This is a genomic window from Parahaliea maris, from assembly GCF_008064665.1.
Classification (GTDB): domain Bacteria; phylum Pseudomonadota; class Gammaproteobacteria; order Pseudomonadales; family Halieaceae; genus Parahaliea; species Parahaliea maris.
This window is the reverse complement of the sequence record NZ_VRZA01000003.1, coordinates 172,485-228,574: the sequence shown is the minus strand read 5'-3', so window position 1 is coordinate 228,574 and position 56,090 is coordinate 172,485. Positions and strand designations below refer to the sequence as shown.

General features: G+C 63.6%; 54 protein-coding genes and 1 tRNA gene (2 of these 55 cut by a window edge). 28 read left to right on the top strand and 27 right to left on the bottom strand.

Translation table 11 applies throughout. From position 1 onward, the window contains the following. Together FV139_RS09425 and FV139_RS09420 are read right to left on the bottom strand one after the other, a co-directional pair. Positions 1–1,330, bottom strand: partial view of an amidohydrolase family protein gene (locus tag FV139_RS09425; RefSeq protein ID WP_148068188.1) — the 5' portion only. 146 nt of this gene lie to the left of the window's left edge; 1,330 of the gene's 1,476 nt are visible here — the first part of the coding sequence; the start codon lies at positions 1,328–1,330; the stop codon falls past the left edge of the window. 19 nt (positions 1,331–1,349) lie between these two features. Further along, positions 1,350–2,633, bottom strand: a complete 1,284-nt coding sequence (locus FV139_RS09420) for an NAD(P)/FAD-dependent oxidoreductase (RefSeq protein WP_148068187.1) — start codon at positions 2,631–2,633, stop codon at positions 1,350–1,352. A gap of 217 nt (positions 2,634–2,850) precedes the next feature. Here FV139_RS09420 and FV139_RS09415 point away from each other — a divergent pair, with 217 nt between their 5' ends. The 6 genes from FV139_RS09415 to FV139_RS09390 all read left to right on the top strand — a co-directional run bounded on the left by FV139_RS09415 (position 2,851) and on the right by FV139_RS09390 (position 8,498). Further along, complete coding sequence (locus tag FV139_RS09415; RefSeq protein ID WP_148068186.1) at positions 2,851–3,900, top strand: proline racemase family protein; 1,050 nt, start codon at positions 2,851–2,853, stop codon at positions 3,898–3,900. A gap of 5 nt (positions 3,901–3,905) precedes the next feature. Then, positions 3,906–4,874: an ornithine cyclodeaminase family protein gene (locus FV139_RS09410; RefSeq protein ID WP_148068185.1), complete on the top strand. Its 969-nt coding sequence runs from the start codon at positions 3,906–3,908 to the stop codon at positions 4,872–4,874. Between the two features lie 98 nt (positions 4,875–4,972). Next, the gene (locus tag FV139_RS09405) at positions 4,973–5,848 is read left to right on the top strand and encodes a dihydrodipicolinate synthase family protein (RefSeq protein ID WP_148068184.1); all 876 of its coding nucleotides are present in this window, start codon (positions 4,973–4,975) and stop codon (positions 5,846–5,848) included. Positions 5,849–5,889: 41 nt separating this feature from the next. After that, a complete protein-coding gene (locus FV139_RS09400) occupies positions 5,890–7,374 on the top strand; it encodes an aldehyde dehydrogenase (RefSeq protein WP_148068183.1) in 1,485 nt (494 codons plus the stop codon). Between the two features lie 24 nt (positions 7,375–7,398). Beyond that, the gene (locus FV139_RS09395) at positions 7,399–8,370 is read left to right on the top strand and encodes a 4-hydroxyproline epimerase (protein ID WP_235898605.1); all 972 of its coding nucleotides are present in this window, start codon (positions 7,399–7,401) and stop codon (positions 8,368–8,370) included. A gap of 52 nt (positions 8,371–8,422) precedes the next feature. Continuing rightward, a tRNA-Phe gene (locus tag FV139_RS09390) sits at positions 8,423–8,498 on the top strand. Between the two features lie 155 nt (positions 8,499–8,653). On the opposite strand, the gene FV139_RS09385 is transcribed toward FV139_RS09390, so the two are convergent. Then, positions 8,654–10,699 (bottom strand): amidohydrolase family protein, encoded by a 2,046-nt coding sequence (locus FV139_RS09385; RefSeq protein ID WP_148068182.1) that lies wholly within the window; start codon positions 10,697–10,699, stop codon positions 8,654–8,656. Positions 10,700–10,882: 183 nt separating this feature from the next. Then, positions 10,883–12,124, bottom strand: a complete 1,242-nt coding sequence (locus FV139_RS09380) for an NAD(P)/FAD-dependent oxidoreductase (protein ID WP_187276467.1) — start codon at positions 12,122–12,124, stop codon at positions 10,883–10,885. Between the two features lie 142 nt (positions 12,125–12,266). On the opposite strand from FV139_RS09380, the gene FV139_RS09375 reads away from it, so the two are divergent. After that, entirely contained in the window at positions 12,267–12,698 is a 432-nt protein-coding gene (locus tag FV139_RS09375; protein ID WP_148068180.1) for a potassium channel family protein, read from the top strand. 14 nt (positions 12,699–12,712) lie between these two features. After that, positions 12,713–13,198: a GNAT family N-acetyltransferase gene (locus FV139_RS09370; protein ID WP_148068179.1), complete on the top strand. Its 486-nt coding sequence runs from the start codon at positions 12,713–12,715 to the stop codon at positions 13,196–13,198. Here FV139_RS09370 and FV139_RS09365 read toward each other — a convergent pair. Continuing rightward, positions 13,195–13,410, bottom strand: coding sequence for a DUF1653 domain-containing protein (locus FV139_RS09365; RefSeq protein WP_148068178.1), 216 nt, complete (start codon positions 13,408–13,410; stop codon positions 13,195–13,197). The two genes, FV139_RS09370 and FV139_RS09365, sit on opposite strands and share 4 nt — an antisense overlap. A gap of 156 nt (positions 13,411–13,566) precedes the next feature. Between FV139_RS09365 and FV139_RS09360 the strand changes: the two genes are divergently transcribed. The 4 genes from FV139_RS09360 (at position 13,567) to FV139_RS09345 (ending at position 19,812) form a co-directional block, all read left to right on the top strand. Beyond that, complete coding sequence (locus tag FV139_RS09360; protein WP_148068177.1) at positions 13,567–14,664, top strand: sensor histidine kinase; 1,098 nt, start codon at positions 13,567–13,569, stop codon at positions 14,662–14,664. Then, positions 14,661–15,464, top strand: coding sequence for a LytR/AlgR family response regulator transcription factor (locus tag FV139_RS09355; protein WP_148068176.1), 804 nt, complete (start codon positions 14,661–14,663; stop codon positions 15,462–15,464). The genes FV139_RS09360 and FV139_RS09355 overlap by 4 nt, the downstream gene beginning before the upstream one ends. 158 nt (positions 15,465–15,622) lie before the next feature. Next, positions 15,623–18,727 (top strand): efflux RND transporter permease subunit, encoded by a 3,105-nt coding sequence (locus FV139_RS09350; protein WP_148068175.1) that lies wholly within the window; start codon positions 15,623–15,625, stop codon positions 18,725–18,727. Between the two features lie 17 nt (positions 18,728–18,744). After that, positions 18,745–19,812 carry an efflux RND transporter periplasmic adaptor subunit gene (locus FV139_RS09345; RefSeq protein WP_148068174.1) on the top strand — a complete coding sequence of 356 codons (1,068 nt, stop codon included), beginning with the start codon at positions 18,745–18,747 and terminating at the stop codon, positions 19,810–19,812. 29 nt (positions 19,813–19,841) lie between these two features. Here FV139_RS09345 and rdgC read toward each other — a convergent pair whose 3' ends face one another. Further along, the gene (rdgC, locus tag FV139_RS09340; protein ID WP_148068173.1) at positions 19,842–20,747 is read right to left on the bottom strand and encodes a recombination-associated protein RdgC; all 906 of its coding nucleotides are present in this window, start codon (positions 20,745–20,747) and stop codon (positions 19,842–19,844) included. Between the two features lie 205 nt (positions 20,748–20,952). Here rdgC and FV139_RS09335 point away from each other — a divergent pair, with 205 nt between their 5' ends. From FV139_RS09335 to FV139_RS09320, 4 genes are all read left to right on the top strand, one after another. After that, positions 20,953–22,452, top strand: coding sequence for an FAD-dependent oxidoreductase (locus FV139_RS09335; RefSeq protein WP_148068172.1), 1,500 nt, complete (start codon positions 20,953–20,955; stop codon positions 22,450–22,452). Positions 22,453–22,593: 141 nt separating this feature from the next. Beyond that, positions 22,594–23,034, top strand: a complete 441-nt coding sequence (locus FV139_RS09330) for a VOC family protein (RefSeq protein WP_148068171.1) — start codon at positions 22,594–22,596, stop codon at positions 23,032–23,034. Positions 23,035–23,059: 25 nt separating this feature from the next. Next, complete coding sequence (locus FV139_RS09325) at positions 23,060–25,384, top strand: SpoIIE family protein phosphatase (protein WP_187276466.1); 2,325 nt, start codon at positions 23,060–23,062, stop codon at positions 25,382–25,384. Positions 25,385–25,412: 28 nt separating this feature from the next. Continuing rightward, positions 25,413–25,787, top strand: coding sequence for an STAS domain-containing protein (locus tag FV139_RS09320; RefSeq protein WP_148068169.1), 375 nt, complete (start codon positions 25,413–25,415; stop codon positions 25,785–25,787). A gap of 1 nt (position 25,788) precedes the next feature. Here FV139_RS09320 and FV139_RS09315 read toward each other — a convergent pair whose 3' ends face one another. Beyond that, positions 25,789–26,490, bottom strand: a complete 702-nt coding sequence (locus FV139_RS09315) for a glutamine amidotransferase-related protein (protein ID WP_148068168.1) — start codon at positions 26,488–26,490, stop codon at positions 25,789–25,791. Positions 26,491–26,737: 247 nt separating this feature from the next. Here FV139_RS09315 and FV139_RS09310 point away from each other — a divergent pair, with 247 nt between their 5' ends. The 4 genes from FV139_RS09310 to FV139_RS09295 all read left to right on the top strand — a co-directional run bounded on the left by FV139_RS09310 (position 26,738) and on the right by FV139_RS09295 (position 31,248). Further along, positions 26,738–27,193 carry a phosphatase PAP2 family protein gene (locus FV139_RS09310; protein ID WP_148068167.1) on the top strand — a complete coding sequence of 152 codons (456 nt, stop codon included), beginning with the start codon at positions 26,738–26,740 and terminating at the stop codon, positions 27,191–27,193. Next, the gene (locus tag FV139_RS09305) at positions 27,193–28,278 is read left to right on the top strand and encodes a glycosyltransferase family protein (RefSeq protein ID WP_148068166.1); all 1,086 of its coding nucleotides are present in this window, start codon (positions 27,193–27,195) and stop codon (positions 28,276–28,278) included. Before FV139_RS09310 ends, FV139_RS09305 begins: the two co-directional genes overlap by 1 nt. A 69-nt stretch (positions 28,279–28,347) precedes the next feature. After that, on the top strand, positions 28,348–30,606 hold the full coding sequence (locus tag FV139_RS09300; protein WP_235898604.1) for a HEAT repeat domain-containing protein: 2,259 nt from the start codon (positions 28,348–28,350) through the stop codon (positions 30,604–30,606). A gap of 60 nt (positions 30,607–30,666) precedes the next feature. Next, positions 30,667–31,248: a hypothetical protein gene (locus FV139_RS09295; protein WP_148068165.1), complete on the top strand. Its 582-nt coding sequence runs from the start codon at positions 30,667–30,669 to the stop codon at positions 31,246–31,248. 34 nt (positions 31,249–31,282) lie between these two features. Here FV139_RS09295 and FV139_RS09290 read toward each other — a convergent pair whose 3' ends face one another. From FV139_RS09290 to FV139_RS09270, 5 genes are all read right to left on the bottom strand, one after another. Continuing rightward, positions 31,283–32,227, bottom strand: coding sequence for an alpha/beta fold hydrolase (locus FV139_RS09290; RefSeq protein WP_213004078.1), 945 nt, complete (start codon positions 32,225–32,227; stop codon positions 31,283–31,285). A gap of 67 nt (positions 32,228–32,294) precedes the next feature. Continuing rightward, entirely contained in the window at positions 32,295–32,891 is a 597-nt protein-coding gene (locus FV139_RS09285; RefSeq protein WP_187276465.1) for a YceI family protein, read from the bottom strand. A 132-nt stretch (positions 32,892–33,023) separates the two neighbouring features. Continuing rightward, positions 33,024–34,913, bottom strand: coding sequence for a DNA topoisomerase IV subunit B (parE, locus tag FV139_RS09280; protein ID WP_148068163.1), 1,890 nt, complete (start codon positions 34,911–34,913; stop codon positions 33,024–33,026). Between the two features lie 69 nt (positions 34,914–34,982). Further along, on the bottom strand, positions 34,983–35,819 hold the full coding sequence (cpdA, locus tag FV139_RS09275; RefSeq protein ID WP_148068162.1) for a 3',5'-cyclic-AMP phosphodiesterase: 837 nt from the start codon (positions 35,817–35,819) through the stop codon (positions 34,983–34,985). 18 nt (positions 35,820–35,837) lie between these two features. Beyond that, complete coding sequence (locus tag FV139_RS09270; RefSeq protein ID WP_148068161.1) at positions 35,838–36,284, bottom strand: DUF1249 domain-containing protein; 447 nt, start codon at positions 36,282–36,284, stop codon at positions 35,838–35,840. A 251-nt stretch (positions 36,285–36,535) separates the two neighbouring features. Between FV139_RS09270 and FV139_RS09265 the strand changes: the two genes are divergently transcribed. After that, the gene (locus FV139_RS09265) at positions 36,536–37,972 is read left to right on the top strand and encodes a TolC family outer membrane protein (protein WP_148068160.1); all 1,437 of its coding nucleotides are present in this window, start codon (positions 36,536–36,538) and stop codon (positions 37,970–37,972) included. Positions 37,973–37,994: 22 nt separating this feature from the next. On the opposite strand, the gene waaA is transcribed toward FV139_RS09265, so the two are convergent. Continuing rightward, positions 37,995–39,269, bottom strand: a complete 1,275-nt coding sequence (gene waaA, locus FV139_RS09260) for a lipid IV(A) 3-deoxy-D-manno-octulosonic acid transferase (protein WP_148068159.1) — start codon at positions 39,267–39,269, stop codon at positions 37,995–37,997. A 153-nt stretch (positions 39,270–39,422) separates the two neighbouring features. Between waaA and FV139_RS09255 the strand changes: the two genes are divergently transcribed. After that, positions 39,423–40,037, top strand: coding sequence for a class I SAM-dependent methyltransferase (locus FV139_RS09255; RefSeq protein WP_148068158.1), 615 nt, complete (start codon positions 39,423–39,425; stop codon positions 40,035–40,037). A 16-nt stretch (positions 40,038–40,053) separates the two neighbouring features. Here the strand turns inward: FV139_RS09255 and FV139_RS09250 are convergent, their stop codons facing one another. From FV139_RS09250 to FV139_RS09240, 3 genes are read right to left on the bottom strand one after another with little or no spacing between them, the layout of a single operon-like run. Next, on the bottom strand, positions 40,054–41,166 hold the full coding sequence (locus tag FV139_RS09250) for a prenyltransferase/squalene oxidase repeat-containing protein (protein WP_235898603.1): 1,113 nt from the start codon (positions 41,164–41,166) through the stop codon (positions 40,054–40,056). Then, positions 41,163–41,879, bottom strand: coding sequence for a class I SAM-dependent methyltransferase (locus FV139_RS09245; RefSeq protein ID WP_148068157.1), 717 nt, complete (start codon positions 41,877–41,879; stop codon positions 41,163–41,165). The genes FV139_RS09250 and FV139_RS09245 overlap by 4 nt, the downstream gene beginning before the upstream one ends. After that, a complete protein-coding gene (locus FV139_RS09240) occupies positions 41,866–43,110 on the bottom strand; it encodes a glycosyltransferase family 4 protein (protein ID WP_187276464.1) in 1,245 nt (414 codons plus the stop codon). The genes FV139_RS09245 and FV139_RS09240 overlap by 14 nt, the downstream gene beginning before the upstream one ends. A 294-nt stretch (positions 43,111–43,404) precedes the next feature. On the opposite strand from FV139_RS09240, the gene rfbA reads away from it, so the two are divergent. Together rfbA and rfbC are read left to right on the top strand one after the other, a co-directional pair. Next, positions 43,405–44,310, top strand: coding sequence for a glucose-1-phosphate thymidylyltransferase RfbA (gene rfbA, locus FV139_RS09235; RefSeq protein ID WP_148068155.1), 906 nt, complete (start codon positions 43,405–43,407; stop codon positions 44,308–44,310). Then, complete coding sequence (gene rfbC / locus FV139_RS09230) at positions 44,300–44,848, top strand: dTDP-4-dehydrorhamnose 3,5-epimerase (protein ID WP_148068154.1); 549 nt, start codon at positions 44,300–44,302, stop codon at positions 44,846–44,848. The genes rfbA and rfbC overlap by 11 nt, the downstream gene beginning before the upstream one ends. Positions 44,849–44,899: 51 nt before the next feature. Here rfbC and trmB read toward each other — a convergent pair whose 3' ends face one another. The 6 genes from trmB to ftsY all read right to left on the bottom strand — a co-directional run bounded on the left by trmB (position 44,900) and on the right by ftsY (position 50,275). Then, positions 44,900–45,601 (bottom strand): tRNA (guanosine(46)-N7)-methyltransferase TrmB, encoded by a 702-nt coding sequence (gene trmB / locus FV139_RS09225; RefSeq protein WP_148068153.1) that lies wholly within the window; start codon positions 45,599–45,601, stop codon positions 44,900–44,902. After that, positions 45,598–45,975: a DUF423 domain-containing protein gene (locus tag FV139_RS09220; protein ID WP_148068152.1), complete on the bottom strand. Its 378-nt coding sequence runs from the start codon at positions 45,973–45,975 to the stop codon at positions 45,598–45,600. Before FV139_RS09220 ends, trmB begins: the two co-directional genes overlap by 4 nt. A gap of 334 nt (positions 45,976–46,309) precedes the next feature. Continuing rightward, positions 46,310–47,167 carry an RNA polymerase sigma factor RpoH gene (gene rpoH / locus FV139_RS09215; RefSeq protein WP_148068151.1) on the bottom strand — a complete coding sequence of 286 codons (858 nt, stop codon included), beginning with the start codon at positions 47,165–47,167 and terminating at the stop codon, positions 46,310–46,312. A 132-nt stretch (positions 47,168–47,299) separates the two neighbouring features. Then, entirely contained in the window at positions 47,300–48,268 is a 969-nt protein-coding gene (gene ftsX / locus FV139_RS09210) for a permease-like cell division protein FtsX (RefSeq protein ID WP_148068150.1), read from the bottom strand. Further along, complete coding sequence (gene ftsE / locus FV139_RS09205) at positions 48,268–48,930, bottom strand: cell division ATP-binding protein FtsE (protein WP_148068149.1); 663 nt, start codon at positions 48,928–48,930, stop codon at positions 48,268–48,270. The genes ftsX and ftsE overlap by 1 nt, the downstream gene beginning before the upstream one ends. A 46-nt stretch (positions 48,931–48,976) precedes the next feature. After that, positions 48,977–50,275, bottom strand: a complete 1,299-nt coding sequence (ftsY, locus tag FV139_RS09200; protein WP_148068148.1) for a signal recognition particle-docking protein FtsY — start codon at positions 50,273–50,275, stop codon at positions 48,977–48,979. Between the two features lie 81 nt (positions 50,276–50,356). Here ftsY and rsmD point away from each other — a divergent pair, with 81 nt between their 5' ends. Together rsmD and coaD are read left to right on the top strand one after the other, a co-directional pair. Next, on the top strand, positions 50,357–50,950 hold the full coding sequence (gene rsmD / locus FV139_RS09195) for a 16S rRNA (guanine(966)-N(2))-methyltransferase RsmD (protein ID WP_148068147.1): 594 nt from the start codon (positions 50,357–50,359) through the stop codon (positions 50,948–50,950). 116 nt (positions 50,951–51,066) lie between these two features. Beyond that, a complete protein-coding gene (coaD, locus tag FV139_RS09190; protein WP_148068146.1) occupies positions 51,067–51,555 on the top strand; it encodes a pantetheine-phosphate adenylyltransferase in 489 nt (162 codons plus the stop codon). Positions 51,556–51,558: 3 nt separating this feature from the next. On the opposite strand, the gene FV139_RS09185 is transcribed toward coaD, so the two are convergent. From FV139_RS09185 to radC, 5 genes are all read right to left on the bottom strand, one after another. Further along, positions 51,559–51,921 (bottom strand): hypothetical protein, encoded by a 363-nt coding sequence (locus FV139_RS09185; RefSeq protein WP_148068145.1) that lies wholly within the window; start codon positions 51,919–51,921, stop codon positions 51,559–51,561. A gap of 64 nt (positions 51,922–51,985) precedes the next feature. Further along, positions 51,986–52,801: a bifunctional DNA-formamidopyrimidine glycosylase/DNA-(apurinic or apyrimidinic site) lyase gene (gene mutM, locus FV139_RS09180; RefSeq protein ID WP_148068144.1), complete on the bottom strand. Its 816-nt coding sequence runs from the start codon at positions 52,799–52,801 to the stop codon at positions 51,986–51,988. A gap of 112 nt (positions 52,802–52,913) precedes the next feature. Beyond that, complete coding sequence (gene rpmG, locus FV139_RS09175) at positions 52,914–53,069, bottom strand: 50S ribosomal protein L33 (RefSeq protein WP_116367864.1); 156 nt, start codon at positions 53,067–53,069, stop codon at positions 52,914–52,916. 28 nt (positions 53,070–53,097) lie between these two features. After that, complete coding sequence (gene rpmB / locus FV139_RS09170) at positions 53,098–53,334, bottom strand: 50S ribosomal protein L28 (RefSeq protein ID WP_148068143.1); 237 nt, start codon at positions 53,332–53,334, stop codon at positions 53,098–53,100. Positions 53,335–53,655: 321 nt separating this feature from the next. Continuing rightward, positions 53,656–54,330 (bottom strand): RadC family protein, encoded by a 675-nt coding sequence (gene radC / locus FV139_RS09165; protein ID WP_148068142.1) that lies wholly within the window; start codon positions 54,328–54,330, stop codon positions 53,656–53,658. A 214-nt stretch (positions 54,331–54,544) separates the two neighbouring features. Here radC and coaBC point away from each other — a divergent pair, with 214 nt between their 5' ends. Both coaBC and FV139_RS09155 read left to right on the top strand, forming a co-directional pair. Then, positions 54,545–55,762: a bifunctional phosphopantothenoylcysteine decarboxylase/phosphopantothenate--cysteine ligase CoaBC gene (gene coaBC, locus FV139_RS09160; RefSeq protein WP_148068141.1), complete on the top strand. Its 1,218-nt coding sequence runs from the start codon at positions 54,545–54,547 to the stop codon at positions 55,760–55,762. A gap of 181 nt (positions 55,763–55,943) precedes the next feature. Further along, positions 55,944–56,090, top strand: partial view of a phosphomannomutase/phosphoglucomutase gene (locus FV139_RS09155; protein ID WP_187276463.1) — the 5' end (the start) only. It continues 2,205 nt past the right edge of the window; the window shows 147 of its 2,352 coding nt (coding positions 1–147); the start codon lies at positions 55,944–55,946; its stop codon lies beyond the right edge, outside the window.

The following is a 56,090-nucleotide window of genomic DNA, read 5'->3' as shown; positions in this document are numbered from 1 at the left end:
GCATGTCCGCCACCTTGCCCGCTTCCAGGGTGCCGATATCCTCCAGCATGCGAGCCGCCCTGGCGCCGTTGCGGGTCGCGGCTACCAGGGCCTCGCTCTCGCTCATACCCAACTCGACCAGGCCTTCGATGGCGATCAGGCTGCCGATGCCCGGCTCCTGGTTGGGGTTTTTCACTGCCTTGCGGAATTCGGGCGCACTGCCCTGGTAATTGTCCGTGGCAATGGTCACGGGGCAGCCGGCACGGATCAGGCGCAGGGCGTTGTCGCGCTGGATCTGCAACCAGCGGCCCAGGGCCGCTTCGCGCTGGCGATGTTCGGCGGAGGTCCGCGGTGGTGGCAGATCCGCCTGGGCAGACAAAGCCGCCTCCCGCCTGGCCAGGTGGGCCTGCCAGGACGGACCGGTGTAGACATTGGGACGCATGGCACACAGGGCACCGCTGTCTACCACCAGTTCAAGCAGTTCGTCGGAGTAGTCCCGGGTCAGCATTTCCGGGTGCTGGATGAGGTCGATACCCGCCTCTACCGACAGCCGCAGGCCTTCCGGACTGGTGGAATGGGTTTCCACCACCAGGCCCCGGGCGTGACCGGCTTCGACAATGACTTTCTGGGCCCGCGGCGAGAAGCCGATCAAGGACGGCACATTGAAGTGGCTGGTGCCACCGTACTTGATGAAATTGGGCCCTTTGTCCAGGTAGGCGTTAACCGCGCGCCACAGCTCCGCCGGCTCCATGTCCATCAGTTCTTCACCGCTGCCCTGGGCGATGTAGTCATTCCACTGCTGCTGGAACAGGGTCAGTTCGGACTCCTGCATCAGGGAGAAGGTCATGGAGAAGGGGCCTCCCCAGCCGAGGATATTCCCCGCCACCAGCATGCGCGGCCCAACCTCCTCGCCGCGGGCAATGCGGTCGCGCACTGCCATCAGCGGAATCAAGGCACCGTAACTGTCGCGAATGGTCGTGACACCGTGCTTGAGCTGAAGCTGCACAAACTCGGCGATCAGTTCCTCACTGCGATGATGGTACTTGGTCACTGTCTCCCGGCGACGGGAGTTGCCGTAGACCGAAGCGTGTACATTGCTGTCGATAAACCCCGGCACCAGGAACTTGCCGCGGCCGTCCACCCGGGTAACGCCCTCGGGCAGGTTCACCCGGGAGCGCTTGTCCACGGCGGTAATACGCTCACCGTCTACCAGCACGGTTGCGTCCGCGAGCGGTTTACCGCCGTTACCGTCGATCACCGTGACACCCACGATGGCCAGCTGACCGGCGTGGGCGGTGTAGCAGAGCAGCAGGGTCGCTGCTATCGCCATCATTTTCTGACTGAGTTTCATTACGGCCTCCGTGTCGTGTTCAGTTTATTCGCAGCGCCCGCGCACCCGGGAAGCGCTCGACCCGGTAAGGGGCAACATCCACCCCCGGCGCGCGACCTGCCAGCAGGTCGTCGACAATTTCTGCAGTAATCGCGGCCTGGGTAAGACCCAGGTGCTGGTGGCCAAAGGCCAGCATCAACTGTGGCGCACCGGGCGCCGGCCCTATCACCGGCAGCGAATCGGGCAGGGAAGGGCGCATGCCCATCCAGCGGGTGGCACCCTCGCCCGAGACGCCCTGAAGCAGTTCCCCGGCGTGCTCGAGCAGGATGTCGGCGCGGCGATAATCCGGATCGGCCTCCAGTCCGGCCAGCTCCACCGTGCCCGCAAGGCGCAAGCCTTCTTCCATGGGTGTCATGACAAAAGAGCGCTCGTGGGAGGTGACAGGGCGTGACAGGGAGACTCCGGGCTCGGGCAGCATCAGGTGATAGCCGCGCTCGGTCTCCAGCGGCACGCGCAGCCCCAGGTTGCGCAGCAGGCGAGCGCTCCAGGCTCCGGCAGACAGTACAGCCCGCTGCGCGCGCAGCGTCTCACCAGTGCCCAGCACCAGATCGACAGCACCATTGCGCAGTTGAATATCCCGTACTTCGCCAGCGGAGCCACTTTGTATCGCACCGCCCGCAGCAGTAAACCGCCCGGCCAGTGATTGGGTAAGGCGCAAAGGATTGACCGTGTGCGCGGTTCTGGGGAAAAACAGTCCGCTGTGGATTGCCGAACCCAGGGCAGGTTCCAGCTCCCGCAGCGCAGCGCCACTGTGTTCTTCCACCACCACGCCGTGTTCGCGCAGTAATTCGACGGTGGCCCGATGTCCTTCGCGGGATTTTGCCGATTCATACACGGTTAGCGCGCCGCGCTGTACCATGAGTTCCTGCAGCCCAGTGCGCTCGAAAAGTCGCTCGAAACTCTCGATGGAGCGGCTATTCAATGCGCGCAGTGCCAGGGTACTGGCGCGAGCCGGTGCGGGCAGGGCGGCCAGGGCAAAGCGCAGCAGCCAGGGCATCATCCGCGGCAGGTAACTCCAGCGCAGGCTCAGGGGCCCCACCGGGTCAAGTAGCATCTTCGGCAGGCCCAGCAGGGTCTGGGGATTGGCCAGCGGCAGCACCACGTCGGTGGCGAAATGACCGGCGTTCCCGCTGGAGCAACCCTCGCCCACGCCGTCGCGGTCGAGCAGCAGTACCTGCGCCCCCCGATGTTGCAGGCGCTCGGCAATACAGGTTCCCACCACGCCGGCACCAATTACCACGGTATCCACTTCTCTGACGCTCATAGGCTGCCCGTAATTGACAGCGCACAATCAAATATTTATTGTGCGCAAAAACAAGTTGGCGCAAACAGTAGCATGAGCCCTGTCGGCAGTTCAAGCATAGCGCCTGAACTCGCGAGGGCAGACTGCCGGCTGCGCTGCTACCTTTAACTGCACGGTAACCCGCACCACAGGGCAGCCCTGCCTGACCGCGCAACTGACACATCCACCTGAGGAATGCATGCAGCAGCAACAACTGGACAAGGCCCTGGGCTGGGAGCCGCCGGCCAACTGGCTACGGGTGCGCACCCTGGACGCCCACACCGGCGGTGAACCCCTGCGTATCTACCTGGATGGCTATGGGCAAATACCCGGGGCCGCCATCCTCGAGAAACAGGCCTACTGCCGGGAAAACCTGGACCACCTGCGGCGCGCCACCGTGTGGGAGCCCCGTGGGCACGCCGACATGTATGGCTGCATTGTTACCGAACCGACAACCGGCGACGGTGACCTGGGGGTGATCTTTACCCACAACGAGGGCTATAGCAGCATGTGCGGCCACGGCATTATTGCCGTCACCACGGCGCTGCTGGAAACGGGTGCCCTGCCGGCACAGTCTCCCGAGACCTGCCTGCGCATCGACTCGCCTGCGGGACGCATCACCGCTTATGCCCGGATGGAGGGCCAGCGGGTCGCCAGCGTGTATTTCCATAATGTTCCATCGTACGTGGTGGAACTCGATGCAAGTGTCCCGGTGCCGGGAATGGGTGAGGTGCGCTACGACCTGGCCTTTGGCGGCGCCTACTACGCCTTTGTGGATGCCCGGGAGATCGGCCTGGATACGGGGCCCGATAACGCCGCTGCCCTGATTCACGCCGGTCGCGCGATCAAGCAGGCGGTAGTGGACAGCCGGGTTATCGAACACCCGGAGGATTCGGCCCTCGGCTTCCTCTATGGCACGATCTTCATCGACAGCGCCCGCTCGGAACTGGCCGGCAGCCGCAACGTCTGTATCTTTGCCGATGGCGAGCTGGACCGCAGCCCCACCGGCACCGGCGTCAGCGCCCGGGCGGCCATTCACCATGCCCGCGGTGAACTCAAACCGGGAGACTCCATGGTGGTGGAGAGCATCATCGGCTCCCGCTTCCGTACGGCTGTCCACTCGGAACTGACCTACTGCGGCCACCCGGCCGTGATCCCCGAGGTAGAGGGGCAGGCCTACATTACCGGGCGCCAGGAGTTTCTGGTCAATCCGGACGACCCCTTCGCCCACGGCTTTTTCATTCGCTAGCGCCCATGTCACAGATCCCTTTCCATGATGCCAACGCCATTGCCTCGGTCATCGATATGCCCAGGGCCATCGAACTCATGCGCGATGCCTTCAGCAGCCTGACCCGCGGCGATGCCGTGGTGCCCCTGCGCACCAACCTGCCGCTGGAAGACACCGATTGCGCACTGATCATGCCGGTCTACCTGCCCGCAAGCGGGCACTACGGGGTGAAAACCGTGAGCGTCAATCACGGCAACCCCGCCAGGGGCCTGCCACGACTGCACGCCGTGTTCACCCTGTTCGACGCCACTACCGGACAACCGCTGGCAACGTTCGATGCTGAGTACATCACGGCCCTGCGCACCGGCGCGGGTGCCGGCCTGGCCACCGACCTGCTGGCTGCCCACGACGCCAGCCGGTTGGCCCTGTTTGGCGCCGGGCACCAAGCCATTACCCAACTGGCGGCGATGGCCGCGGTACGCTCGTTACAGGAAGTGGTGGTATTCGCAACCTCACCAGAACGGGCGGAGGCCTTCGCCCGCGCCCAATGTGACCTCTACGACTTCCCGATTCGCGCAGCGACCGGGGCAAAGGATCTGTCCCGGGCGGACCTGGTGTGCACGGCGACCTCCTCCAGCACGCCGGTGTTCAACCATTCCGACCTGGCACCCGTCGTGCATATCAACGGGGTAGGCTCCTACCACTCCGGGATGGCGGAGGTGCCCGTGGACACAGTGGCCGCCTCGATCCTGGTTCCGGACCAGCGCAGTGCCTGCCTCGCCGAGGCCGGCGATATCACCCAGGCACTGAACCAGGGCGCTATCGACGCGACCCACATCTACGCCGAACTGGGTGAGTTGACCAGCGGCGCCCGGGAACTACCCGAGCGCGGCGTGGGCCTGACGTTTTTCAAGTCCGTGGGCAATGCGGTGCAGGACCTGGCGGTGGCCAGCGCGGCCTGGCGGGCGCTGAACAAGCGCGGCAGCGGAACCTAATTTGACATTGTGCGCAATAAATATATTATGCGGAACTATTGCGACTATCGGCGCCTCTCCCCATTTGCGCACCATCCACTTTCACAAGAGATCTGAGCATGAATATCGACGGCATTCTGGTACCGGTCATCACCCCCTTCAACGCCGCGGGCGAGGTTAATTACGACGCCCTTGGCGAACTGATCGAGCTGCAACTGGAAGCGGGTGTTGCCGGCTTTGTCACCTGCGGCACCACCGGTGAGTACTACGCCCTCAGCGAGGAAGAGCGCGAAGGCGTCCTGCGCTTCGTCGCCAAGACCGTCGGCGACCGTGCGGCCCTGCTGGCTGGCGTCAACGACATGAGCACCACCGGCTCTATCGCCAAGGCCGAGCAGGCCAGGGCCCTCGGCTACCAGGGCCTGATGGCGGCTCCGCCCATCTACTGCCTCCCCGGCCAGCACGAGATTGTCCGCCACTTCGAAACCCTGGCCGACGCCGTGAAAATGCCGATTGTGATGTACAACTTCCCCGCCCGCTCCGGGGTGGAAATCAGCGTGGAGAGCGTGATCGAACTGGCGAAAAACCCATACATAATCGGTATCAAGGAAAGCAGCGGCGACTTCAGCCGAGCCCTGACCCTGCTCAACACCGACTTCGACGGCTTCCAGGTGGTGTGTGGATCCGACGACCAGGGTGCCGACTACCTGGCCTGGGGCGCGCGCTCCTGGATCGGCGGCTGCGCCAACTACCTCGCTGCGGACCACGTTGCCATGTACAAGGCCGCAGTGGCCGACGATCACGCCACCGTACGCGCCATCATGGCCCGCCTGTTGCCGGTCATCCAGAACGCCGAGGGCGGCGACTACAACCAGAAGGCCAAGCTGGGTGTCAGCTTCCTCGGCATCGACGCCGGCGAGATCCGCGCTCCGCTGCTGCCGATCAGCGAAGAGGACAAAGCCGAATTCCTCGCCGCCCTCAAAGCCTCCCTGAACTGATTTAACTGCCTCACTGCCTACTGCCGTAAAGGAGAAAGTCCATGCTCAGCGATAGCGTTAAAGCCGTATTCGAACGCGCCAAAGCCGGCGGGCTCAGCGCCGGCGCCATGGTCCCGGGTTACAACCCCACCGATGCCAGCCTTGAAAACCGCAACCCCTGGGACAACAGCCTGATCGGCAGTGTGTACCGGGGCTCGGAGTCCACCATCAATGCAGCGGTCAGCGCGGCCCGGGATTGCTTCTCAGGTGGCGAGTGGTCCGCCCTGGATCCCGCCGAGCGCAAGGCCGTCCTGCTGCGCTGGTGCGCACTGATGGAAGAGAACGCCGACGAACTGGCAGCGCTGGACTGCGTGGACGCGGGCAAGCCCATCACCGAGTGCCTGGAAACCGACATCCCCGAGACCATCAACACCTTCCGCTGGTACGCCGAGGCCTGCGACAAGCTGTTCGGCAAAATTGCCCCCACCGGGCCCGACGCCCTGGCCCTGATTACCAAGGAAGCAGCCGGCGTTGTCGGGGCGGTCCTGCCCTGGAACTTCCCGGCCCAGATGTTCGCCTGGAAGGTCGGCCCCGCCCTGGCCGTGGGCAACTCGGTCATCGTAAAACCCGCCGAGCAGACCTCCCTCTCCGCCTGCCGTATGGTGGAACTGGCCCACGAAGCCGGTGTACCCGCCGCAGCCCTCACCGTGGTCACCGGCCTGGGCGAGGAAACCGGCATGCCACTCGGCCTGCACCAGGACGTGGACGTGCTGTCTTTCACCGGCTCCACCGAAGTGGGCCGCCTGTTCCTGCAGTACGCCGCCAGGAGCAACCTCAAGCGCGTAGTCCTCGAGTGCGGTGGCAAGAGCCCCCAGGTGATCTTCGAGGACGTCTATTCCCTCGAGGACATTATCGACGACGTACTCTCCGCGGCCTTCTGGAACATGGGCGAAAACTGCAGCTGCGGTTCCCGCCTGCTGGTGCACTCCAGCCGCAAGGACGAATTGCTGGGCCTGGTCAAAGCCAAGCTGGCAGACTGGAAAGTCGGCAACCCGATGGAGCCGGAAACCATGATCGGCCCGATGGTGGAAAAAGTGCACTTCGACAAGGTGGCCGGTCACATCGCCACCGCCACCAAGGAAGGCGCGCAACTGATCCACGGCGGCGGCACCCCGGACATGGGCGCCGGCATGATGGTCGAGCCCACCATCTTCGACGGCGTCACCCCGGATATGACCCTGTTCCGCGAAGAAGTCTTCGGCCCGGTACTGGCGGTCACCACCTTCGAAACCGAGGAAGAAGCTGTCGCGCTGGCCAATGACACCCACTACGGCCTGGCCGCCTCCTTCTACACCGCCGACGTACGTCGCGCTACCCGGGTGGCCCGCGCCATCCGCGCCGGTACGGTCTCCGTTAACTGCTTCTCCGAAGGCAGCATCGCCACACCGTTTGGCGGCTACAAGCTGTCCGGCTTTGGCGGCCAGGACAACGGCCTGGAAGCCTTCGAGCAGTACCTGGAAACCAAGACCACCTGGTTCGCCAACTAAGGCGTCAACAAGAGGAAGAGACACGTGAGCCCAGGCGCACCTATCAGGGTTATCGATTCACACACCGGCGGGGAGCCCACCCGCCTGGTGGTGGCCGGCGGCCCCAAACTCGGTTATGGCAGCATGGCCGAGCGCCTGCAGGTACTGCGCCGTGAGCACGACTGGCTGCGCCGCTCTCTGGTCAATGAGCCCAGGGGCTCCGACGTCATGGTCGGCGCCCTGCTCTGTGAACCGGAAGACCCGGCCAATACCGCCGGCGTGATCTTCTTCAACAACGTCGGCTATCTCAGGATGTGTGGCCACGGCACCATCGGCCTGATGGCCTCCCTGGCCTGGCTGGGCAAGGTGGAACCCGGTGAACACCGGATCGAGACACCCGTGGGGTTGGTCCGTGCCACCCTGCACGACAATCACCGTGTTAGCGTCAATAACGTGGAAAGCTATCGCGCCCGGGAGGCGGTCAGTGTTGCCGTTCCCGGCCACGGCACCGTCCACGGGGATGTCGCCTGGGGTGGCAACTGGTTCTTCCTGGTAGCCGACCACGGCCAGGACATCGAGGCACATAACACCGAGGCCCTGACCGCCTACGCCGGCGCCCTGCGTATCGCCCTGTGCGAGGCGGGTATCACCGGGGACGACGGCGCCGAGATCGACCACATCGAGCTGTTCGGCCCGCCCAGCAACGCTGACGAAGCCGACAGCCGCAGCTTCGTACTGTGCCCCGGCAATGCCTACGACCGCTCACCCTGCGGCACCGGCACCAGCGCCAAGCTCGCCTGCCTGCAGGCCTCCGGCAAACTGGAACCCGGCCAGGTGTGGCGCCAGCAAAGTGTCATCGGCAGCGTGTTCGAGGGCAGCTTTGAGCCCGGTTCAGAGGGCCGAATCCGCCCGACGATCACCGGTACAGCCTACGTCAACGGCGATTTTCAGCTGGTAATGGAAGCAGACGACCCCTTCCGTCACGGTCTGCCAGGAAACAACGCTCCACAGGCTTGACTCGCAGTGGCTCTACAGGTTTAATACGCCCCCTCGCGCCTAGCGCACCCAGGCCCGGATAGCTCAGTTGGTAGAGCAGGGGATTGAAAATCCCCGTGTCGGCAGTTCGATTCTGTCTCCGGGCACCATCTTCCAAAAAGGCCTCGCAGTTATGCGGGGCCTTTTTCGTTTGATGCCGACACAAGTGTCGACCCAGCGCGGCTGCCGGTTCGATTCTGTCTCCGGGCACCATATTCCCAAAAGGCCTCGCAAGTACGCGGGGCCTTTTTCGTTCAATGCCGGCTCAGCGAGCCTGTCCCGAAAACCCGGCCGCTTCCCGCAGCTCATCGCCGTCCATTACGTAGCCATCGCTGATAACCGTGTGCACGCGGCGCAGCGCACCGAGTTCGGCGCTGACGTCGCCGTCCACCAGTAGCAGGTCCGCTTCCTTGCCAACAGTGATGGAGCCGGTGCGATCATCGATTCCAACAAGTCGCGCCGGGTTGATGGTGGCGGTCTGCAGCGCGGCGGCTTTGCTCATACCGGCCTGCTCATAAATTTCTATCTCGCGCACCAGTTCTATTCCCTGTCCATCGGTACCGGCCACGATAGGAACACCGGCCTGATGGAGCTTGCCGACAAGCTCCACCAGTTTGGCGTAGCTTTCCCGGAACTGCTCCCGCGTCACCTCACCGAACAGCGGATAACCTCCCTGGTTCAGGGCGCGCTCGGTGACGGCCGGCAGGGTGCCGGCATAGGGTTTGATGGCCGGCGAAAGCTCCGGCGTATCCCGGGTAAAGTCACTCTCGAAAATGACGATGGTGGGATCAACCCAGGTCCCACGCTGCTTCAACTCACTGATAAACCGGGTCATCAGGGGGCCATCCAGGTCTACGTCCCTGGCGTACTGTGCCGGCCCCTCCATTCGCGCAGCGGTATTGGAGATATCGACTACCGCCTGCGGGAGAGCCTGCATCATGATGAAGTTGATATGGGTAATTTCGTCGTAGCCGGACTGCACCGCCTCCAGGGGACGCATGGTAGCCGGGACATGACCCGATACGTGAAGTCCACGCCGATGGGCTTCCGCCGCCGCCGGGGCAATCCACTCGGGGTTCATCGAGGTATAGAACTTCACGCCCCACAACTTGTTGTCGGCCGCGCGACGGACCGCTTCGATGGCTTCCTTTTCGCTCGCAACCAGATCCGCACCCTGGGCTGACAGGGGGTGTACCTGATCGATGATCACCGCGCCGAATATCTCCGGGGCCACCATCTCCCCCGCTGCGCGGGCTTTCTTTGCGGCAGTGAGTGTCTCGGTGTCATTACCCGGGCTGCGAATACTGGTCATGCCTGTGGCCACATTTGCGAGCAGGTCGTAGCCGTTGCCAAAGTGCTTGTGAGCGTCCCACAATCCCGGCACCAGGGTTTTGGCCTCACCGTCTATACGGCGACCGCCTTCCGGGACTGCCAGGGAACCGGCCGGGCCAATGGCCGTAATCCTGCCACCGGCCACTGTCACCGCCTGCGCCTTGTGAAACTCGCCCCGCAAGGCGTCGAACAGTTGCACGTTATCGATCAATACCGGGGCGCGCGCAGCCTCGGTGAGAAAGCGCAGGGCGATGGCTCTGGAAGCCTCCATCGCCACGTCTTCCTGCACCTGTTTCATACGGGAGAAGTGTTCCTCGTAACCCTCGCGGATGAGACCCAGCCATGTGATCGTTGCCAGGTGTTTGCCATCTCCATCCACCCATACCGGCATCGGCTCGGTCCACAGGCCATCGATAAACAACAATCGCGCGTCAATATCGCCATCCTCATCCTCGATATGCAGGGTAATCCCCTCCCGCATACGGGCGTGGCCCGAGGGCAACAGGTTGAGCTCACCCGCATCCACGATGCGCTCGGCGAGCAGTCCCATCATTGCCGAAGGGCCACCGCGGGGAAGGTAAAAACCGCTGTCCGACGGGGCCGTCCCGCTGTCCGCACCGGAGTCCCAGGACATCCCCCCTGGACCGGTATCCATGGACTCCGCGGCGTCTCCATTCGGTGTCACACCGCGAACCTGAACACTCCGGGGATCACCGTCCCCATCCAGCATCACCAGACCATCTGTTTCCGTGATCCAGCCCCGGAGGCTCTGGGATTTTCGGAACGCGATGGCACCCGAAGAGGTAGTCCAGCGCCACTCGTCGCCGTGGGTGTTGCTGTCGGAAACGATGAGGTAGTGGGTCGCGCCATCCGGGGGGAGCATCAGCTCTTCTTTCGGTACTGGCCCGGCCTCGACCAGGCCGGCCGATAGCAACGCAGAAAAGAGGACAGCACGCAGGTTGAGGGCTCGGGTCTTCATCCTTGAAAAGTCTCCTCGTATTCGGGTAATCCAAGCCTGCGCCCTGATATTTCGAAAAACAAGATGAAAATCCAGGTTCAGCCAGACTCGGGAACAGGTGGCCTGCCGCGTGCCGATGCAGTTCTCACCGGCAATATTGCCCGGCTATTTTGCCTGGCTATTTTGCCCGGCTATCTTGACTGGCTATGCCAGCACAGATTTCGAGTCCACCCGGATCGGCTCGCGGTCCACGCGGAACAGTCTGGGGTCGACCGCGGTATCGAAATCAGGGCAACTGTCTCCCGTAATCTGTCTCGCCAGCATGGCCCCTATTGCCGGGGCCAGCTTGAAGCCGTGGCCGCTGAAACCATTGGCGAGGTAAAAACCCTTGAGCGCGGTGGGCCCCAGCAAGGGATGCACGTCTTGCTCGTTCACTGTGTAGAGGCCGCAGTAACCCCGTATCGGCCCCCGGTAGGGCAGCGCCGGCAGGCGGTGGTGCAGGGCGTGCAACTTGGCATGGGTGAAGTCGTCATCGGCGCTGCGATTGAAGTGATCGGGCTCGCTGACGCGCTCCTGCTCATCCGACTCCAGCACTGAGCCCACTACCAACTGCTGGCCACGGTTCTGGCAGCGGAAATAGATGCCGGCGGCCATGTCGACGGTGACCGGGATGTGGCCGGGCAGCTCTTCCGGCCGGTCGAGGTAGAGTACCTGGATACGGGTCGGCGTGAGGCGCCAGGGTAATTCCAGGCCCGCCGCGGCAATCAGTTGATTGCACCAGGGTCCTGCGGCATTGACCACACAGGGCGCGGTGATGCTCTCTCCATCTGCCAGGCGAAGGCCGGTCACAGCGCCACCGGTTTGCTGGATATCCGTAACCCCTGCACCGAATCGAACTTCCACCCCCGCCAGGCGGCAGGCCTCCAGCAGGTCGTCAGCGCAGGCCACCGGATCCATGTATCCGCCCTCGGTTTCGAGGAAGTAACGGCCCCCTCCACGACACGCGTGCTCCGCCCCGGTGTCAACGTCCGGGGCGCGGGTGCAGCTGCTGAAAGCCGGGTAGCGCTCGCTGAGTTCCGCATCGCCAAACACCGCCGAGGGCACCCCCAACCGCTGCATACGCTGGTGTTCACGCTCTGCCCAGCCCGTATCCGCACCCGGCATCCACAGTACTCCGTCCTGGGCAAAGCGGGCACGAGGTGAGGTGAGCCCGGTGAACGCCTGCCAGTGGCGATAGGCATGGATGCCGTCGCGGGCGAGCTGGACCATGTCATCCATGGAATAGCGAGTGCGGCAGATAGCCGAAGAAGCACCGGTGGAACCCTCCCCGGTGCCCGCGCCTTTTTCCAGCACCAGTATGTTGAGCGCACTGCGGCGGGCGAGTTGCCAGGCAATCGACAACCCGATGATGCCGGCCCCAACGATCACCACATCGGCTGGTTTCACTGCAATGACTCCGCAAGTATCCGGCAAGCAGGTTAGCACGAAGCCCGGACCCCACCCAGGCGCCCTTTCCGGGGTGTTACAGCGGCGCGCATTTCCCGCCTGTTCACGGTAAAGTGCTCCACGAATACCCAACGGACTGCCCATGTTTTACAGCTTTCTGATGAACAGCCTGGTCGTTGTCGTGGTGGTCGCCATTCACTACGAGTATGTGCACCAGATGGCGCGCTACCTCCCCAGAATTCCCCTGCGTCCGCGGCTGCGGATCAGTCTCGGGGTCATCGGTGCGTTGATCGCGCACTCGATCGAGATCTGGATTTTTGCCCTGGCGTACTACGCCGCTATTCACTACTTCGGCATGGGAGACCTCGAGGGAATTGACAGCGAACACCTGCTCGACTGCGTCTACTATTCCTTTACCGTTTACACCACGCTGGGCTTTGGCGATCTCGTCCCCCACGGCGACATCCGCTATCTGACAGGCATCGAATCCCTTACCGGACTGGTGTTGATTACCTGGACGGCGTCCTTCCTTTACGTCGAGATGCAGAAGTACTGGGGTGACGAGGAAGCCTGAACACGGAGAGAACCATGACCAACCTGACCATCCGCCCCGCGACCCCGGAAGACGTCGGCCTGATCCGCCATTTCGTGCGGGAACTGGCGGAATATGAAAAAGCACTGGAAGAGGCCAAGGCCAGCGAGGAGGACTTCCACCGGGCCCTGTTCGGTGACAACCCGAAGGTGTGGTCGGTCATCTGCGAAATCGACGGCCAGCCCGCCGGCTTTGCCCTCTACTTCCTTAACTACTCCACCTGGACCGGCAAGCACGGCCTGTTCCTGGAGGACCTCTACGTATCCCCGGAGTACCGCGGCTCAGGCGCGGGCAAGGCGCTCCTGCGGCACCTGGCCAGAACAGCCGTGGAGCTCGACTGCCGTCGTTTTGAATGGAATGTGCTGGACTGGAACACCCCGGCAATCGACTTCTACGAATCCTTTGGCGCTCGCCCGCAAAGCGAGTGGGTGGGCTACCGGTTGACCGGCCAGGCCCTCAAGGACTTCGCCGCCGGTAACTAGGCCGGCTCAATCCGCGCAAACCGGGGCTGCAACCGGCCATCCACCTCGACGTTCTCCATGAACATGTCGAGGGGACGCACCCACAGGCCGCGCTCACCGTAGCAGGGGCGGTATACCACCAGCAGCTCATCGGTTTCGGAGTGGCGAGCGACGCCCTCCACCACATATTCATTGCCTTTGTAGTGCCGATAACGGCCGGGTTTGGGTTGCACGGGTAGGTCCTCCGGAATCGAGGGCGGATACTAGCGTGAATCTGCACCGCCTGCGACGGCTCGCAAAGCCGGCGGGCGGGTGAATTATGCGCCGAATCGCCGCCAGGCTGCGACCAACGGCGCCGAAATGGCCGCGTTTGGCCCTATAATGAGCCCATGCTCTTACATCAGATCACCGAAAACAGGCGCTACCTGTTCTGGACGCTGCAGGCCGCCGGCTGGAGCGGCTGGGCCTTCACGTTCTACCTGGGCGTGCTGTTCTGGGGCAAGTTGCCCAGTGAAAACTACCACTGGTACCTGCCGCTGATCAGCGCCATCGGGATGTGCCTGACGCTTCCCCTGCGCTCCCTCTACCGCTACATGTGGGATATGCCCATCATCCGCCGCGTTATCGCCATTTTACTCGGCTCCTACGCCGCGGGACTGACCTGGATGGCAACCCGCGGCGCCATTTTCTATGAAGTATTCCCCGAAGAGCGCAAGCCCTACGAACAACACGGCATGGCCTGGCACTCCTACTTCGACGGCAGCATCTCTGCCTTCTGGGTCATGCTGGTATGGAGTGCGCTGTACTTCGGCATCAAGTACTACCTGCAGTCCCAGGAGGAGAAGGAGCGTTGGCTCAAGGCCATGACCATGGCCCACCAGGCCCAGCTCAAGATGCTGCGCTACCAGTTGAACCCGCACTTCCTGTTCAACACCCTCAACGCCATCTCCACCCTGATCCTCGACCGGAATACGGAACTGGCCAACACCATGGTCACCCGGCTATCGCGCTTCCTGCGCTATTCGCTGGACAACGACCCCATGCAGAAGGTGACCGTCGCCCAGGAGATGGACGCCCTGCGGCTCTACCTGGATATCGAGAAAGTACGTTTTGACGAGCGCCTGCAGCTACACTTCGAGGTGGAGGACGGCGCCAGTACCGCACTGATGCCCAGCCTGCTTTTGCAACCCTTGGTAGAAAACTCCATCAAGTATGCCATCGCCAAAAGCATCGACGGCGGCGCCATTGCCATCAGCGCCCGTATCTTCGGCGGCGACCTGCTGTTATCGGTGGCCGACAATGGCCCCGGGCTGGACCTGCGCAACGGGCGCCTGCCCAAGGGAGGTGGCGTGGGACTGGCCAACTGCCGCGAGCGTCTCAAGGAAATCTACGGCGAAGACCAGAACTTCCGCCTTAGCACCACCGAGCCCCACGGGCTGACCATCAATATTCGCATACCCCTGGAACGGGAGGCCAAGGCCGCATGAACCCCCTCAGCACCATTATCGTCGACGATGAAAACCTCGCCCGCCGGGGCCTGTCACTGCGCCTGGCAGAGATTCCCGAGGTGAAGATTGTGGCGGAGTGCGCCAACGGCCAGCAGGCCCTGGCGGCGATAGCCGAGCACAGCCCGGACCTGGTGTTTCTCGACATCCAGATGCCGGGCATGGACGGCTTCGCGGTGGTGGAGGAAATGCAGTCCGACGACATGCCCATGGTGGTGTTCGTCACCGCCTTCGACCAGTACGCCGTCGACGCCTTCCGCATCCACGCGGTGGACTATGTGCTCAAGCCGATCGAGGACGAACGCCTGCACGAAGCAGTCGCCCGGGCCCTGGAGCAGCGCGCCCAGCAGGACTCGGTACGCGAGAAGGAGAAGCTGCTCAAGCTGGTTATGGGGCTGAACGGAGAAAATCCCGGCTCCATTGAAGAGCCGGGCACTAGCGGCGGCAAGCAATGGCCTGAAAAGCTCACCATCAAGGACGGCTGCGACATCCAGTTCATCAAGGTGGCGGATATCCAGTGGGTCGATGCGGCCGGTGACTACATGTGCGTACACGCCGGTGGCGACACCCACATCATGCGCATCACCATGAAGCAGCTGGAGGCCCAGCTCAATCCGGAGCAGTTCCTGCGGGTGCACCGGTCAACCATCGTCAATGCCAACGGCATTGTGCGCGCCCAGACCCTGAACAACGGCGAATACCTGCTGACCCTGGAGGCGGGCACCCAGATCAAGGTGAGCCGCAGCTATCGCGACAAGGTCAAGCACCTGATCGACGGCTGAGTCGGGTTCTACACCCCGCGGGGCACCAGCGGCCCCCGACACCCACTGCTGACGCCGTTCATCGCGGCCCAGCACCAGCCTGCCGCAGTTGCAGGTACAAACCGCGCCACCCCTGCTAACTTCCCGCCCATAACAGCATTTCAGGGTAGGGAAACAACGTGAATCTCACTGCCAGTTCACTGAAAAATCCGGCCGGAGTCGCGGTGGCTGTGGCGGTCATCCTGTTTTTTGGCCTGTGGAGCCTCACCCGCCTGCCGGTGCAATTGTTCCCGGACATCGAAAATCCCCGCATCAGCATCCAGACCGGCTGGCGCGCCGCCTCGCCACGGGAAGTGGAGTCGGAGATCATCGAACCCATTGAATCCGTTTTGCAGGGCCTGCCGGGCATGACCGAGATGGGCGCCTACGCCAACGCCGGCAACGCCTGGATCGAGCTGGAGTTCGGCCTGGAAACCGATATGCAACGGACCCTGGTGGATGTCATCTCCCGGATGAACCGACTCGATCCCCTGCCCCGTGACGCCACCCAGCCGGTCATCATGCTCGGTGGCGGCAACGGCGATACCCCCGCTCTGACCTTTTTCTTCCTGCAGTTGCTGCCCGGCACCGCGGGTAATATTTACGACTACATGCCCTTCGTAGAGGACGTGGTACGGCCGGTGATAGAAGCCGTTCCCGGCGTGGCGAGGGTCACCGCCTCCCAGAACAGCCAGGGGGGAGAGCAGCAGCTGGAAATCCTGTTCGATCCCTATCGTGCAGCCCAGTTTGGCATCCCCCTGACTGACGTCGCCGGCCAGCTTGGCCGCGCCAACGATATCAGCGGCGGCTTTGTCGAAGTGGGCCGGCGCCAGTACACGCTGCGCTTTACCGGCCGCTACGAACCCGCCGAACTGGAGGCCTTCGTGCTGGAGTGGCGCGACGGCCGGCCCGTCCACCTGGGCGACATTGCCGACATCCGTGTAACGCGTGGTGACCAGGTGCTCACCAACACCCAGAACGGCAACCCGGCGATTTCCATCCGCATCGACAAGGAGAACAGCGCCAACGCCCTGCAAACCCTGAATGCGGTCAAGGCCGCGGTGGAGGAACTGAATGCCGGGCCCGTGGCCGAGCGCGGCCTGGTCATGGCCCAGAGCTTCGACGCGTCGGTGTTCATCTACCGCGCCATCGGCCTGGTGGGCAGCAATATCGGCCTCGGCATCCTGCTGGCGGTGGGCGTGCTGTGGTGGTTCCTGCGCCGCTTCCGCGCCACGCTGGTGGTGGCCATCGCCATCCCGGTCTCACTGCTGGCCACCTTCATCATGCTCAAGCTGACCGGGCGCACCCTGAATGTCATCTCCCTCGCGGGGCTGGCCTTCGCGGTGGGCATGGTGCTCGACGCCGCCATCGTGGTGCTGGAGAACATCGTGCGCCTGCGGGAAAAGGGCGTCGACACGGATGAATCCTCCCTGCAGGGTGCCGGCCAGGTCTGGGGGGCGCTGCTCGCCTCTACCGCCACCACCGTGGCCATCTTCCTGCCGGTGATTTTCATGCGTGAGGTGGAGGGCCAGCTGTTTAGCGACCTGGCCATTACCATCGCCATCGCAGTGGTGGTATCGCTGCTGGTCGCGGTCACCATCCTGCCCCTGGTCGCCAAACTGTGGCTGCCCGAAGGCTCCCTGGAGGATCACAACCGCGGACTCTGGCAGCGCATCACCAACGCCGTGATGCGCCTGACCAGCACCCCGCGCAAACGCTGGGGGCTGGCGGCGGTGCTGATCACCGTACCGATTGGTACCAGCTACCTGCTGCTGCCGGAAATGGACTATCTGCCCCCGGTCAAGCGCGATGCCGTCGACGCCTACTTCCAGTTCCCCCCGGGCATGTCAGAAAAGACGATCGCCGATGAGTACATCAAGGTCCTCGACGCCCGCATGGCGCCCTTCATGCGCGGTGAAAGGGAGCCAGCCCTGAAGAACTACTACATCCTCACGTGGAACGGCGGCGGCGGTATGGGTGCCCGGGTGAAGGACCAGTCCCGGGTCAAGGAACTGGAGAAGATCATCAACGAGGAGATCTTCGCCGATCTGCCCGACCTCCAGCATTTCGCCAGCCAGGGCAACCTGTTCGGTGGCTTTGGCGGTGATCGCGAAGTGTCCCTGCACCTGCAGTCACGGGACCGCGAGGCGCTCGCCGAAGCGGCTGCGCTTGGGGAAAAGCTGCTACAAGAAGCACTGCCAGAGGCGATGGTGCGGGTGAATCCCAACCTGCAGCAGGCCGAGCCCGAGCTGCAGCTGGCACCCAACGACCGCAAGATCGCCGAGGCCGGCTGGTCGCGCGCCGACATGGGGACCCTGGTCAGGGCGATGGGAGACGGTCTCTACGTGGGCGAGCATTTCAATGGTGAAAAGCGCATGGACGTCATTTTGCGCGCCCGGGCCTGGGATTCGCCCGAGCAGCTCGCGTCCACCCCCATGGCCACTCCCGCGGGCACCGTGGTACCTCTGGCGGACTTGGTGGATATCAAGCGCACCGTGGGACCGAGCCAGTTGCGGCGCATCGACAGCCGGCGCACCATCAGCCTGAACGTGCGCCCCCCGGAAGACATGTCACTGGAGCATGTACTCGGCACCATCCGCCAGGAGGTCGAGCCGGAACTGAAAGCCGCGCTGCCGGCGGACGGCAATATCCTGTATGGCGGCAGCGCCAATGCCCTGACCCGCGCCATCCAGTCCATGGGCAGTAACTTCGGCCTGGCGCTGGTGGTCCTGTTCCTGCTGATGGCGGCGCTGTTCCGCTCCATGAAGGACAGCCTGCTGGTGGTGCTGGCCATGCCCCTGGCCATGGCCGGCGGCATTGCCGCCATGCGCCTGCTCAACCTGTTCACCTTCCAGCCCCTGGACCTGCTGACCATGATCGGCTTTGTGATCCTGTTGGGTCTGGTAGTCAACAACGCCATTCTGCTGGTGCACCAGACCCGCAGTGCCGAGCGCGAAGGGGTGAGCCGCCACCACGCGGTGGAACAGGCCCTGGAGACCCGCCTGCGGCCGATCTTCATGAGCACCCTCACCAGCATTTTCGGCATGCTGCCCCTGCTGCTGATGCCCGGTGCCGGCAGCGTGATCTATCGCGGCCTGGCGGCCGTCATCGTCGGCGGGATGTGTGTCAGCACCCTGTTCACCCTGCTGTTACTGCCCTGCTTCCTGCGTATGGGTGAAACCGGCGCACGGGTGGTGAGTGATAGCGGAAGCCCTGTACGCCGCCCCCTGAAATCCGTGGCCTGAGCTCTGAGGAATACGCCATGAACCGATTACAACGCCTTGTAAGCCCACTGCTGTTTTGCGCTGTTGCCGGCACCGCGAGCATCGCCGCTGCCCAGGCACCGGAAGCGGTGGTGGAACTGTCGAGTGTCACCGAAGGCGAAGCCGCGGCAGTGGTGCGCCTGCCGGGCACGGTGATTTCCACCCGGGACGCCGCCCTCTCCACCGAGGTGGCCGGACGGCTCACCTGGATTGCCCAGGTGGGAGACCGCATCGAACAGGGGGAGCCGGTCGCCAGGATCGACGAGCACCTGCTGCAACTGGAAGTCCGCGACCAGCGCGCTGAGATAGCCCGCCTGGATGCCGACATTGCCTATAACCAGCGCCAGATTGAACGCCTCGAGCGCCTGGCCAAACAGAACAACATGGCCCAGTCGGAACTCGACCAGGTCGCGTCCCGGCTGGAGATGCTACGCCAGGAACGCACCAGCGCGGAGGTTTCCCTGGAGCGCAGCCGCTACAACCTCGAACGCAGCCGGGTACCGGCGCCCTTTTCCGGTGTGGTGGTTGCGCGCAGTGCAGCCGAAGGTGAATACCTGCAAACCGGCGCCCCCCTGCTGCGGTTGGTGGATACCGATACCCTGGAAGTGAGCGTCAACGCACCTCTGCGCGTGGCGCGCCACAATCAAACCGGTGAGAGCGTACAGGTGGAAGCGGCGGACAGCCGGGTCGAAGCCCGAATTCGCGGCCTGGTACCCGTGGGGGACGCCCGCTCACGGATGATGGAGTTGCGCCTGGCACTGGACGAGAGCCCCTGGCTGATCGGCGAGGCGGTGACGGTTGAACTACCGGAGTCAGCGCGCCAGAGTGCGCTGCGGGTGCCGCGGGATGCGCTGGTGTTGCGGGATAATGAAGTGTTTGTCTACACCGTCGGCGACGACAACACCGCGCACAAGGTACCGGTCACAACGGGTGCGGGCCGCGGCAATTCCATCGCCGTCAGCGGCGAACTGCAGGTGGGCGACCCGGTCGTGGTACGGGGCGCCGAGCGCCTGCGTGAAGGGCAGGCAGTGCGGGTGATCCAGCACCACCTGGCGGCAGGTCCCTGAGGGGAACCTGCCGCTACGCCTGGCCAGCTCTACTCGGCCTCGCCGCCAAACAGGGCGATCACTCGCTCCTGCAGGCTGCTGATCGCATCTGACATCAGGGCAAAGTCGGCATCGAGTTTGGCGGCCTGGTCGGCCTCCGGCAGGTCCTCGTTTTCCTTCATCAGTTCCTCGGCAAACTTCAGGCGGCGCAGGCACAGGTCCTCGGCCATCACCAGCGACACCCGCTCCTCCCAGTTGAGCGACAGGCGCGCCACCAGCTTGCCGGCGTTGAGGTGGGTCTCGACTTCTTCACCCAGCAGGTCGACACCGCGGCAGCGCACTACGCCGCCCTCGTCACCGGCTTCACGCAGTTCGCACTCCTCGCCCAGGGCAAAATCCGCGGGCAGGTTCTGGTGCACCAGCCAGCTGGTCATGGTGGCGGTGGGGGCATTGTTGACCTGCGGTAGCACCACCGGGAAGGTACCGATGCACTCCCGCAGCAGGTTGAGCAGTTCCTCGGCACGGGTGGCGGTGGCGGCGTCCACGAAGACCCAGTTGCTGCGGGTATCGATATAGGCGTACACCCCACTGCGGCGGCTGAAGGCCCGCGGCAGGCAGTCCTGCACGATTTCGTCCTTCAGCGTAAGGCGTTCCTTGCGATAGACCTTGCGCGCCTGATCCGCCTCGATAGCCTCGACCTTCTCCTCCAGCATTTCCTTGACCACGCTCGAAGGGAGGATTTTATCTTCCCGTTTCAGGCGCAGCAGGAAACGGCCGTTGACCGCGTGCACCAGGGCGGTGGTCTCGCCGCCCAGCGCCGGTGCCCAGCCCAGGGCCAGGGGCTGTCCCGGGCTGCAGCGTTCAAATTCTCGCTGGGCCAGCTGCTCCTCGAGTTTTTCGGCGGACAGGTCGAAGGGGCTGGTCAGGCGGTAGGCCCGGAGATTTTTGAACCACATGGCAGACTCACTTGTGCAAAAGGCCGGGGATTGTAACGCAGCTCCCACGACCTGTGGCAGGGTTGTGCTGTTAAACCACTACCGACCGCAAACGCAAAAAGACAATACGCGTACAACATGTTGACCCCGGCTACCGCAGCGACCGTTGTCAGCGCGGCACGGGCTGGTTTTAATCTGGCCTGAACTCAATGACAGGAAAACCGCCATGGCCGCGACGCGCAAAACCAACCCCAGCCAACCCCGGCACACCCGTGATGTGGAACACTGGGACCTGGAAACCGACGTGGCCGTGGTCGGCTTTGGCGGCGCCGGCGGCTGTGCGGCAATTGAGGCAGCGGACGCCGGCGCAGAGGTTCACATCTTCGAACTGGCCAGTGCCAGCGGCGGCTCCACCGCCCTGTCCAGCGCCGAAATCTATATGGGCGGCAGCGGCGGCACCCGGGTCCAGCGCGCCACAGGATTCGAAGACAGCACCGAGGACATGTTCCAGTTCATGATGGCCTGCGCCGGCCCCCAGGCGGACGAGGCCAAGATCCGCAACTACTGCGAGCGCAGCGTGGAACATTTCAATTGGCTGGTGGGCCTCGGCGTCCCGTTCAAGGACAGCTTCCTCAACGAGCGCGCCATCATGTGCCTCACCGATGACGGCCTGCTCTATACCGGCAACGAAAAGGCGTGGCCCTTCTCCAGCATCGCCAAACCCTGCCCCCGGGGTCACAACCTTTACGTCGAAGGGGACAACGGCGGCCCCCTGTTCATGAAAATCGTCACCGAAAACGTGGAGCAGCGCGCCCGCATCCAGGTCCACTACGAGACGCGCGCCCTGACCCTGATCGTGGATGACAACGACGAGGTGGTGGGCCTGGTGGTGCGGGAGAACCAACAGGAACTGAACGTACGCGCCCGCGGCGGCGTCATTCTCTGCGCCGGCGGTTTTGTCATGAATCGGGAAATGGTTGCCCGACACGCCCCCAAACTGACTCTCGGCACCGAACCCATCGGCAACCCCGGGGACACGGGAAGCGGTATCCAGATGGGCCTGTCGGTCGGCGGCGCCGCCATCAACATGCACGAGGGCTTTATCACCCTGCCCTTCTACCCCCCTGCCAGCCTGACCTATGGCATTGCGATCAACGACAAGGGACAGCGCTTCATCAACGAGGATGTCTACCACGGCCGCTTCGGCGACTTCGTGTTGCGCCAGCCCTCCGAGCGGATCTACCTGATCCTCAATGTAGAGCACTATGCCGACTACGAAACCGCCAGCTACCTGGGCGCGCCGGTGGCCGGCACCGGCGAAACCGTCGCGGAACTGGAGGAAGAGCTCGCATTGCGTGAAGGCTCCCTGGCCTACACCCTGGCGACCTATAACGAGGACTGTGCCGCAGGCAACGACAGCCAGTTCCACAAGGCACCGGCCTGGCTACAGCCACTGGAGCCTCCGCTGGTCGCCCTGGACCTCACCCCCGGTCGCGGCGCTTTCGTGCCCCACTTCACCCTCGGCGGCCTCGACACCCTGCCCACCGGGGAGGTGGTCAACGAACAGCGGGATGTGGTGCCCGGCCTGTATGCCGCAGGCCGCACAGCCTGCGGCGTGGTACGCCGAGCCGAGGGCTATGCCAGCGGGATGTCAGTCGGGGACGCCACGTTCTCCGGCCGGCTCGCCGGGCTGCAGGCGGCGAAACGGCTCCAGACCCTGTTCTAGAACGTTTTCCAGACCCGCTCCAGCACACCCGGGCAAGAACACCCGACCTACGCCGGGCGCCCCTACGCCGGGCGCCCCTTGCCACTACCGGGTCGGGCTTCTACCATGGCCGCATCTGCGAGTCACTGGATTGCCAATGCCATGAGATATCTGCATACCATGGTCCGTGTAAAGGACCTGGACGCCTCCCTCGAGTTTTACTGCGACCAGCTCGGCCTGGTGGAGATCGAGCGCTGGGACAACGAGGGCGGCCGTTTCACCCTGGTCTTCCTTGCGGCACCCGCCGACGCGGAACGGGCGCGAGAGAAAAAAGCCCCGCTGGTAGAGCTCACCTACAACTGGGACCCGGAGGAGTACACCGGTGGCCGCAATTTCGGCCACCTGGCCTACCGCGTCGACAACATCTACGAGCTGTGCCAGCGCCTGATGGATGCCGGTGTCACCATCAACCGCCCGCCGCGGGATGGCCACATGGCCTTTATTCGCTCACCCGACGGTATTTCGGTTGAATTGCTGCAGGAAGGGGACCAGCTGGCGCCGGCCGAGCCGTGGGCCTCCATGGAAAATACCGGAACCTGGTAGGCGACGGGCTAACTCGGGCGAGGACATGAAAGCCAGCATTACGTCCCGCCTCATTCTGTACCTGACCGTATCTGCGGGCACCCTGGTTGCCTTCGCCCTGCTGGTGGATTATCGCCTGTCGCGCACCGAGATCCTCGAGCGCCTGCGGGTCGAGTCGCAGAAAACCGTGGTGGACGTGGTGCGCGACCTGGAGGGTTTGCTCGCCGGCGTGGAGGGGAACACCCGCTTCCTCGGCAGCATCCTGTCCCAGCAACACAGTGACGAACAGTCCATCAGTCGACTGCTGCAGGAAACGGTAGCCCAACACGCCGACATATTCGGCTCCACGGTCGCCCTCGCTCCAGCACAGTCCGCTCGCCCGCGCGGATTCGCCCCCTACTTTTACCAGCAGGGCGATGCCATAGCCTACTCCGATCTCACCCTGGGCGCGGAGCCTTACTGGGAGCGATCCTGGTTCACCGACGCTGCCCGCAGTGGCCAGCCCCGCTGGATCGAGCCCTATTTCGACGTCGGCGGCGCCGAGGTCTACATGACCACCTACTCGGTGCCGGTGTTCGAGGGCGAGAGCCACAGGGAACTGGTCGCCGTGGTCACTGCCGACATTACCCTCGACGAGTTGCACCGCTACATCAACCGGCTGGAACGCGGAGACCACGGTTTCGGTTTCCTGGTCAGTGCGGGGGGGCTGGTACTCTCCTCTCGCGGAACCTCTGCGGAGATGGTGCCCTACCAGCAGTTCCTGGCCAGTGAGGAACAGCGGGGCTTCTGGCAACAACTGCTGACCGAGGTCGAGCCGGGACAGGACAACTCCCGCATTACCGACTGTGAACTGGTAGAGGGGAACTGCATTATCCGCATGACCCGCCTGCGACACAGCGGCTGGATTGTGGGAGCCGTGTACTCGGAGCATGAAGTGCTGGCGGACCTGCGCGCCTACGAATTGAAAATTTTTGCCCTGGGGCTCGCCTGCCTGGTGGCAATGATCATTGTGGTCAACCTGGTGACACGCCGGATTACCCGGCCCCTGACAGCCCTCGCCGCATCCGCCGATCAGCTGGGAGCCGGGCAGCTCGATGCGTCCCTCCCCGAGGTTCCCGGGAAAGACGAGGTGGCGCGCCTGGTACAGTCCTTTGCCCATATGAAGGACGAACTCAGGCAGCATATTGCCGACCTGGAACAGGCTACTGCCTCCCGCAGCCGGCTGGAGGGTGAGCTGTCTGCCGCCCGCGAAATCCAGATGGCAATGCTGCCCCAGAGCGGCAAAGCCTGCGAGAGCCACCCCGACTTCGAGCTGTGGGCATCCGTGGAACCGGCCCGCACCGTAGGCGGCGACCTGTTCACCTTTGGCCTGGAGGGCCGCAGGCTCTATATGGCCGTGGGTGACGTCTCGGACAAGGGAGTCCCTGCCGCGCTTTTCATGGCCCGCGCCATCAGCCACCTGCGCCACCCCGGCAAACACAGCCCCGGACAGACACTGGCCGAGCTCAACAATGCACTGGCGCAGAACAACGGCAACTGCATGTTCGTCACGCTGCTACTGGCGGTGCTCGACCTCGACAGCCTGGAGCTAACCTGGGCCAGCGCCGGTCACACCCCGCCGCTGTGGCTACACAAGGGCTGTCCCGCCACGCTCCTGCAACACAGCGGGCCCGCTACCGGGCTGGCGGAGAACCAGCAATTTCCCGACAACCTCCTCCCGCTGGCGCGCGGCGACCGTCTGCTGATGTATACCGACGGCATCGACGAGGCTTTCAACCCGGCGGGCGAGATGTTCGGCAACGAGCGCCTGGCGCAGTGGCTGGCGGGTAGCGTCTCGCAATCACCGGAACAGGCCGGGGAAGATCTCTTGGCAACCCTTTCAGGGTTTGCCGAAGTTATCGCTCAATCCGACGACATTACTGCTCTGCTGCTGGATATTCCCGGCCACGGCAATGCCCGTCAGCACCAGCGCCTTTTCCACCTGACGCCGGACGTCACCGATGCCAGCCTGTCCTGGCTCGGCGCACTGCTGGGCTCCGACATTCCTGCCGGAGTCCGCAATGAATTACTGCTGGTGCTGGAAGAGGTCGTCACCAATATCTTCAAGTACAGCCAGCTGGGGGAAGCAGACCAGATCAGCGTCTCCCTGCAGGCCACCGATAGCGAACTCATCCTCTGCGTGCGCGACCAGGGCATTGCCTTCAATCCACTGGAGGATGCTCATCGGGCAGAACTGGGCGCGGATATCGCCCATGCCGAAATCGGCGGCCTTGGGGTACACTTGATCGAACAGTTGACCGACTGGCAACGCTACCGCCGGGAAGGGAGCGACAACTGCCTTGAGTTGGGGCGCAACCTCGGCGAAAGCTGACGGATCACCGGCAAAGGATGCAACCGCGATGAAGCTCGATACCAAACTGGAGACCGACGGCGACCGCTCTGTTGCCCGGCTCTACCTGATCGGCGCACTGAATTCAGACACGGCGCCGGAGTTCGAGACGATACTGGAGGGCGTGCTGGCCAAAGGCCTGAAGGTGAACGTACTGGATATGCGCGACCTGGACTACATCAGTTCGGCGGGTTTACGGGTAATCTTCAAGGCCGCCAAACAGGCCACCGCTGCCCACCAGCGTCTGGCTGCCAGCCATCGCAAACCGCACATCGAGAAAGTCTTCGAGATTCTCAAGGCGCTCCCGGACATGGCGGTGTTCGCCAACGACCAGGAGCTCGACGATTACCTCGATGCCATGCAGGCCCGCAGCCTCGAGGGCTGAATCAGGCCCGCAGGAAGTTGAGAATCCAGCGCCCGATCCGCTCGCTCTCGGGGTCCCGCGCGAGGGACGCCACCCCTGAGTTGTAGACGGGTTCACCAATCTGCTCGCGCCGGTATTCCATGATCTCCCGTGAGTATCCCGGCACAAATTCCGGGTGGCCCTGGAATGTCAGAATATGGTCACCCACCTGGCATACCGCGTTCTCGCAGAACTCGGAGCCGGCCAGGACCGTGGCACCGCTGGCGTTCTCGACCACCTGGTCCTGGTGGCTCACCAGAATGTCGAAGCCGGGTTCCGTTTTATCGTGCCAGTCGGGCTGGGAAGTAAAGGTGTGGGTGTGCAGGCCAACGCCCCAACCCTTGGGTGACTTTTCTACCCGACCGCCCAGCGCCTGGGCGACCAGCTGGTGACCAAAGCAGATGCCGACAATTTTTTTGCCGCGCCTGTCGAGTTCGCGCACGAAATCCATCAATACCCCGATCCAGGGTTTGTCGTCGTAGACGCTGCTCTTGCTGCCGGTAATGAGGTAGGCGTCGACTTCGTCGATGTCGGCGGGGTACTCGCCTTCTTCCACATCCCACACCCGAAATTCGATCTCGGGGTCGAGCCGCCCCAGCAGGGCCACAAACATGTCGGGATATTCCCCGAAGTCCGGGACCCACTCCGGGCGCACCGCATCGGTTTTCAGAATTCCAAGTTTCATAAGCTTTCCGTATCACTGACAGGCCGCTGACTATGCGCCTGTCTTCCACATAGTCGCCATCATAGGAAGGGCCCGGAATGCTGTCCATAACACCAAAGTGGCAGTTCTACGGGCGGAATTTGTCACACAACTGCCACATTACCGTCACGGCTTTGCCATGCTGGCAGCGCACACTGCCTCCATGAACACACTGCAAGAGCTAGATCTGCGTCTGCTTGCCAGGGTTTTCAGGCAGGGTGAACGGCGCATGGTGAGACCCCTGGCCCGCGCCCTTTCCCGCTCGGGCGACGGTTATCTGCACCTGCTTATCCCGGCGCTGCTGGCGCTGCTCGGTGCCCGGGAGCTCGATCAATTCTGTCTCCTGCTGGCGCTCTCGCTGTCGGTAGAGCGCTCACTCTACTTTGTACTCAAGAATACGCTCAAGCGGCGTCGACCGCAGGAAGCCGTGCCCGGGTTCCGCAGCCTGATCACCGCCTCCGACCAGTTCAGCTTCCCCTCGGGTCACAGTTCCGCCGCCTTCCTGCTGGCCAGCGCGCTGGTGCTGGTGTACGGCGGCCCGGTGATCGCCATGTACCTGTGGGCCACCTGCGTCGCCCTGAGCCGGATTGTCCTCGGAGTGCACTTTCCCGGAGACACCCTCGCCGGGGCCTTCATGGGTACCTCCTGCGCCCTGTTCACTGCTTCCCTGCTGGGCCTGGCCTGATGCGCATTCTCTACGGTGTACAGGCGACCGGGCAGGGCCATATCAGCCGGGCCCGGGCCATGGCCCGGGCACTGGCCCCTCTGGATGTCGAAGTTGACTGGCTGTTTACCGGACGTCCGCGGGACCGCCTGTTCGACATGGAGCCCTTCGGCACCTTTGCACACCGGCGTGGGCTAACCTTTGCCACCCGCTCCGGCGGCATCTCTTACCTCGGTACCGTGGTGGGGAATAACCTGTTCGAGTTTCTGCGCGACGCCCGCTCCCTGCGCCTCGGAGGCTACGACGCCATCGTCACCGATTTTGAACCGGTCTCAGCCTGGGCGGGTCACCTCGCGGGGATACGCACCATCGGTATCGGCCACCAGTATGCGTTTGGCTCCGGCACCCCGGTGAGCGGTGGCAATATGCTGTCGCGTTTTATCATGCGCCACTTTGCCCCGGTGGATGTGCCGCTGGGTCTGCACTGGCACCCTTACGGCAACAATGTACTGCCGCCAATTCTCGACCTGCCGGACCAGCCGCGGCAACAGGACGACCACGTCCTGGTTTACCTGCCCTTCGAGGACCAGGCGGAGGTTACCCGCTGGCTGCAGCAGTTCCCGCAGCAGCGCTTCCGCCAGTACGCTGCCGGCCTAGCGTGCGAGGAAGCGGGCAATGTGTTGCTTCACCCCACCAGCATCAGCGCCTTCAAACGCGACCTTGCCAGCAGCCGCGCGGTCATCTGTAACAGTGGTTTTGAACTGATCAGCGAGTGCCTGCAGTGGCGCAAGCCGGTGCTGACCAAACCGCTGGCAGGGCAGATGGAGCAGTTGTCCAACGCCAAAGCCCTGGCCCAGTTACGCTACGCCCGGGTGATCCACTCCCTGTGCAGCGACGCCCTTGCAGACTGGCTACAGCGCACTCCCGCGGCGCCGCCTGTCCACTTCCACAAGGTGCACGAGGTCCTGGCCCGCTGGCTGGCCGAGGGTGCGCGCCAGGCACCTGACCAACTCGCCGCCAGCCTCTGGCCCACGGCCCCGGGGCAGTTGCATACCCGCCCCCTGCACAGCTCCCGCCTGGACGCGCTGCCCTCGACCGCCGCCTGACAGCCATCTTCACTTGGGAATCACGCATCGCTGCGTTAGCCTAGCCTTTTGTCTGACAGGTTTTCCGCCGTGGGCCGGATTGTTCTATTACTGCTGGCCATCCTGGCCTTTCCCTCAACCGCCGCTGAGCAGCACCCTGGTTTTATCGGGGGCGACGCCTGCCAGGGCTGTCACGCCCAGGCCTACTCAGACTGGCAGGGTTCCCACCACGACCTGGCCATGCAAGCGGCGAATGCACAGACCGTTCTCGGCAATTTCGACAATGCCAGTTTCACCTATAACGGCATTACCTCCACCTTCTTCCAGCGTGACGGCAAGTACTTCGTAAACACCGACGGTGAAGACGGCAAGCTGGCAGAGTTTCCCGTGGAGTATGTATTTGGGGTCTACCCACTGCAGCAGTACCTGCTGCCCCTGACCCGCGGCCGCCTGCAGGCCCTGAGTATTGCCTGGGACAGCCGGCCGGCGGAGGAGGGCGGCCAGCGCTGGTTCCACCTCTATCCCGACGAGGCCATCGACGCCAGCGATCCGCTGCACTGGACCGGGCCCTACCAGAACTGGAACACGCGCTGCGCCGAATGCCACAGCACCGACCTGCAAAAAAACTACCACCTGCAGAGCAACAGTTTCGACACCCGCTACAGTGAAGTGAACGTCAGTTGCGAAGCCTGTCACGGACCCGGGGAGCAACACCGGGAGCTGGCCGGGGCTGGCAAGCTGGCCGGGGCCGACAACGCCGGATTCCCGGTAACGCTGGCCCAGCGGGCCCATTGGGCTTTTCCGGAAGGGGAGAGTATTGCCCGGCGGCGCAGCGCCCTGGACAGTAACCACCAGGTCGATACCTGCGGCCGCTGCCACGCCCGCCGGGGAACGCTGGGCGACTACCACTACGGCGCCAGCCTCCCTGACACCCATCGGGTCACCCTGCCGCGTTGGCCCGAGTACTACCACGATGGCCAGGTGCGCGATGAAGACTACGTCTACGGCTCTTTCCTGCAAAGCAAAATGCATCAGGCCGGGGTGGTATGCAGCAACTGCCATGAACCCCACAGCCTGCAATTGCGGGCGGAGGGTAACGGCGTGTGTGCCCAGTGCCACAGGGCCGATGTTTACGACGCCACGGCACACCACCATCACCCTGCCGGTTCGACCGGGGCCCAGTGCGCCAACTGCCATATGCCGGAGACCACCTACATGGTAGTGGACCCGCGGCGGGATCACAGCATGCGCATTCCCCGCCCCGACCTGAGCGTGATGCTGGACACGCCCAACGCCTGCACCACCTGCCACAGTGAACAGAACGACGAGTGGGCCCTGGAGGCACTGCGCGATTGGGGGGTACAGTTTACCGATACGGGCACCCACCCGGCCCGCGCCTTTGCCGGGGTAGCGGCCGGGGACACCCGCGGGCTGCCACGGCTGGCGGAACTGGCCAGCGACCCGGGCGCCGCACCGATCTGGCGTGCCGCGGCGATGGAAAGTCTTGGCCAGTCCGGCGACCGGCAATCACTGGAAGTGGCACGCAACCTGCTGACTTCCAAAGACCCACTGCTGCGCGCCAGCGCGGTCAACGCGCTGTCCTCCCTGCCCCTGCCCCGGCGTTTCCAGCTGTTGCAGCCCCTGATCGCAGACGAGGTGACCTCGGTACGACTGGCGGTGGCGGAACAACTGGCCGCGGTACCGCTGGATCAGCTGCGTGAACCCGATGTCGAGGCGCTACTCGCACTATTCAGTGAATACCAGTCCATTGCCACACAACACGCTGACATGCCCGGGAACCGGGTTCAACTGGGCGTGTTCCTGGCCACCCGGGGCGACCTGCCCGCCGCCGAGGCCGCCTACCGTGGGGCGATCGGGATGAATCCGCAGTTGCTCCCCGCCCGCCTCAACCTGGCGGACCTGCTGCGCAGCCAACAGCGTGAAGACGAGGCGCGGGAGCAACTGCTGGCCGCCCTGGCGGTCGCTCCCGGCAACGGCCCCACCCTGTTTGCCCTCGGCCTGCTCGAGACGCGAGTGGGAAATTCGGAAAAGGCGCTGGACTATCTGGGCCAGGCCGCCGCCGGGGAAACCAGCGGTATTCGCCAGCGCTACGTATATGCGGTGGCGCTCCATGACCTGGGCCAACCCAGCAAGGCAATTATCCAGCTGGAAAAACTGCTGCGCCAGGCCCCCCAAAGCGCGGAGGTGCTGCTGGCCCTGGCCAACTACAGCGCCGAGCAGGGTAACCTGGAGGCGGCACGACGCTATGCGACGCGCCTGCAGGCGACGGACCCCCGCAATCCGGCCTACGGACAATTGCTGCGCAGCCTGGGCGCGGGTTCCAACTGAGCGGGGCAGAATCCCGGTTTTCAACTAAGCTCTGTAACGATGAAGTTACGGGGAATAGCCATGCACCGACTGCTCCTGATTATCAGCGCCCTGTTCCTGTTGTCGTCAGCGAGCCTGCAGACACTGGGTGAGGACGCGCTACCGCCGCCAGTCAATGGCGTCAGTTTCGAGGAATGGGCTGCCGCCAACGCCCGGCTGGCCAATCAACAGCCCCAGGCGGAGGTACTGGCCGTGCTCGGCGTCGATGCCAGCCAGTGGGAGAGGGTAAATACCGAGTTTCTGGAAGCATTGAAACAGTCGGGAGCGGGGTCACCATTGATGCGGCGCTACGCCGAAATCTTCGCCCAACCTGCGGTGGGGCGTTTTGCCGGGCAGGACAGTCAGCCCCAGGTCGGGAACAAGCTGGCGACCTATGAGGATTATGCGCGGGTCCAGGCCCATTTGACCGTGGCTTCAGAGTACGGCGAGGACCCCCAGAAAGTACTGGCGGAGCACGATCTCACAGTCTACGAGTTTTCCCAGGAAACGGGCCGCTGGATCCAGGCCAGGGCCCGTGCCGCCTCGGACCGCAGCGAGGCCCTGCGCATGAACCAGATCATGGCCCAGTTCGAGGAAGAATATCGCCAGCGCTACGCCCGGTGACGCCAGGCTGGCACAAACGCGATCGGCGAGCGGGTCAAAGCCCCGCCAGAAACTCCAGCAGTGCCCGGTTAGTCGCCATGGGCTGCTCCTGCTGAACGAAATGCCCCGCCCCGGCAACTCTCAGATCAGCGCGCAAGTCCGGTACCAGTCCACGCTGTCGTTCCCACACCTCCGGCGGGCAGAGCTTGATGACGGGGTCGTTTTCACCCGCGAGGAACAGCGCCGGGCAGGGTAGCGGCTGGTGCAGGCTCTCACGGAAAGCGATCCAGTTGGCATCCATAACGCGGTAGGCATTCAGCCCCCCGGCGAACACCGCCGGGCCCGGCTGGGCCAGATAGCTGGTCAGGTAATACTGGAATTCTGACTCGCTGAGCCAGGGCCACGGTAAGGGTGTCACAGGTTCGGCCAGTACATCGAGATACCTGGTCCCTTCGCTGGGATAGTTCTGCCAGTCAAGCAGATGGCCGTCACTGCTCAGCGCCCAGAACAGCCGGCGCAGAAAGGTTTCCTCGTTCCCCTCCAGGTCGGCCTCCGCCACGCCAGGTTGCTGGAAGTAGTGCATGTGGAAGAAGTGTTGCTCGGCCACGGCGGCGAACTGTGTCGAAGGCAGTACATCCCCGCCCCCCGCCAGCGGCATTCCCCGGGGTGAAGCCAGGGCGGCCACAGCGGCAATGCGATCGGGGTAATGCACCCCCATGTGCCAGGCCAGGTTGGCCCCGAAGTCATGTCCCACCAGCACGGCACTGTCGGCGCCGTAGTGGTCGAGTACGGCGAGCAGGTCCGCAGCCTGGCGGTCGAAGCGATAGGCCGCGGTATCGAGAGGCCGGGAACTGGCGCCGTAGCCGCGCATGTCCAGGGCCACCGCCTGGTAACCCGCTCCGGCCAGCGCCGGAAGCTGGTGGCGCCAGCTGTACCACAACCCGGGAAAGCCGTGGGCCAGCAGTACCAGTGGACCCTCCCCGGCACTGACCCAGTGCAAGGTAAGCTCTCCCTGCTCCAGGCTATGGTGTTTGAAAACCGCGGCAGACACGGCAGTCAGGCGTCTGTCAGGGAGCAGACGCCGGCTTGAAGACCAGATGGAATGTAACCGGGACCGCGGTACTGATGCTGTTGAGTCCCGCAACTTCCTGCAACGCGGCAACGCCTTTGGCCAGATCGAAGGAAGCGGCGCTTACCATCACCGGCCGGGATGTAATCACCCGCAGTACACCAGAGGCCTCGTTGATGACCACGACCGGCGCCGACACTGTCGCCTCCACGCCGTGCAGGGAAAGGGTCACCTCGAGGTCTGTCGTCAGCACAGTACCCGGTTCCAGCGCAGCGAGCACCGCGGGGTCGACCTTGCCGCTCACATTCGCTGACGAAAAGCTTTCCGTCTCGAACAGCATCTTGCGCATGCGCTCATCACGGATTTCGATCCCGGTGTCGACCGAAGCGAGATCGATGGCGAGCTGCACCGTGCCATCCTCACCCACGAATCCCACCAGGGTGTCGAAACGGTGGGTTTCAGCGACGGCGGCATTCTTCACGGAGATAAAATTGAGACTGGAGTTGCCGTTGTCCAGCTCCCACTGCGCCGCGGCCCCCCCGGCGCTGAGCAACAAGCCCAGGCCCGCGGTGGATGCGATAAGTCGTTGCCACATTCCCATCTTTCCTACCTCCGTTAAGCCGGGCCGGCAGTGGCCCGGTTGCATTCAAAGTGTACTGCGGCAATGCCGCATTTTTTTGCAACGCTACCTTTCCACGCTACCTTTCCACGCTACTTTGCCACGCTACTATAACGCGACGTCAGCCAGATCGCCTTTCTGCTCCAGCCAGGCCTTGCGGTCGGAAGAGCGTTTTTTGGCCAACAGCATGTCGAGCATGGAATTGGTGTCGTCGCCCGGGTCCAGTACCAGGCGCACCAGGCGGCGGGTATCCGGGTCCATGGTGGTTTCGCGCAGCTGCAGGGGGTTCATTTCCCCCAGGCCCTTGAAGCGCTGCACATTGATCTTGCCTTTCTTTTTCTCCGCCTCGATGCGATCCAGCACGCCCTGTTTCTCGGCCTCGTCGAGAGCGTAGAAGACCTCCTTGCCCACGTCGATCCGGTACAGGGGTGGCATGGCGACGAATACATGGCCCGCCGCTACCAGCGGGCGGAAGTGGCGCACGAACAAGGCGCAGATCAGGGTGGCGATGTGCAGCCCGTCGGAATCGGCATCGGCGAGGATGCAGACCTTGTGGTAGCGCAGGCCGCTGAGGTCATCCGAAGCCGGGTCGATGCCGAGGGCCACGGAAATATTGTGCACCTCCTGCGACGCCAGGATTTCCTGGGAGTCCACCTCCCAGGTATTCAGAATCTTGCCCCGCAGGGGCAGGATAGCCTGGAACTCGCGGTCGCGGGCCTGCTTGGCAGAGCCGCCGGCAGAGTCACCCTCCACCAGGAACAACTCGCCGCGTGCGGGGTCTTCGCCGGAGCAGTCCGCCAGTTTGCCGGGCAGGGCCGGCCCTGCGGTGACCTTTTTACGGGTGACTTTCTTGGCGGAACGCAGGCGGCTCTGGGCGTTGCTGATACACAACTCGGCGAGACGCTCGGCTTCCTCGGTGTGCTGGTTCAACCACAGGCTGAAGGCATCCTTGGCCACGCCAGATACAAAGGCAGCCGCCTCGCGGGAGGACAGGCGCTCCTTGGTCTGGCCGGAAAACTGGGGGTCCTCCAGCTTGGAGGACAAAATGTAACAGCAGCGCTCCCAGATATCGTCGGGCGTCAGCTTGACCCCCCGGGGCAACAGGCTGCGCAGTTCACAGAACTCACGCATGGCGTCGAGCAGACCGGTGCGCAGGCCGTTGACGTGGGTGCCGCCCTGGGCGGTGGGAATCAGGTTCACGTAGGACTCGGCAACCACTTCGCCACCCTCGGGCAGCCACTGGACGGCCCACTCCACTGCCTCGGAGGAACCGCTGAAGCTGCCGGTAAAAGGCTGCTCCGGCAGGCAGGGGTAGTCGATCGTGGAGTCGGCCAGGTAATCGGTCAGCCCATCCTCGTAGTACCACTCGTCGCTTTCGCCTTTCTTCTCGTCGCGGAAGGTCACCCGCAGGCCCGGGCACAGTACAGCCTTGGCACGCAGTACGTGGCGCAGGCGGGACACCGAGAAGTTGACCGAGTCGAAGTACTTCGGGTCCGGAGTGAAGCGTACCGCGGTGCCGGTATTGCGCTTGCCGCAGGTATCGATCACCTCCAGGTCGGACTTTTTCTCGCCGCCCCCGAAGACGATGCGGTGAACATTGCCATCGCGCCGGATGGTCACCTCCAGCTCATTGGACAGGGCGTTCACTACCGAGACCCCCACACCGTGAAGGCCGCCGCTAAACTGGTAGTTCTTGTTTGAGAACTTGCCGCCGGCGTGGAGGGTCGAGAGGATCACCTCCACCCCGGGCTTGCCCTGCTCCGGGTGGATGTCCACCGGCATGCCGCGGCCGTTATCGCTGACCGACAGGCTGCCATTCTTGTACAGGACCACATCGATGCGATCGGCGTGGCCGGCCAGGGCCTCGTCGACGCTGTTGTCGATGACCTCCTGGGCCAGGTGATTGGGTCGGGTGGTATCGGTGTACATGCCGGGGCGCTTGCGCACCGGCTCCAGCCCGGTGAGGACTTCGATATCTTCAGAGGTGTACTGGGTCATGCTCGCGGATTACTTCAGGACTTATCGCGCCCATTGTACACAAGGCCCGGCCCGGTGCAGCGCCGGTGTTTACAAATATCCGCGCTGCTGCAGATTGATCTCGAAAGTCACCCCCTCGACCCGGGACACGCCGGTGTCGATTCGCCCGTCCCCGTGCAGCTCCAGCCAGCGATAGCCGGGCGGCAGGTCGTCGGCCTGGAAATCTTCACTGCCCGGCGCAAACTGGACACAGGTAGACGGCGAGGCCAGCAGGCGCACGCTTCCGCGCTGCCGATCCACCTCCTGGTGGATATGCCCCCACAGCAGGGCCTTGACCCCGGGGTAGCGGTCGGTAATGGCAAACAGGGCGTCGGCATCCGCCACCATCTGCTCATCCAGCCATGCACAACCGATGGCCACGGGTTGGTGGTGCAGGCAGATCAGGCTGTGAAGGCCCGCTTCGGACGCCCCGGACAGCGCCTCATCGAGGGCGCGCAGTTGCATGGGGCCAATCTCGCCGCCAATCTCCCCGGGCACCTGTGAGTTGAGCAGGATGATCTGCCAGGCGCCGACGCGGATATCCCCGGACATGATGCGTTCACTGCCCGGTACCGCTTGCATGGCGGCGCAGTCATCGTGGTTTCCGGGCAGCCAGAACTGCCGCGGGCAGAAGGCCGCGAGGGCGGACTGCAGGCGGCGGTAGGCGGCTGGGGCACCGCCATCGGCCAGGTCTCCGGTAGCCAATACGAGATCTGCACTGCGGCCATCGCGGCGGGCCTGTTCGACGACCGCCAACATCGAGTGATCGGTATCCATTCCCAGCAGGCGACCGCCGAGTTCGGCACCGAGATGGCAGTCGGTAAACTGACAGAGACGCACGGAGGGGCCGTCGTGGGTCAGGTCCAGTCGCTTTAGGCCGTGAAACATGGAGTTGCGGGTCCGCCGTCAGCCGACCACTGGGGGAATGGGAGCACGACCGTGTTCCAGGCAGTGTTCCAGCCACTCCGACAGGAACTGGTTCTGCTGGATTTTTTCATCCTGCTGCAACATGTGGGTGTTGGGATATTCATAGCGTGCCGCAATCCGCCCCTGGGACTGGAATACGCTCACCTCCAGCATACCGGCGTCGTGGTAGGCGCGGACATCGACGCGCAGGCGACCCAGCCAGCGGGCGTCGGCATGGTATTGTTGCAGGCGGAAAAAGGTGGTGTAACGGCTGCGTTCAAGCACTTCCAGCACAATGCGTGCCGAGCCGAGATGGAACTCTCGGGTATTTGCGTGTTCGTAATCGGGGAACAGGCGTAAAACTCGCGCATAATTGGCTTCGCAGACTGCATGCAGCCTGACGATATCCATCTTGAAGGGCCGTTTGCGGGCCCGTTGTACGCTCATTGCCGACTCCGAAAATGATGATTCGCATGGCTGCGCGCCTGTTCCTGCGTAACTGTCACACGCTCTTGCGATGAATACACCGCCAGGCGCGACAGACGCCCGGGGCGCTCGTGGACGAATATTGAGTGTAGCATTTACCATGGCACATTCGACGGGTCCGGAGCAGCTTTTATTGCGGCGTATTAACATGCGCCGCTGGACCCACACTGGTAAACTGCCGAGCGCTTACCCGCTTGACACAGGGGAAATCCATGAAACCAACCAGACTTGCGCTGCTCGCGCTGTCCCTTTCTATCGCTGCGAATACCGCCAACGCGGAATCGCTCAGGGATATTTACGAGCTCGCACTGGAGAACGACGCCCAGCTGAAAGCCGAACAGGCGCAGTACCGGGCCAATCTCGAGAACGAAAACCTCGGCCGCGCGGCCCTGCTGCCGCAAATCAACGCCAGCTACGACTACAGCAGCTCGGACCAGGACCGGACCGGTGAGAGCGTCGGCATTACCGAAGACGGCACTTTCGGTAGGTTCGACACCTTTACCAATACCGACACCGATACCGACGGCTACCAGGTGTCCCTGAACCAGGCAATCTTCGACCTGCCGGCCTGGTTTACTTTCCAGTCGGGTAAAGAGTTTACCCGCCAGGCGGAAGCGACTTTCGCCGCCAACCAGCAGAACCTCATCGTGAGAGTGGTGGAAGCCTACCTCGGTGTGCTGCGGGCACAGGACAACCTCGCCGCCTCCAAGGCGGCGGAACGCGCCTTCGAGCGTCAGCTGGAACAGACCCAGCAGCGCTTCGAAGTCGGGCTGATCGCCATTACCGACGTTTACGAAGCCCAGGCCGCCTACGACCTGTCCAGGGTCAACCGGATCGTCGACGAGAACAACGTCAGTGTGGCCCTGGAAACACTGTCGGTGCTTACCGGGCAGCACCACGACACCCTGGATGTCCTCTCGGCCAACTTCGACGTGAAAACGCCCGAACCCATGGACCGTTCAGCCTGGGTGGATTTTGCCCTGCAGAACAACTTCAACCTGCAGGCTGCGCGCTACGCCGAGGAAGTGGCGCGCAACTCCGCCAAAGCCAACAAGTTCGAACACGCACCGAAAGTTGTCGGCAGCTACGCCTACTCGGACTACAGCACCGATGGCGAGCTGACCCGGCGCCCGAGCACAGAGTTCGATACCTCGCCGGATAACGATACCGAACTGAGCCAGTGGCAGATCAGCCTGCAGGTGCCGCTGTTCAGCGGTGGAGCCGTCAGCGCCAACCGCCGCCAGGCGGCCGAGCAGTTCAACGCCAGCCGCGAGAACCGCATCAACCTGGCGCGCAACACAGTGACCAACACCCGTTCCCTGCACATGACAGTGGTGAGCGACGTGTCCCGGGTCGCCGCTCGCAAGCAGAGCATCGTGTCGTCCAGGAGCGCCCTGGATGCAACACAGGCGGGCTACGAAGTCGGTACGCGAAATGTGGTGGACGTGCTGAACGCCCAGAACACCCTGTTTGCCGCCCAGCGCGACTACGCCAACAGCCGTTACGACTACGTACTCGACATGCTGCGCCTGAAAGAGCAGGCCGGCCTGCTGAGCCCGGAGGATGTGTACCGCCTGGACGAAGCACTGGAAGAACCACCCGCACCCACCGCCAGCACTACCGGCACAACGGGGTCTTCTACCCCGTGACCGGCTAGCCGCCGGGCCTCGATCAGGGGCGCGGCGGCAGCAACTCTGCAACCAGTGCCAGCAGGCACTCCCTGGCCCCACCGTTTTCCGCTACCACTCTGAGGCCCGCCTCACCCATTTGCTGGCGGCGCCCGGCATCACCCAGCAATTGCAGCAGCGTATCCCCCAGTTGAGCCGGGTCAGCCAGCCGCACCATGGCTCCAGCGTCGACCAGCAACTGGCTGATTTCCTCGAAATTGAACATCCAGGGGCCGGTCACCACCGGTGCGCCCCAGGCCGCGGCTTCCAGTACATTGTGGCCACCGTGCTCCACCAGGCTGCCACCCACTATCGCCACCTGCGCCGCACCCAGCAGCAGGAGCAACTCGCCCATGGTGTCGCCCAGTAGAACGTCGGTCCCCGAAGCCAGCTCCGGTCCGGCGGTGCGCCGATGCACCTGCCAACCGCCGTCGTGGCACTGCATTGCCACCCGGTCGAATCGCTCCGGGTGACGCGGCACCAGTATCAGCAACGCTTGCGGGAATTCACGCTTCACTGCACCGAAGGCAGTGAGAATCTGTTCGTCCTCGCCGGGGTGAGTGCTCGCCGCCACCAGCACGGGGCGTTGGTCACAGGCCAGTTGCTGCCGCAGGGTCTGTGCCTGATCGCGCAGTGGTTCTCCCAGTTGCAGGTCGAACTTGATACTGCCGGTGACCTCAAGACGCTCCCGGGCGAGGCCGAGGTCAACAAAACGTTCACCATCCTCCGTCGCCTGGCAGGCGACGCAGTCCAGCTGGCCGAGCATCTGCCGGGTGAGGCCCCCCACCCGGGCGTAGCCCGCCGCCGAGCGCGCCGACAATCTCGCGTTGGCGAGGAGGATGCGACAGCCCTGGCGGGAGGCGAAGTGCAGCATGTTCGGCCACAACTCGGTTTCCATGACAAGCAGCAGTTCCGGCTGCAGGGCCCGCACAAAGCGGCGCACCGCGCCGGGCAGGTCCCAGGGCGCATAGACATGAAACACACGCTCGCCAAACAGGGCACGGACCCGCTCCGACCCCGTGGGCGTGGTCGTCGTCACCACCACCCGGTGCTGTGGATAGCGCTGCAGCAGGGCCTCGATCACCGGCACCGCCGCCAGGGTTTCGCCGACCGAAACGGCGTGCACCCAGATCACCGGCCTTGCGGCCGGCGCGGCGAAAAAGCCGAGCCGCTCACCCCAGCGGCGGCGATACTCCGGCGCCAGCCGCGACCGCCAGAGCATGCGCAGCATGATCAGGGGCATCAGGCAGTAGAACAGCAGACTGTATAGCGGGCGCATGCAGACTCCGTGGTTGGCGCGACCAGCGGGGAGGATACCCGCCACCCGCCCTGCCCGCTACTGGCAGCCGCTCGCGAGCACCGCGCAGGGGCCGCTTGCCGCCTTCCGACAAAGCGGCTAACGTGGCCTGCTTTGTCGTCAACGAGCTTTCGCATGATTCCCGATCTTCCCGCCGATATCGACACCATCAAGGGCTTTCTCGCCAGCGACGAGGCCGAGGCCCTGTACCGCCATGCCCGCGCTTCACGACCTAAAGGGCCGGTGCTGGAAGTGGGAAGCTACTGTGGCAAATCGACCATCTACCTGGGGCTGGCCTGCCGCGACGGCGGCACCGTGTACGCCCTCGATCATCACCGCGGCTCCGAGGAACACCAGGCCGGTGAAATGTTTCACGACCCGGAGTTGTACGACACCGGCGAGGGACTGGTGGACACCTTCAGTGAATTTCGCCGCAATATCCGCCGTGCCGGCCTCGACGATGTCGTGGTACCGGTGGTCAGCAGTTCGGCAGTGGTGGCCCGCCACTGGCAGACGCCACTGGGCATGGTATTCATCGACGGAGGTCACAGCCTCGACGCAGCCCTGACCGACTATCGTTGCTGGACCGCCCACCTGGTGCAGGGGGGCATACTGGCGATTCACGACCTGTTTCCCGACCCCCACAGCGGCGGCCAGGCACCCTGGGCCATCTACCGGATGGCCCTGGAATCGGGACTGTTCGAAGCAGTGGAACGGGTGAACACACTGGGCGTGCTCAGGCGGCTGTAGATCGCCGGCGGCGGGCTCAGTCCGCTTTGCGGCGCCGGGGCTCCATCCCGGAACGGGTCGAGGACCCGGTCGCGGATTCGGCTCCGGCCAGTGCCGGCAGCAGATTGACCTCGGTGAACAGGCCCGCAGCGGCAGTGTGCCGGGTGAGGGCATCCGCCGCCAGCAGGATGGCCCCTGCCGTCCAGGTCGGTTGTTCCTCCGGCCAGAGCAGGTCTTCCACCATCTGGTAACCGGTCCAGTAGGCACCGTCCTGCTCCCGCCACTGGTGCAACCAGCTGTAGAGCTCCACGGCCCTGGCATGGTCGCCCGCTGCCAGTAGCGCCATGACCAGTTCGCAACTCTCGGCCACAGTGACCCAGGGTTCCTCGCACACGCAACGGCACCCCAGCCCCGGCTCGATAAATTCGTCCCAGCGAGCGGCCAGCCGCGCGCGGGCTTCGCTACCCTGGATAGCCCCGGTGAGCACCGGGTAGAACCAGTCCATGGAGTAGCGGGATTTACTCTCCCAGGTGCGGTCGAAGCGCTCCGGCTTGTGGCGCAGCGCCTGGCCCAGCGCTTCCCGCGCCGCCAGCCAGTGCGGCCTCGGGCGGTTCACCGTCACCGCGATATTGTGAGCGCACTCCAGGCTCTTGTAGATGGAACTGCACCCGGTGACCAGGGCATCGCCCTTGGCCCGGCCTTCGCCGTCGACCGCCCAGTCGATCTCGCCGTGCTCCGACTGCAGGGCGAGAACAAACCCGACTGCCCGCTCGACACAGCCCCACATGTCCTCGAGAAAGGTGTCGTTGCGGCTGATCAGGTAGTGGTGCCAGACGCCAGTGGCAACGTAAGCGACAAAATTGGTTTCACGGCGTTCACGGTTGTCCGGAACACTGTTGCGATAGGCAGCCCACCAGCTGCCATCTGCCAGCTGGGTGTCTCGCAGCCACCGGTAAGCCCGCTCCGCGGCGGCAAACTCGCCGGCGATAGACAGTCCCATGGCGGCTTCGACGTGATCCCAGGGGTCGGCATAGCTGCCCTGGAACCAGGGAATTTCTCCGCTGGGCAACTGCTCGCGCAGCAGGAACTGTACCGTGGGCTGCAGAAAATCATGCGGGAACAGGCCCCGGCTAAGGTACAGGCCACTCACGCGAACGCCTCCTTGCGATAGTACATCACCACACTCTTGCCCAGTACCGGGTTGAGCAGCCGCTCCAGCATGCGGGTAAACGCCGGCTGATCCATCAGGTCCCAGACCAGCAGGCGGTGGTACTGGCGGATCAGCCAGTTGCTGTCCTGGCTGTTCCAGAACAGGCACTTCAGCCACCAGAACGGCGCATGCAGGGCGTGGGCCCAATGCCGCTCGTAACGGGAAAAGCCCAGAGCCTCGATTTCGCTGGACAGGGCTTCCGCGCGGAAAATGCGCAGATGGCCACCGGGTACCTGATGGTATTCACGGCTCAGGGCCCAGCAGATTTTTTCCGGCCAGCGCCGCGGGACACTGGCACAGAACAGGCCCCCCGGTTTCAGCACCCGGCGAATTTCCGCCAGGGCGCCGCGGTAATCTGGAATATGCTCCAGCACTTCGGAGCAAATGACCTTGTCAAAGGTATTGTCGGCAAAGGGCAGCGCCAGTGCCGTGGCGGAGGCGAGGCCAAAGCAGCGCTCCGGGTCATCTGGCAGGTCGAATGGCTCGAATTTTTCCCGGGTCGTGACCAGGTCGTCCAGCGCGAGATCCACCCCCACCGCCTGCACCGTGCCCTCCAGGTAGGCAGCGATCACATGTCGACCTTCGCCACAACCCAGGTCGAGGACCCGGTCACCCGGGCGCAATTCAAAATGATCGAAATCAACCGTCTGCATGCAACACGCGCTCGTAATAATTGCTCATTTCCCGGGCGCAGACTTCCCAGCTGAATTTACCCACGATTCGTTCACGGCCCGCCACACCGAGGTGCGCACGACGCTCCGGGTCCTCCAGCAGGCCGGTGATAGCGGCGACCAGGGCCTCCGCGTTCCTGGCTGGCACGATAACCCCTGCGTCACCGACCACCTCCGGCAGGGCACCCCCATCGGTGGACACCACCGGTACGCCACAGGCCATCGCCTCACCGGCGGGCAGGCCAAAGCCCTCATAGACCGAGGGCACTACTGCCAGTGTCGCCTCGGCGTAGTAGCGCACCATCTGCTCGGTGCTGATGCCACTGACAAATTGCACCCTGTCGGCAATACCCAGGTGATGCAAAAGGCGTTCCGTCTTGCCGCCGGGCTGGGGTTTGCTGACCAGCAACAGCTCGAGTTGTGGGTAGCGGGTGAGGAGACTGGCGTAAGCGCGCAGCAGATAACGCAATCCTTTCAGGGGAGCATCAGCCGAGGCCGTGGCCATCAGGCGCAATGGCCGTCGAGCCACTTCAGGCAGTGGGCGGAACTGCGCCGTATCGATGCCGTTGTGCACCAGATCGATGCCCGCCGGCTGCAGGCCAAAATCGCGGGCGATATCCTGCCGCGAGCAGTCGGATACGGTCACCACATGGCGCAGTTGCTTCACCACTTTTTTCTGCATGTGGAGAAACGAGTGCCAGCGACGGATCAGCAGCCGCTCCCAGCCACTCCTGGCCGCGGCCAGGGCGATGCGCAGATCACTGGTAATCGGGTGATGGACAGTGGTCACCAGGGGTATGCCCATGACCTGGAGGGTCAGCATGCCGTAGCTGAGGCTCTGGTTGTCATGCACCAGGTCGTACTCACCCCGGTGTTCGCGCAGGTAGCGCACCGCCCGCCGGCCAAAGGCGTAGGGCTCGGCAAAACCGCCGGTAAGCTTGGAAGTCCACTCGATGATGTTGGCGAGTGAAGTCAGGTGGCGGGGGCGCAGGGAACCGAGACCATTGGCAAACAGGTCGAGGCTCGGCAGCTGAATCAGCCGCACTCTGGGGTCGAGGTGGGGATAGGGCGGTCCGGAAATCACGTCCACCTGATGCCCGGCCTCCACCAGCGCCTTGCTCAGGTACTTGAGATAGACACCCTGGCCGCCGCCAAAGGGGGCGGAGCGATAACCCAGCAGGGCAATCCGCAGTGAGCGCCGGGGCTCTACCAATACCGACGGGGGCTCGGTCGAAACCGCCGGGGCGGGCTTAGCCGATAAAGTATCGAGCTGCCTGATGGGGGCGTCCTCGTTGTATCTGGGTGGGCTGCGGGGGCCCGGCAGGGCCCTCCGCGTGGAGCTCAGTACAATCCCGAAAGCCCCTCGAAGCCTAGAGATTCTATCAAGGGCCATCTAAAAAGCCAGCCCCCTCTACGATCGTACAGTGAAACTGAACCCGTGCTGATTCTTCGTAGTTTCCCGTCAATCTGCTTATAATTGACCACTTTTTGCGGCAAATCAGACGTTATGGCACAAACCAGGCACAAAGGTATCATCCTTGCCGGGGGCTCCGGCACCCGGCTCCACCCCCTCACCAGCACCGTCAGCAAGCAACTGATGCCGGTGTATGACAAGCCGATGATCTACTACCCCCTGGCCACCCTGATGCTGGCCGGTATCCGGGATATCCTGATCATCACTACCCCGCGCGACCAGCGTGCCTTTGTCGATTTGCTCGGCGGCGGCGAGCAGTGGGGCGTCAACATCTCCTATACCGTCCAGCCCAGCCCGGACGGCCTGGCCCAGGCTTTTATCCTCGGCGAGGAATTTGTTGGCAACTCACCCTGCGCCCTGGTGCTGGGGGATAACATCTTTTACGGCGGCGGCTTCACCCGCAGCCTGCGCGCCGCCTCCCAGCGCGATTCCGGCGCCTCGGTATTTGCCTACTATGTGACCGACCCCGAACGCTATGGTGTCGTCAGTTTCGACCGGGAAGGCACCGCTCTCGACATCGAGGAGAAACCGGCAAAACCCAAGTCGCACTACGCGGTTACCGGGCTCTATTTTTACGATAACGACGTAGTGGATATCGCCAAAAACATCCGGCCCTCACCCCGCGGTGAGCTGGAAATCACCGATGTGAACCTCGAGTACCTGCGCCGGGGAGACCTTCAGGTTGAGGTCATGAGTCGCGGTACCGCCTGGCTGGATACCGGCACCCACAATTCGCTGCTCGATGCCGCCAATTACATCCGCGTGGTGGAGGAGCGCCAGGGTCTGAAGATCGCCTGCCCCGAGGAGGTAGCGTACCGCATGGGCTACATCACCCCCGAGCAACTGCTGGCCCTGGCGGCACCCCTGGAGAAAAGTGGCTACGGCCTGTACCTGAAGCACCTGCTGCGCGAAGAGGGAGTGGTGTTTGATGAACGTTGAAAAAACACCGCTGCAAGATGTGCTGCTGCTGACGCCCAGGGTCTTTGGCGACGAACGCGGTTTCTTCCTTGAGAGCTGGAACGCCAGCACCTTCCGCGAGTTGGGGCTGGATATCGATTTTGTGCAGGACAATCACAGCCGCTCCGCCCGCGGAATTCTTCGCGGCCTGCACTACCAGACGGCCCATACCCAGGGCAAGCTGGTGCGGGTAGTAGCGGGTTCGGTATTTGATGTGGCAGTGGATCTCCGCCAGTCTTCCCCCAGCTTTGGCCAGTGGTACGGGGTGGAGCTCTCCGCCGAGAACCACCACATGCTGTGGGTGCCGCCGGGCTTTGCCCACGGGTTTTACGTGACGTCCGAAATGGCAGACTTCCAGTACAAATGCACGGACTTCTACGACCCTTCCAGCGAGGTGTCGCTGGCCTGGAACGACCCTGCTGTGGGCGTGAAGTGGCCGGTACCGGCAGGGGAAACCCCGCAACTGTCCGGCAAGGATGCCCAGGGTTTACCCTGGGGCGATATTCCGCTGTTCGATTGAACTGCTCGCGCAGGGACAGGTGGCCGGCTACCCCGGCAGCCCGGCCACCCTCTAGCTGCGCCTGAAGAGCAGGTCCCACACCCCGTGGCCGAGACGCTCGCCCCGCTGTTCAAACTTGGTGAGCGGGCGGTGTTCCGGACGCGGCGAGTACTCTCCCGGGCCAGCCATGTTCTCCAGTGACCCGTTCGCCGAGAGCACCTCCATCATCTGCTCCGCGTAATTCTCCCAGTCCGTCGCCAGGTGCAGAACGCCGCCAGGTGCAAGGCGTGATACCAGCAACTCGACGAAGGCCGGCTGGATGAGCCGGCGCTTGTGATGACGCTTTTTGTGCCACGGGTCAGGGAAGAAAATCTGTACGGTGTCCAGGGTACCCGGCGCAATACAGTGCTCCAGCACCTCCACGGCGTCATGGCACCAGACCCGGATGTTGTCGATGCCCTCCTCTTCCACGGTGTGTAGCAGGCGGCCCACACCGGGTGTATGCACCTCGATACCAATGAAGTCGGCCTCGGGGTCAGCTGCGGCCATGGTCGCCAGCGAACGGCCCATACCAAAACCGATTTCGAGTACCAGCCGGGCATCGCGACCAAACAGACCGACCGGGTCGACAGGTTCGCTACTGTAATCCACACCCCAGCGCTGCCAGCCGGCGTCGAAGGCCCGCTTCTGGGCATCGGTCATGCGGCCGGTGCGCAGCACATAGCTGCGGATGGGGCGGTGACGCGCCCCGGTCGTTTCCTTGGGCTCGCTCACGACAGGTGCTTCCACCCGGCTACCGCCAGGCAGGCCCAGCCGGCAATAAAGGCCAGGCCACCGAGCGGCGTCACCGCACCCAGCCAACGGGTACCCGTCAGCGCCAGCAGGTAGAGGCTGCCGGAAAACAGTAGCAGTCCGATAACGAATAGCCAGCCGGCGGGGCGTAGCAAGCCGGTGTGTGGCTGGTGCAGGGCCAGCAAGCCCACCGCAAGCAGAGCCAGGGCGTGGTAGAAGTGGTACTGCACGGCTGTCTCGAAAACGCCCATGGCGTAGTCGTCCAGCCGGCCGCGCAGGGCGTGGGCACCGAAGGCACCGAAGCCCACGGCCAGCATGCCGGCCAGGGCGCCGATTGGGAGGAAGAGATTATTCATGCCGGGGATCTAGGGCCTGGTCAGGCTATTTGAGTGGCCGGCGTTGCGCCTGAACAAGTGCCAATCGAGGCGCGACGAGCGTGATTTGGTCATTCCAAATGAGCGAGGAGCAACGCTGAGTGGCACTTGTTCAGGAGCAACCCGCAGGGCTGGTGCCATTTTCCCGCCCAGCTTCGTTATCAGTCGATCATGTAGCACCACTACATCACTCTCCTTCTGCCTCGCTGGGCGGGAAAATGGCGTCCAGCGACGGTCACTCAAATAGCCTGACCAGGCCCTTGCGCAAACCGGGGCGCCAAGGCGCCCCGGTACGGGTTCTCAATGATAGCGATCGTCAGGCGGCGATGGCGGTGCGCAGTTTCTTCATCGCGTTCTGTTCGAGCTGGCGGATACGCTCGGCGGACACGCCGTACTTGTCAGCCAGTTCGTGCAGGGTAGCCTTCTCCTCCGCCAGCCAGCGCTGGGCCAGGATATCGCGGCTGCGCTCGTCCAGGTCCGACAGGGCACTGTGCAAGGCCGCTTCGCTGTTTTCCTGGTATTCGCTGGACTCCACCTCCACGGCGGGGTCGTAGCGCTTGTCCTCCAGGTAGTACTGGGGTGCCTGCCAGGCATCCTCGTCATCGCTGGTATCGGTGGGAGCATCAAAGGCCACGTCGCGGCTACTCAGACGCCCTTCCATGCGCTGCACTTCAGTGACGTCAACGCCGAGGTCGGCCGCCACCGCTTCGGTTTCCTCAGCTGTCAGCCAGGCCAGGCTTTTCTTGGCACCGCGCAGGTTGAAGAAGAGCTTGCGCTGGGCCTTGGTAGTGGCCACTTTCACAATGCGCCAGTTGCGCAGGATGAACTCGTGCATCTCGGCCTTGATCCAGTGCACGGCAAAAGAGACGAGGCGCACCCCCTTCTCGGGGTTAAAGCGTTTGACGGCCTTCATCAGGCCCACGTTGCCTTCCTGGATCAGGTCAGCCTCGGCCAGGCCATAGCCGTTATAGCTGCGGGCAATGTGCACCACGAAGCGCAGGTGTGACATCACCAGCTCACGCGCCGCCTCGAGGTTGTCGTTGTAGTACAGGTCCTCGGCCAATTCCCGCTCCCGCTCTGCACTCAGCAGCGGGATACTGCTCACGGCATTCACGTAGGCCGCAAGGTTGGCGCCCGGCACCATCTGGTCGACAGGCTTGAGGGTATTGTTCATCTGAGGGTTCTCCATGTCAGGTGCCAAGTTTAGCACTCATGCTATTAGAGTGCTAATCGCGGAAAAGTTCCCGCGCCAAGCAAAAGATTCATGAAGTAATTGTTACATTTCAAGCACTTGGACCAAATACAACTAACGGGGTTCAATCGCTCCAAGGTGCCGTGAAACCGCCAGCCAGGCACCTGCCAGGCCCAGAAAGCCACCGAGTAGCACCAGTTGCAGGCTGCCGATGAGGCCAATGCCCTGCAACGTAAAGCCGCTCTGATAGAGACGGGCCAGGTTGCTGACCGGGCCATCGAGGAAATACAGGGCCGCAAGGACCAGCAATGCGGCGACTGCCCCGCCACCCACCCCGTACCAGAGGCCGGTATAGAGGAAGGGACGGCGCACGAAGGCATTGCTGCCGCCCACCAGTTTGACAATGACGATCTCGTCGCGGCGGCTTTCGATGGCCAGGCGAATGGTGTTCCCCAGGATCAACACCACCCCCAGGACCAGCAGGCCGCCCAGGGCCAGTACCAGGCGCCGGCCCAGCTCCATGATATTGTTCAGGCGCTGCACCCAGGCCATGTCGAGGACCGCCTGATCCACCTGCGCCAGGTCGGCAAATTCGGCCCGCAGGACCGCCGGATCCACCCCCGCGGCCGGCACGACCAGCACCAGGTTGGGCAGCGGGTTTTCGTCCAGGTTGGCCACCACATCCGCAAACCCGGAGAGCTCGGCAAATTCCCTGAGTGCGGCATCCCGCGGGATCAGCTGAGCGCTCTCAACATCACCGCGCAGCGACAGGCTTTGCTGTAATTCCGCAGCGCTTGCCTCGTCCACCGAGGCCTGCATGAACAGGGAAATCTGGGCCGGACTGTCCCAGCTGCCACTGACGTTGCGGGCGTTGTCCAGTGCAATACCCAGTGCCGCGGGCAGGGCCATGGCAATCCCTATCACCAGCCAGGTGAGGAGGCTCGAACCCGGGCTTGCCAACACCCGGCGCAGGCTGTCGGCGGCAGACAGGCTGTGGTGATCGCGCCAGGCCCGATAGCGGTCCGCCAGGCGGGCACGGCTGGCACTGGCGCCCTCGCGGCGCGGGGCAGGTCCGGCGGCCATCAGGCGGCGCCTCCCATCAGCTGGCCATCCCGCAGGGTAATGATGCGATGTTGCAGGCGGGAGATCAGCGCCAGGTCGTGACTGGCGATCAACACCGTCACCCCGACCTGGTTGAACGCCTCGAACAGGGACATGATCTCCGCCGAGAGATTGGGGTCCAGGTTACCGGTAGGCTCGTCGGCGAGCAGAATGCGTGGCCGCCCCACCACGGCACGGGCGATTCCGACCCGCTGCTGCTCACCGCCCGACAGGGTAACTGGCAGGGCGCGCTCCCGCGCCAGCAGACCTACCTTGTCCAGGGCGGCGCGCACCCTGCGGCCGATTTCACGCTGATCGTAGCCGGCGATAACCAGCGGCAGGGCCACGTTGTCGAATACGTTGCGGTCATAAAGCAGCTGATGGTTCTGGAACACCACACCAATCTGCCGGCGGTGCAGGGGGATCCCGCGGGAGCCGATGGTGGAGAGATCCCGGCCATCCACGCGCACCTTGCCCCGGGTCGGTCGATCCATGAGCATGATCAGGCGCAGCAAGGTGCTTTTACCGGCACCGGAGTGACCGGTCAGGAACACCAGCTCGTCGCGGGCAATCTCAAGGCTGATTTCCCGAAGGGCGTCGTGGCCCTCTTCATAGCGCTTGCTGACCCGCTCGAACTGGATCATCAGGTGCTCCCTACACTCGATTCGGCAATATCACCCGGCGGGAGCACTAGTCCTCTTCCCGCTCGAACAGTGCACGGATGAAGGGTTCCGCCTCGAAGGGGCGAAGGTCTTCAACTGCCTCCCCGACGCCGATGAAGCGAATGGGCAGCCCCAGCTTGCGGGCAATGGCAAAGATCACCCCGCCCTTGGCGGTACCATCGAGCTTGGTCAGGGTGATGCCAGTGACGCCCACAACCTGCTGGAACTGGCTGGCCTGGGACAAGGCGTTCTGGCCGGTGCCGGCATCCAGCACCAGCATCACCTCGTGGGGCGCCTCGGGATCCAGCTTGCCCATGACCCGGACCACCTTGCGCAGCTCTTCCATCAGGTGATCCTTGTTGTGCAGGCGCCCGGCAGTATCGGCAATCAGCACGTCGGTGCCGCGGGCCTGGGCCGCCTGCAGGGCATCGTATATCACCGAGGCACTGTCGGCGCCGGTGTGCTGGGCAATCACCGGCACGTCGTTGCGCTCGCCCCAGACCTGTAGCTGCTCGACCGCCGCGGCGCGGAAGGTATCCCCCGCCGCCAGCATCACCGATTTGCCTTCGCCGAGAAAGCGCCGGGCCAGTTTGCCGATAGTCGTGGTCTTGCCAACGCCATTCACACCCACCATCAGGATGACATAGGGCTTGTGGCCAGCGGGAACCAGTGGTACCTCGCAGGGCTCCAACAGGGACTGCAGCTCTTCCTTGAGCGCCTGTTCCAGCGCCTCGGGTCGGGTCAGCTCCTTGCGCGAAACCCGCTGGGTCAAGCGGCCGATGATGTCGACGGTGGCTTCAACGCCCACATCGGCCATCAGCAGGCGCGACTCCAGTTCTTCCAGCAGCTCCTCGTCGATTTCCTTGCGTCCGAGAAACATGGTGCCAAGGCCCTGCACCAGGTTGTCGCTGGTGCGGCCGAGGCCACGGCGCAGGCGGCGGAAGAAACCGTCCTCTTTTTTCGCTTCGGGTTTGGCTTGCGGGGGTGCTGCTGCCGGCGCCACAGGTTCTTCTGTGGATTCTGCGGGTGCTGCAGGCTGTTCTACCGATGCCGCGGAGGCCTCCACCGGAGGCGTATCGGGCGCCGCTGAAGTAGCAATCTCCTCAGGACCAGCTGCGGGGTTCGCTTCCGAAGCCGGAACCACCGGCTCGGGAGGCGTGCCGGCCGCAGTATCCCGGTTTACCTGGGCGTCCGGAGCCGGTACCGGAGTCTGAACGACTTCCACGGCCTCCGACACCCGGGCGGAATCCTCTGCGGGGGTTTGCGGCGCCGCAGCGGGCGGGGCCGCGGGCTTGTCCGCAGCTTTCTTGCGTCTGAAAAACTTCATAATCTTTTGTGCTGGTGTAGAGTGCGCAGACGGAACCTCTGCGCAAACGCGTATCCTACCATTACTGCCAGAGAGCGAGAAATGCCGCAGGCACGAAAGACCCGCAAGCCAACCGCCAACAACACCTCCGAGCTGCGCATCATTGGCGGCCAGTGGCGGGGGCGCAAGCTGGGTTTCATTCCCGCCGATGGCCTGCGCCCCACGACCGACCGGGTCCGCGAGACCCTGTTCAACTGGCTCGCCCCAGAGATTCACGGTGCCCGTTGTCTCGACCTGTTCAGCGGCAGTGGTGCCCTGGGGCTCGAAGCCCTCTCTCGAGGGGCAGCCCATTGTGACTTCGTGGATACCAACAGCGTCAACCTGCGCCAGATCGAACGGCACCTGAACCTGCTCAGTACCAGCGACCGTGCGGACTGTCACCCACAGAGCGCCAGCGACTTCCTCGCCAGCACCCGGGCCCGCTGGGATATCGTGTTCGTAGACCCGCCCTTTGGCCTGGACCTGGCCGGCTCCGCCTGCGAGCAACTGGCCGCTGGCCACCTTGATCCGGGCGCTTCTATATACCTGGAATGCGGGCGCCGGGACCCACTGCCGTCACCGCCCGCCGGCTGGGAGCTACACCGCGACAAAACGGCAGGCAATGTGCGTTATTGCCTGTATCACATGGCGAACTGAGAGGGAGTCGGAGATGTCGAGAGGGGGCCCAGACACATCCTGGCGGCCTGCGACGAATTGCAGCCGAACGGCCTTGTGTTTACCATCCGCCTTCCAGCGACCAAGGGCCTGACACCATGAAAGAACACACGGTCATCTATCCCGGCACTTTTGACCCGATTACCAACGGCCACGTCGATCTGGTGGAGCGTGCGTCACGCCTGTTCGACCGGGTGGTGGTGTCCATCGCCTGGAGCGAGAAGAAGAAGCCCCTGTTTACCCTGGAAGAACGGGTGGACCTGGCGGAAAAATGCCTGGCGCACCTGGACAATGTGGAAGTGATGGGGTTCAACATCCTGCTGACCCACTTTGTGCAACAGCAGAACGCCCGCTGTGTATTGCGCGGCCTGCGTGCAGTGGCGGACTTCGAGTATGAGTTCCAGCTGGCTAACATGAACCGGGCGATGAACCCGGAATTCGAAAGCATCTTCCTGACACCTTCAGAACACCTCAGCTACATCTCCTCCTCGCTGGTGCGGGAGATCGCATCCCTCGGCGGGGATATCACGCCCTTCGTGCCGCCGGTGGTCGCGACGGCACTGGAAGAGCGCTTCAGCGAGAGCTGAGGATTACTCCTCCTCGCCCTCGCCGGTCATTTCCTGGTAGCGTTCCACGTCCTTGTTGGTATAGCCCATCTCGGTGCAACCCAGGCAGCGCATGAAGGTTGCCCGGGCCGGCCCCACCATCAGGGTTTCCGCCGCTTCACTGGCGTGACCCGCCAACAGGGTAAAAGGCAGGCTGACCAGGAACGCGGCGGTGCCGCCCACCGTGGCTACCAGGCCCATCGGGCGGGCAACCAGCAGGTCCCCGACCATGCGCCCGGCATTAGGGCTCTCGTCAACTGCTTCCTGTGCCCACAGTGCCTGTGGCAGTGCCAGACTCGTTATCAGTGCGGCCGCCGACAGGCGACGCGATACGGCTGTTATTTTCATTCTCCACTCCCTATGCAAATCACTTGCAAATCACAATCCCCAGAGATTCAACAGTTTAGCCCGATCAACGCTGGCAGGTCACGCAGTAGACCGTGGCACGCTGGCCGAGGCGCTGCTCCCTGAGCAGGGCGCCACAAGCCTTGCAGGGGAGACCCGCCCGACCGTAGACATAGAGCTGCTGGGCGAAATAACCGGGCTTGCCATCACCGCCGACAAAATCACGCAGCGTAGTGCCACCCTGCGTTATAGCCGAAGTAAGTACTTGCTTAATGTTGTTCGCCAGCTGTTCGTAGCGGGCGGCGGAAATCCGCCCCGCCGCCCGGTCGGGGCGAATACCGGACAGGAAGAGGGCTTCGTTGGCGTAAATATTACCAACGCCGACCACCACATGACCGTCCATGATGAAACTCTTCACCGGCCCATTACGCCCCCGGGAACGGCGGAACAGCAGCTCACCGCAAAACTCATCGGACAGGGGTTCGGGGCCCAGCGAACTCAGCAGGGGGTGATCCTCACCTGGCGAAAGCCACAGGAAACAGCCGAAACGGCGCGGGTCGTTATAGCGCAGCAGGTTACCGTCCGCGAGCACCACATCCACATGATCGTGCTTCATGGGTTGAGGCGGAACGCCCTGCAGCACCCGCAGGGATCCCGACATCCCCAGATGCACCAGCAGGGTACCCACGCGGGTATGGAACAGGAGGTACTTGGCCCGGCGCTCAATGCGGTCAATTTTCTGCCCGCGGATCAGGTCCGGCAAGGCCGCCGGCACCGGCCAGCGCAGGCGCCCCTCCCGCACCACCAGGTCGCGAACTACCCGACCTTCGGCGTAGGGCGCGACACCGCGGCGAGTGGTTTCGACTTCAGGCAGTTCGGGCAACGCTCTCTCCTGGTGATCTTCAGCCAGCCCAGAAACAGAAAACCCCGGACAAGCCGGGGTTTTCTGGGTTTTGTACCGCCGGCGCCGGGCGCAGGCGAAGGGAGGGCTGACCTTACTTGATCTTGCCTTCCTTATACATGACGTGTTTGCGCGCAACCGGATCGTACTTCTTCATTTCCAGCTTGTCCGGGGTGGTGCGCTTGTTCTTGTCAGTGGTATAGAAGTGACCTGTACCTGCTGACGAAATCATACGAATCTTTTCTCTCATCGGAAATCTCCCTTAGCTTAAAAGCCGCTTAGACCTTCTCACCACGGGCACGGATATCGCCGAGAACAACCTCGATACCCTTCTTGTCGATGATGCGCATGCCCTTGCTGGAAACTCGCAGGGTCACAAAGCGCTTCTCGGACTCAACCCAGAAACGGTGCTGGTGCAGATTGGGCAAAAAACGACGACGTGTGCGGTTTTTTGCGTGTGATACGTTGTTACCGGTGACCGGACGCTTGCCGGTGACCTGACATACTCTTGCCATGATTGCCTCTCCCACAAACCCGGGAATTGTCAGAAACTGGTGTGGCTTTCCGGGTCAAAAGGAGACCCCAGCCGCGCGAAGCGCGACTTTATACCAGAACAGGGGTGCGTATTCAAGGAAAGGGCAAAGAAATTGCCGAAAGAATAACCGGTCCCCCATCGCCCCTGCGGCGGTCTGTCCAGCCGTCGGGTCGTCCCCCTCAGGGGGGCGCAACTATAACTGACCCGGCGAGGTAATAGAAGGCTGCTTTTTCAGAACAAGTACAGGTTCAGAACAACTGCAGGTTCAGACCAGGCACGGAACACGCCCGGAGGATGTCACTTACAGAAGGCCGCGCTCGGCAAAGGAGCAGGTTTCGCCACGGCCGACAATAATATGGTCCAGCACGCGAATATCCAGCAGGCCCAGGGCGTCGCGCAAGCGCTCGGTAATTCGCCGATCAGCGGCGCTCGGCTCGGCTACTCCCGAGGGGTGGTTGTGGGCAAGAATCACCGCCGCCGCCCTGTATTGCAACGCCCGCACCGCAACCTCCCGCGGGTACACCGCGGCACCGTCGAGAGTGCCAAAGAAAAGATCCTCGCAGCGCAGCAGGCGGTGCTGGTTGTCGAGAAACAGGCAGGTGAACACCTCTCGCTCGCGCCCCCCCAGGTGATGACGTAAAAAGAGACGGGTCTGCTGCGGGCTGCTCATCATGTCGCTGTCGGTCAGCCCTTCCTGAACCTGGCGCCGCGCCAGCTCCTGGGCCGCCTGCAACTGGGCCAGTTTCGACTCGCCCATACCCGGGCACCCGAGAATCTGCTCGGCGCCCGCCGTCAGCACGCCCCGGACCCCGCCAAAGCGCGCAAGTAACTCCCGCGCCAGGGCGGTAGCACTGCGCCCGCGACGCCCGGTACGCAACAGGACCGCCAGCAATTCTGCGTCGCTGACCGCCTCGGCGCCGCGCTGCAGCAGTTTGTCCCGCGGACCTTCCCCTGCCCCCCAGTCGCTGATTGCCATCTGGCCTCCTTGCCAACAACAAAAGGCATTACGTCCATCGACCGCTGCAAGCGGTCCCTCCCGCCTGCGGCCTGCTGTCCCCCCTCTAACCACCAGCACCCACCAGCACCTGCCAGCACCGGGGTGGCAGCAGAGCGCAGTGGCGGTGACAAGCCGCGAACCGGGGTGTTATCGTGCCGATTTCCTGGCCCAGTGTCCCAGTTCGGAAGTGTGAATGGCACATCTTTTTAATCGCAATGTCGTCCTCGGCATCAGTGGCGGCATTGCCGCCTACAAGTCCGCCGAACTCGTGCGACAGCTGAAGACCCTCGGCGCCACCGTGCGCGTGGTGATGACCCGCGGTGCACAGGAGTTCATTACCCCGCTGACCCTTCAGGCCCTGTCCGGCAACCCGGTGCATACCGAGCTGCTGGACAGCGAAGCCGAGCTCGGCATGGGCCACATCGAACTGGCCCGCTGGGCCGACCTGCTACTGATTGCACCGGCCACCGCCGACCTCATGGCCCGGCTGGCGGCTGGCCGGGCAGATGACCTCCTTACCACCCTGGCCCTGGCCACGCCCGCCCCGGTAATGCTGGCACCGGCCATGAACCAGCAGATGTGGGCCGACCCGGCCACTGCGAGCAATGCGGAAACCCTGCGCCAGCGAAGCGTCCATATTGTCGGGCCGGCGGCCGGCGAGCAGGCCTGCGGCGATATCGGCCCGGGGCGCATGGAAGAGCCCAACCTGATCGCCGAGCACGCTGCGGCCCTTTTCCAGCACACGGCACTGGCGGGCAAGCGGGTCGTCATCACCGCCGGCCCCACCCGGGAGGCCCTCGACCCTGTGCGCTATATCAGCAACCACAGCTCGGGCAAAATGGGCTATGCCCTGGCCCGAGCCGCCGTCGAGGCCGGCGCCAGAACCACCCTGGTATCGGGCCCGGTGCACCTGGCAACGCCGGACCATGTCGAGCGGGTCGATGTCATCAGTGCCAGGGAGATGCTCGCCGCCTGCCAGGACCTGGCTGGCGACTGCGACATCTTTATTGCCTGCGCCGCGGTTGCCGACTACCGGCCGGCCACGGTGCAGGAACAGAAGATAAAGAAGGGAGACGAGCGCAGCACCCTGGAACTGGTGCGCAACCCTGACATTGTGGCCACCATCGCCGGCGGCCAGCCGCGCCCGTTCACCGTCGGCTTTGCGGCGGAAACCCAGGATGTGGAAAGCTACGCCCGGGGTAAACTGGAGCGCAAGCACCTCGACATGATCGTCGCCAATGACGTATCCGCAGAGGGTGTGGGTTTCGCCAGCGACGAGAACGAGGTATGCGTCATCTGGCGGGATAATGCACAACGCCTGGAACGCGCAGGCAAGCTGACCCTGGCGCGGCAGATCATGCAACTGATTGCCACCCGACTGGACGCAGCCCGAATGGACGCTGCCGTTTGACCCGGGGGCAGTCAGCGATTGACCACCGCCCAGAAGCTTATGACAAGGGACCGGAATGCTCCGCAGGAAACTAGACGCAGCGACAGCCCCCCCGGGCCCGACACAAACCAGACCCCGAAAACTCTCCCCGAGCGGCGCTACCATCGGGGCCGCCCTGTTTCTCGCGGCCGGCCTCGGCTGGTTGCTCAAATTGCAGCAGCCCGCCCAGGTTGCGCAACAGGCGACACAGCTTAGCGCCGAACAGGCAGAACAGGCCGCGACACAATTGACCCAAGCGGTCAGCCAGTTCCAGCAGCGACTGGCCATCACTGTGGCCGAGGCCGGCCCG

What these genes read in the sequence shown, in the direction of transcription:
- waaA (WP_148068159.1), bottom strand. Translation starts at nt 39,269, where the DNA reads ATGCGCCCGCTATACAGTCTGCTGTTCTACTGCCTGATGCCCCTGATC.
- FV139_RS09305 (WP_148068166.1), top strand. Translation starts at nt 27,193, where the DNA reads ATGCGCATTCTCTACGGTGTACAGGCGACCGGGCAGGGCCATATCAGC.
- FV139_RS09385 (WP_148068182.1), bottom strand. Translation starts at nt 10,699, where the DNA reads ATGAAGACCCGAGCCCTCAACCTGCGTGCTGTCCTCTTTTCTGCGTTG.
- FV139_RS09335 (WP_148068172.1), top strand. Translation starts at nt 20,953, where the DNA reads ATGGCCGCGACGCGCAAAACCAACCCCAGCCAACCCCGGCACACCCGT.
- FV139_RS09410 (WP_148068185.1), top strand. Translation starts at nt 3,906, where the DNA reads ATGTCACAGATCCCTTTCCATGATGCCAACGCCATTGCCTCGGTCATC.
- FV139_RS09220 (WP_148068152.1), bottom strand. Translation starts at nt 45,975, where the DNA reads ATGAATAATCTCTTCCTCCCAATCGGCGCCCTGGCCGGCATGCTGGCC.
- cpdA (WP_148068162.1), bottom strand. Translation starts at nt 35,819, where the DNA reads ATGTTTCACGGCCTAAAGCGACTGGACCTGACCCACGACGGCCCCTCC.
- FV139_RS09415 (WP_148068186.1), top strand. Translation starts at nt 2,851, where the DNA reads ATGCAGCAGCAACAACTGGACAAGGCCCTGGGCTGGGAGCCGCCGGCC.
- FV139_RS09370 (WP_148068179.1), top strand. Translation starts at nt 12,713, where the DNA reads ATGACCAACCTGACCATCCGCCCCGCGACCCCGGAAGACGTCGGCCTG.
- FV139_RS09320 (WP_148068169.1), top strand. Translation starts at nt 25,413, where the DNA reads ATGAAGCTCGATACCAAACTGGAGACCGACGGCGACCGCTCTGTTGCC.
- FV139_RS09245 (WP_148068157.1), bottom strand. Translation starts at nt 41,879, where the DNA reads ATGCAGACGGTTGATTTCGATCATTTTGAATTGCGCCCGGGTGACCGG.
- FV139_RS09345 (WP_148068174.1), top strand. Translation starts at nt 18,745, where the DNA reads ATGAACCGATTACAACGCCTTGTAAGCCCACTGCTGTTTTGCGCTGTT.
- FV139_RS09330 (WP_148068171.1), top strand. Translation starts at nt 22,594, where the DNA reads ATGAGATATCTGCATACCATGGTCCGTGTAAAGGACCTGGACGCCTCC.
- rsmD (WP_148068147.1), top strand. Translation starts at nt 50,357, where the DNA reads ATGCCGCAGGCACGAAAGACCCGCAAGCCAACCGCCAACAACACCTCC.
- FV139_RS09255 (WP_148068158.1), top strand. Translation starts at nt 39,423, where the DNA reads ATGATTCCCGATCTTCCCGCCGATATCGACACCATCAAGGGCTTTCTC.
- ftsE (WP_148068149.1), bottom strand. Translation starts at nt 48,930, where the DNA reads ATGATCCAGTTCGAGCGGGTCAGCAAGCGCTATGAAGAGGGCCACGAC.
- rfbA (WP_148068155.1), top strand. Translation starts at nt 43,405, where the DNA reads ATGGCACAAACCAGGCACAAAGGTATCATCCTTGCCGGGGGCTCCGGC.
- coaBC (WP_148068141.1), top strand. Translation starts at nt 54,545, where the DNA reads ATGGCACATCTTTTTAATCGCAATGTCGTCCTCGGCATCAGTGGCGGC.
- rdgC (WP_148068173.1), bottom strand. Translation starts at nt 20,747, where the DNA reads ATGTGGTTCAAAAATCTCCGGGCCTACCGCCTGACCAGCCCCTTCGAC.
- FV139_RS09405 (WP_148068184.1), top strand. Translation starts at nt 4,973, where the DNA reads ATGAATATCGACGGCATTCTGGTACCGGTCATCACCCCCTTCAACGCC.
- FV139_RS09310 (WP_148068167.1), top strand. Translation starts at nt 26,738, where the DNA reads ATGGTGAGACCCCTGGCCCGCGCCCTTTCCCGCTCGGGCGACGGTTAT.
- FV139_RS09270 (WP_148068161.1), bottom strand. Translation starts at nt 36,284, where the DNA reads ATGAGCGTACAACGGGCCCGCAAACGGCCCTTCAAGATGGATATCGTC.
- FV139_RS09315 (WP_148068168.1), bottom strand. Translation starts at nt 26,490, where the DNA reads ATGAAACTTGGAATTCTGAAAACCGATGCGGTGCGCCCGGAGTGGGTC.
- rfbC (WP_148068154.1), top strand. Translation starts at nt 44,300, where the DNA reads ATGAACGTTGAAAAAACACCGCTGCAAGATGTGCTGCTGCTGACGCCC.
- coaD (WP_148068146.1), top strand. Translation starts at nt 51,067, where the DNA reads ATGAAAGAACACACGGTCATCTATCCCGGCACTTTTGACCCGATTACC.
- rpoH (WP_148068151.1), bottom strand. Translation starts at nt 47,167, where the DNA reads ATGAACAATACCCTCAAGCCTGTCGACCAGATGGTGCCGGGCGCCAAC.
- FV139_RS09400 (WP_148068183.1), top strand. Translation starts at nt 5,890, where the DNA reads ATGCTCAGCGATAGCGTTAAAGCCGTATTCGAACGCGCCAAAGCCGGC.
- ftsY (WP_148068148.1), bottom strand. Translation starts at nt 50,275, where the DNA reads ATGAAGTTTTTCAGACGCAAGAAAGCTGCGGACAAGCCCGCGGCCCCG.
- ftsX (WP_148068150.1), bottom strand. Translation starts at nt 48,268, where the DNA reads ATGGCCGCCGGACCTGCCCCGCGCCGCGAGGGCGCCAGTGCCAGCCGT.
- FV139_RS09325 (WP_187276466.1), top strand. Translation starts at nt 23,060, where the DNA reads ATGAAAGCCAGCATTACGTCCCGCCTCATTCTGTACCTGACCGTATCT.
- radC (WP_148068142.1), bottom strand. Translation starts at nt 54,330, where the DNA reads ATGGCAATCAGCGACTGGGGGGCAGGGGAAGGTCCGCGGGACAAACTG.
- FV139_RS09355 (WP_148068176.1), top strand. Translation starts at nt 14,661, where the DNA reads ATGAACCCCCTCAGCACCATTATCGTCGACGATGAAAACCTCGCCCGC.
- FV139_RS09295 (WP_148068165.1), top strand. Translation starts at nt 30,667, where the DNA reads ATGCACCGACTGCTCCTGATTATCAGCGCCCTGTTCCTGTTGTCGTCA.
- rpmG (WP_116367864.1), bottom strand. Translation starts at nt 53,069, where the DNA reads ATGAGAGAAAAGATTCGTATGATTTCGTCAGCAGGTACAGGTCACTTC.
- FV139_RS09265 (WP_148068160.1), top strand. Translation starts at nt 36,536, where the DNA reads ATGAAACCAACCAGACTTGCGCTGCTCGCGCTGTCCCTTTCTATCGCT.
- parE (WP_148068163.1), bottom strand. Translation starts at nt 34,913, where the DNA reads ATGACCCAGTACACCTCTGAAGATATCGAAGTCCTCACCGGGCTGGAG.
- rpmB (WP_148068143.1), bottom strand. Translation starts at nt 53,334, where the DNA reads ATGGCAAGAGTATGTCAGGTCACCGGCAAGCGTCCGGTCACCGGTAAC.
- FV139_RS09185 (WP_148068145.1), bottom strand. Translation starts at nt 51,921, where the DNA reads ATGAAAATAACAGCCGTATCGCGTCGCCTGTCGGCGGCCGCACTGATA.
- FV139_RS09360 (WP_148068177.1), top strand. Translation starts at nt 13,567, where the DNA reads ATGCTCTTACATCAGATCACCGAAAACAGGCGCTACCTGTTCTGGACG.
- FV139_RS09375 (WP_148068180.1), top strand. Translation starts at nt 12,267, where the DNA reads ATGTTTTACAGCTTTCTGATGAACAGCCTGGTCGTTGTCGTGGTGGTC.
- FV139_RS09285 (WP_187276465.1), bottom strand. Translation starts at nt 32,891, where the DNA reads ATGTGGCAACGACTTATCGCATCCACCGCGGGCCTGGGCTTGTTGCTC.
- FV139_RS09420 (WP_148068187.1), bottom strand. Translation starts at nt 2,633, where the DNA reads ATGAGCGTCAGAGAAGTGGATACCGTGGTAATTGGTGCCGGCGTGGTG.